Origin of the sequence: Streptomyces sp. NPDC002896 (assembly GCF_040295225.1) — a bacterium.
In the GTDB taxonomy this organism is placed as follows: domain Bacteria; phylum Actinomycetota; class Actinomycetes; order Streptomycetales; family Streptomycetaceae; genus Streptomyces.
Genome location: NZ_JBEOVA010000009.1, coordinates 287,687 through 344,530, shown reverse-complemented (window position 1 = coordinate 344,530; position 56,844 = coordinate 287,687). Strand labels below are relative to the sequence as shown.

51 protein-coding genes, 1 pseudogene and 1 riboswitch (2 of these 53 only partly in view) are annotated in these 56,844 nt (G+C 70.2%); of the genes and pseudogenes, 29 read left to right on the top strand and 23 right to left on the bottom strand.

The genetic code is table 11. The annotated features are described in order from the left end of the window. Positions 1-524: the 5' end (the start) of a sensor histidine kinase gene (locus ABT009_RS19415; RefSeq protein WP_351295853.1), read on the bottom strand. Its footprint begins 2,587 nt before the window's first position; only the first 524 of its 3,111 coding nucleotides appear in the window; its start codon is at positions 522-524; its stop codon lies beyond the left edge, outside the window. 791 nt (positions 525-1,315) lie between these two features. Here ABT009_RS19415 and ABT009_RS19410 point away from each other — a divergent pair. Continuing rightward, positions 1,316-2,101, top strand: a complete 786-nt coding sequence (locus ABT009_RS19410) for a protein phosphatase 2C domain-containing protein (protein WP_351295850.1) — start codon at positions 1,316-1,318, stop codon at positions 2,099-2,101. Between the two features lie 49 nt (positions 2,102-2,150). On the opposite strand, the gene ABT009_RS19405 is transcribed toward ABT009_RS19410, so the two are convergent. Continuing rightward, on the bottom strand, positions 2,151-2,678 hold the full coding sequence (locus tag ABT009_RS19405; protein WP_351295847.1) for a MarR family winged helix-turn-helix transcriptional regulator: 528 nt from the start codon (positions 2,676-2,678) through the stop codon (positions 2,151-2,153). Positions 2,679-2,955: 277 nt separating this feature from the next. On the opposite strand from ABT009_RS19405, the gene ABT009_RS19400 reads away from it, so the two are divergent. After that, positions 2,956-3,816, top strand: a complete 861-nt coding sequence (locus ABT009_RS19400; protein ID WP_351295844.1) for a lysozyme — start codon at positions 2,956-2,958, stop codon at positions 3,814-3,816. 131 nt (positions 3,817-3,947) lie between these two features. On the opposite strand, the gene lon is transcribed toward ABT009_RS19400, so the two are convergent. Then, positions 3,948-6,365 (bottom strand): endopeptidase La, encoded by a 2,418-nt coding sequence (gene lon, locus ABT009_RS19395; RefSeq protein ID WP_351295841.1) that lies wholly within the window; start codon positions 6,363-6,365, stop codon positions 3,948-3,950. Positions 6,366-6,637: 272 nt separating this feature from the next. Here lon and ABT009_RS19390 point away from each other — a divergent pair, with 272 nt between their 5' ends. From ABT009_RS19390 to ABT009_RS19360, 7 genes and pseudogenes are all read left to right on the top strand, one after another. After that, positions 6,638-7,402, top strand: a complete 765-nt coding sequence (locus ABT009_RS19390; RefSeq protein ID WP_351295838.1) for an SAM-dependent methyltransferase — start codon at positions 6,638-6,640, stop codon at positions 7,400-7,402. Then, a pseudogene (locus ABT009_RS19385) lies at positions 7,333-8,451 on the top strand (DUF3626 domain-containing protein); the annotation flags it as partial. The gene ABT009_RS19390 and the pseudogene ABT009_RS19385, both read left to right, overlap by 70 nt. Positions 8,452-8,550: 99 nt before the next feature. Then, positions 8,551-9,243 (top strand): spermine/spermidine synthase domain-containing protein, encoded by a 693-nt coding sequence (locus ABT009_RS19380; protein ID WP_351296038.1) that lies wholly within the window; start codon positions 8,551-8,553, stop codon positions 9,241-9,243. A 114-nt stretch (positions 9,244-9,357) separates the two neighbouring features. Further along, positions 9,358-10,101, top strand: coding sequence for a response regulator transcription factor (locus ABT009_RS19375; protein ID WP_351295835.1), 744 nt, complete (start codon positions 9,358-9,360; stop codon positions 10,099-10,101). After that, positions 10,098-11,273 (top strand): HAMP domain-containing sensor histidine kinase, encoded by a 1,176-nt coding sequence (locus tag ABT009_RS19370; protein WP_351295832.1) that lies wholly within the window; start codon positions 10,098-10,100, stop codon positions 11,271-11,273. The genes ABT009_RS19375 and ABT009_RS19370 overlap by 4 nt, the downstream gene beginning before the upstream one ends. Before the next feature lie 226 nt (positions 11,274-11,499). After that, complete coding sequence (locus tag ABT009_RS19365) at positions 11,500-15,291, top strand: multifunctional oxoglutarate decarboxylase/oxoglutarate dehydrogenase thiamine pyrophosphate-binding subunit/dihydrolipoyllysine-residue succinyltransferase subunit (protein ID WP_351295829.1); 3,792 nt, start codon at positions 11,500-11,502, stop codon at positions 15,289-15,291. Between the two features lie 168 nt (positions 15,292-15,459). Beyond that, positions 15,460-15,639 (top strand): DUF6104 family protein, encoded by a 180-nt coding sequence (locus tag ABT009_RS19360; RefSeq protein WP_028420339.1) that lies wholly within the window; start codon positions 15,460-15,462, stop codon positions 15,637-15,639. A 34-nt stretch (positions 15,640-15,673) separates the two neighbouring features. Here the strand turns inward: ABT009_RS19360 and ABT009_RS19355 are convergent, their stop codons facing one another. Next, entirely contained in the window at positions 15,674-16,519 is an 846-nt protein-coding gene (locus ABT009_RS19355) for a hypothetical protein (RefSeq protein WP_351295825.1), read from the bottom strand. Between the two features lie 225 nt (positions 16,520-16,744). Between ABT009_RS19355 and ABT009_RS19350 the strand changes: the two genes are divergently transcribed. Both ABT009_RS19350 and ABT009_RS19345 read left to right on the top strand, forming a co-directional pair. Next, entirely contained in the window at positions 16,745-17,704 is a 960-nt protein-coding gene (locus ABT009_RS19350; protein WP_351295822.1) for a DUF4097 family beta strand repeat-containing protein, read from the top strand. A gap of 1 nt (position 17,705) precedes the next feature. Continuing rightward, on the top strand, positions 17,706-18,782 hold the full coding sequence (locus ABT009_RS19345) for a helix-turn-helix transcriptional regulator (protein ID WP_351295819.1): 1,077 nt from the start codon (positions 17,706-17,708) through the stop codon (positions 18,780-18,782). Between the two features lie 114 nt (positions 18,783-18,896). On the opposite strand, the gene ABT009_RS19340 is transcribed toward ABT009_RS19345, so the two are convergent. From ABT009_RS19340 to ABT009_RS19320, 5 genes are all read right to left on the bottom strand, one after another. Beyond that, positions 18,897-19,538: a YwqG family protein gene (locus tag ABT009_RS19340; RefSeq protein WP_351295816.1), complete on the bottom strand. Its 642-nt coding sequence runs from the start codon at positions 19,536-19,538 to the stop codon at positions 18,897-18,899. Positions 19,539-19,617: 79 nt separating this feature from the next. Beyond that, complete coding sequence (locus ABT009_RS19335; RefSeq protein WP_351295813.1) at positions 19,618-20,202, bottom strand: Clp protease N-terminal domain-containing protein; 585 nt, start codon at positions 20,200-20,202, stop codon at positions 19,618-19,620. After that, entirely contained in the window at positions 20,202-20,411 is a 210-nt protein-coding gene (locus ABT009_RS19330; protein WP_003997975.1) for a helix-turn-helix domain-containing protein, read from the bottom strand. The genes ABT009_RS19335 and ABT009_RS19330 overlap by 1 nt, the downstream gene beginning before the upstream one ends. 177 nt (positions 20,412-20,588) lie before the next feature. Next, positions 20,589-21,551 carry a zinc-binding dehydrogenase gene (locus ABT009_RS19325; protein ID WP_351295810.1) on the bottom strand — a complete coding sequence of 321 codons (963 nt, stop codon included), beginning with the start codon at positions 21,549-21,551 and terminating at the stop codon, positions 20,589-20,591. Positions 21,552-21,759: 208 nt separating this feature from the next. Continuing rightward, the gene (locus tag ABT009_RS19320; RefSeq protein WP_351295807.1) at positions 21,760-22,983 is read right to left on the bottom strand and encodes an NAD(P)-dependent malic enzyme; all 1,224 of its coding nucleotides are present in this window, start codon (positions 22,981-22,983) and stop codon (positions 21,760-21,762) included. Positions 22,984-23,510: 527 nt separating this feature from the next. Between ABT009_RS19320 and ABT009_RS19315 the strand changes: the two genes are divergently transcribed. The 3 genes from ABT009_RS19315 to ABT009_RS19305 are packed head-to-tail and all read left to right on the top strand — an operon-like array spanning position 23,511 to position 26,220. Beyond that, entirely contained in the window at positions 23,511-24,482 is a 972-nt protein-coding gene (locus tag ABT009_RS19315) for an ABC transporter substrate-binding protein (protein ID WP_351295804.1), read from the top strand. Between the two features lie 32 nt (positions 24,483-24,514). Continuing rightward, positions 24,515-25,462, top strand: coding sequence for an amino acid ABC transporter permease (locus ABT009_RS19310; RefSeq protein WP_351295801.1), 948 nt, complete (start codon positions 24,515-24,517; stop codon positions 25,460-25,462). Then, a complete protein-coding gene (locus ABT009_RS19305) occupies positions 25,459-26,220 on the top strand; it encodes an amino acid ABC transporter ATP-binding protein (protein WP_351295799.1) in 762 nt (253 codons plus the stop codon). Before ABT009_RS19310 ends, ABT009_RS19305 begins: the two co-directional genes overlap by 4 nt. Positions 26,221-26,281: 61 nt before the next feature. On the opposite strand, the gene ABT009_RS19300 is transcribed toward ABT009_RS19305, so the two are convergent. The 3 genes from ABT009_RS19300 to ABT009_RS19290 all read right to left on the bottom strand — a co-directional run bounded on the left by ABT009_RS19300 (position 26,282) and on the right by ABT009_RS19290 (position 28,417). Further along, entirely contained in the window at positions 26,282-27,031 is a 750-nt protein-coding gene (locus ABT009_RS19300) for a hypothetical protein (RefSeq protein WP_351295796.1), read from the bottom strand. Further along, on the bottom strand, positions 27,028-27,516 hold the full coding sequence (locus ABT009_RS19295) for a SigE family RNA polymerase sigma factor (protein ID WP_351295793.1): 489 nt from the start codon (positions 27,514-27,516) through the stop codon (positions 27,028-27,030). The genes ABT009_RS19300 and ABT009_RS19295 overlap by 4 nt, the downstream gene beginning before the upstream one ends. Before the next feature lie 139 nt (positions 27,517-27,655). Then, complete coding sequence (locus ABT009_RS19290; RefSeq protein ID WP_351295790.1) at positions 27,656-28,417, bottom strand: class I SAM-dependent methyltransferase; 762 nt, start codon at positions 28,415-28,417, stop codon at positions 27,656-27,658. 104 nt (positions 28,418-28,521) lie between these two features. Between ABT009_RS19290 and ABT009_RS19285 the strand changes: the two genes are divergently transcribed. Continuing rightward, complete coding sequence (locus ABT009_RS19285; RefSeq protein ID WP_351295787.1) at positions 28,522-29,151, top strand: CGNR zinc finger domain-containing protein; 630 nt, start codon at positions 28,522-28,524, stop codon at positions 29,149-29,151. Here the strand turns inward: ABT009_RS19285 and sodX are convergent. Beyond that, positions 29,055-29,498, bottom strand: a complete 444-nt coding sequence (gene sodX, locus ABT009_RS19280) for a nickel-type superoxide dismutase maturation protease (RefSeq protein ID WP_351295784.1) — start codon at positions 29,496-29,498, stop codon at positions 29,055-29,057. The genes ABT009_RS19285 and sodX overlap by 97 nt on opposite strands. Positions 29,499-29,675: 177 nt before the next feature. Here sodX and sodN point away from each other — a divergent pair, with 177 nt between their 5' ends. Then, positions 29,676-30,071 carry a superoxide dismutase, Ni gene (gene sodN, locus ABT009_RS19275; protein ID WP_351295781.1) on the top strand — a complete coding sequence of 132 codons (396 nt, stop codon included), beginning with the start codon at positions 29,676-29,678 and terminating at the stop codon, positions 30,069-30,071. Positions 30,072-30,248: 177 nt separating this feature from the next. On the opposite strand, the gene ABT009_RS19270 is transcribed toward sodN, so the two are convergent. The 3 genes from ABT009_RS19270 to ABT009_RS19260 all read right to left on the bottom strand — a co-directional run bounded on the left by ABT009_RS19270 (position 30,249) and on the right by ABT009_RS19260 (position 33,509). After that, on the bottom strand, positions 30,249-30,593 hold the full coding sequence (locus ABT009_RS19270) for a DUF952 domain-containing protein (protein ID WP_351295778.1): 345 nt from the start codon (positions 30,591-30,593) through the stop codon (positions 30,249-30,251). A gap of 716 nt (positions 30,594-31,309) precedes the next feature. Beyond that, positions 31,310-31,927 carry a GNAT family N-acetyltransferase gene (locus ABT009_RS19265; protein WP_351296035.1) on the bottom strand — a complete coding sequence of 206 codons (618 nt, stop codon included), beginning with the start codon at positions 31,925-31,927 and terminating at the stop codon, positions 31,310-31,312. A gap of 175 nt (positions 31,928-32,102) precedes the next feature. Next, the gene (locus tag ABT009_RS19260; protein ID WP_351295775.1) at positions 32,103-33,509 is read right to left on the bottom strand and encodes a family 2B encapsulin nanocompartment shell protein; all 1,407 of its coding nucleotides are present in this window, start codon (positions 33,507-33,509) and stop codon (positions 32,103-32,105) included. A 296-nt stretch (positions 33,510-33,805) separates the two neighbouring features. Between ABT009_RS19260 and ABT009_RS19255 the strand changes: the two genes are divergently transcribed. The 4 genes from ABT009_RS19255 (at position 33,806) to ABT009_RS19240 (ending at position 38,549) form a co-directional block, all read left to right on the top strand. Beyond that, positions 33,806-34,396 (top strand): N-acetylmuramoyl-L-alanine amidase, encoded by a 591-nt coding sequence (locus ABT009_RS19255; RefSeq protein ID WP_351295772.1) that lies wholly within the window; start codon positions 33,806-33,808, stop codon positions 34,394-34,396. Positions 34,397-35,459: 1,063 nt separating this feature from the next. Continuing rightward, positions 35,460-36,521, top strand: coding sequence for a 1-aminocyclopropane-1-carboxylate deaminase/D-cysteine desulfhydrase (locus tag ABT009_RS19250; RefSeq protein ID WP_502989912.1), 1,062 nt, complete (start codon positions 35,460-35,462; stop codon positions 36,519-36,521). A gap of 451 nt (positions 36,522-36,972) precedes the next feature. After that, complete coding sequence (locus tag ABT009_RS19245) at positions 36,973-37,386, top strand: ATP-binding protein (RefSeq protein WP_067277722.1); 414 nt, start codon at positions 36,973-36,975, stop codon at positions 37,384-37,386. 17 nt (positions 37,387-37,403) lie between these two features. Continuing rightward, a complete protein-coding gene (locus tag ABT009_RS19240; protein WP_502989911.1) occupies positions 37,404-38,549 on the top strand; it encodes an RNA polymerase sigma factor SigF in 1,146 nt (381 codons plus the stop codon). Between the two features lie 64 nt (positions 38,550-38,613). Here the strand turns inward: ABT009_RS19240 and ABT009_RS19235 are convergent, their stop codons facing one another. Beyond that, entirely contained in the window at positions 38,614-39,075 is a 462-nt protein-coding gene (locus ABT009_RS19235; RefSeq protein ID WP_351295763.1) for a hypothetical protein, read from the bottom strand. Positions 39,076-39,167: 92 nt separating this feature from the next. Between ABT009_RS19235 and ABT009_RS19230 the strand changes: the two genes are divergently transcribed. Together ABT009_RS19230 and ABT009_RS19225 are read left to right on the top strand one after the other, a co-directional pair. After that, positions 39,168-40,136, top strand: coding sequence for a diacylglycerol/lipid kinase family protein (locus ABT009_RS19230; RefSeq protein ID WP_351295761.1), 969 nt, complete (start codon positions 39,168-39,170; stop codon positions 40,134-40,136). A gap of 314 nt (positions 40,137-40,450) precedes the next feature. Continuing rightward, positions 40,451-40,708, top strand: coding sequence for a WhiB family transcriptional regulator (locus tag ABT009_RS19225; RefSeq protein WP_040248489.1), 258 nt, complete (start codon positions 40,451-40,453; stop codon positions 40,706-40,708). A gap of 215 nt (positions 40,709-40,923) precedes the next feature. On the opposite strand, the gene ABT009_RS19220 is transcribed toward ABT009_RS19225, so the two are convergent. The 6 genes from ABT009_RS19220 to ABT009_RS19195 form a co-directional block, all read right to left on the bottom strand. Next, positions 40,924-42,441 carry a sensor histidine kinase gene (locus tag ABT009_RS19220; RefSeq protein ID WP_351295757.1) on the bottom strand — a complete coding sequence of 506 codons (1,518 nt, stop codon included), beginning with the start codon at positions 42,439-42,441 and terminating at the stop codon, positions 40,924-40,926. Between the two features lie 392 nt (positions 42,442-42,833). Then, the gene (locus ABT009_RS19215; protein WP_351295754.1) at positions 42,834-43,907 is read right to left on the bottom strand and encodes an SIS domain-containing protein; all 1,074 of its coding nucleotides are present in this window, start codon (positions 43,905-43,907) and stop codon (positions 42,834-42,836) included. A gap of 249 nt (positions 43,908-44,156) precedes the next feature. Next, positions 44,157-45,626: a glycoside hydrolase family 3 protein gene (locus ABT009_RS19210; protein WP_351295751.1), complete on the bottom strand. Its 1,470-nt coding sequence runs from the start codon at positions 45,624-45,626 to the stop codon at positions 44,157-44,159. Positions 45,627-45,633: 7 nt separating this feature from the next. Next, positions 45,634-46,524 carry a carbohydrate ABC transporter permease gene (locus ABT009_RS19205; protein ID WP_351295748.1) on the bottom strand — a complete coding sequence of 297 codons (891 nt, stop codon included), beginning with the start codon at positions 46,522-46,524 and terminating at the stop codon, positions 45,634-45,636. Next, a complete protein-coding gene (locus ABT009_RS19200) occupies positions 46,521-47,561 on the bottom strand; it encodes a carbohydrate ABC transporter permease (RefSeq protein WP_351295745.1) in 1,041 nt (346 codons plus the stop codon). The genes ABT009_RS19205 and ABT009_RS19200 overlap by 4 nt, the downstream gene beginning before the upstream one ends. A 126-nt stretch (positions 47,562-47,687) precedes the next feature. After that, positions 47,688-48,989: a sugar ABC transporter substrate-binding protein gene (locus tag ABT009_RS19195; protein WP_351295743.1), complete on the bottom strand. Its 1,302-nt coding sequence runs from the start codon at positions 48,987-48,989 to the stop codon at positions 47,688-47,690. Positions 48,990-49,313: 324 nt separating this feature from the next. On the opposite strand from ABT009_RS19195, the gene ABT009_RS19190 reads away from it, so the two are divergent. From ABT009_RS19190 to ABT009_RS19160, 7 genes are all read left to right on the top strand, one after another. Continuing rightward, positions 49,314-50,102, top strand: a complete 789-nt coding sequence (locus ABT009_RS19190) for a GntR family transcriptional regulator (RefSeq protein WP_351296032.1) — start codon at positions 49,314-49,316, stop codon at positions 50,100-50,102. Positions 50,103-50,413: 311 nt separating this feature from the next. Further along, positions 50,414-52,519, top strand: a complete 2,106-nt coding sequence (locus ABT009_RS19185; protein ID WP_351295740.1) for a carbon starvation CstA family protein — start codon at positions 50,414-50,416, stop codon at positions 52,517-52,519. Beyond that, complete coding sequence (locus ABT009_RS19180; RefSeq protein WP_351295737.1) at positions 52,516-52,713, top strand: YbdD/YjiX family protein; 198 nt, start codon at positions 52,516-52,518, stop codon at positions 52,711-52,713. Before ABT009_RS19185 ends, ABT009_RS19180 begins: the two co-directional genes overlap by 4 nt. A 158-nt stretch (positions 52,714-52,871) precedes the next feature. Beyond that, positions 52,872-53,138, top strand: a complete 267-nt coding sequence (locus tag ABT009_RS19175) for a DUF3311 domain-containing protein (RefSeq protein ID WP_351295734.1) — start codon at positions 52,872-52,874, stop codon at positions 53,136-53,138. Next, complete coding sequence (gene mctP, locus ABT009_RS19170; RefSeq protein WP_351295731.1) at positions 53,135-54,763, top strand: monocarboxylate uptake permease MctP; 1,629 nt, start codon at positions 53,135-53,137, stop codon at positions 54,761-54,763. Before ABT009_RS19175 ends, mctP begins: the two co-directional genes overlap by 4 nt. Before the next feature lie 86 nt (positions 54,764-54,849). Further along, positions 54,850-55,356 carry a GNAT family N-acetyltransferase gene (locus tag ABT009_RS19165; protein ID WP_351295728.1) on the top strand — a complete coding sequence of 169 codons (507 nt, stop codon included), beginning with the start codon at positions 54,850-54,852 and terminating at the stop codon, positions 55,354-55,356. Between the two features lie 99 nt (positions 55,357-55,455). Then, a riboswitch (cobalamin riboswitch) is annotated at positions 55,456-55,578 on the top strand. A 130-nt stretch (positions 55,579-55,708) separates the two neighbouring features. Continuing rightward, positions 55,709-56,844: the beginning of a ribonucleoside-diphosphate reductase subunit alpha gene (locus tag ABT009_RS19160; RefSeq protein WP_351295725.1), read on the top strand. The gene runs 1,252 nt beyond the window's last position; only the first 1,136 of its 2,388 coding nucleotides appear in the window; it begins with the start codon at positions 55,709-55,711; its stop codon lies off the right edge, out of view.

The following is a 56,844-nucleotide window of genomic DNA, read 5'->3' as shown; positions in this document are numbered from 1 at the left end:
GCCGCCGCCTGCTCGACGGCGCTGTCGAGATCGACCAGGGCGTGCGATCCGGAGCCCGCGCGGGGCGGCAGCTGATCGGCCAGCTCCTCGGCGAGGGCGTGCAGTTCGGCGATGACCTCGGAGTACGCCACATGGGCTTCGAGAGCAGTGCTCTTCCCGGTGAGCGCTGCTCTCCGTACGGCCGCGATGTCCTTGATATCGCGGAGCAGCGCGGCGGGGGCGTCGGTGCGCAGTTCGTCGGCCTGCCGGTCCACACGGGCGCTGCGCTGCTCGGAGAGGCCCTTGCCCTTCGGGCGGCCGCCGGCGATATAGGAGGTGACCTCGTCGCGTTCGTCGGCAAGGGAGTGGGCCAGGGTGAGAGCCTGCTGCGTCTGCTCGGAGAGCGTCACCAGCCGCTGGGAGTCGTTCAGTTGCCCGGAGGCCGCGACGACGGCGGGCGCGCCCGCTCCGGCGATCGCGGCGGCGACGACGGCGACGGCGACGATGAGGCGGTTGCGCACGCGGGCGGGGCGGCGGCGGTCCACGGCTCCCGAGGCCGCCGGTCCCGGGGCACCGGACGATCCCGCGGAACCACCTCCCGAGGCACCGGCACCGGACCCACCGCGGCTCGGTCCGCCGGGGGCTCCGGCGGCGCCGCCTGCGGGGACCTGCGGGCCGGAGGTGCCCGGCACATCTGCCGGTGCCTGCGCGTTCATGGCGCCGGGGGTGGAATAAGCAGCGTCGGGCGCACCCGCGGCGATCGGCCCACCGGCAGTCGGCGCACCCGCGCCAATCGGCTCACCAGCGGCAGTCGGTATTCCGTCGACGGACTGCGCAGCCGCGCCCGAGGCGTCGGGCGCTGCCGGCGCGGCCTGCCCGCCGGACGCAGAGGCGCCGGACGCACCCCCGCCGGCCGTGTCGAACGCCGTCTGCCCGCTCTTGCGTCGCCGAGGCCGCATCTTCTGCACCGGTGCTCGCATTCCTGACTCGTCCAACCCCTGGGCCCGGGTGACGGTCCGTCAACGCGAGCGCCTCCTCGTACGGCTCCAGACCATCCCAGCGCCGATGAGCAGCGACCGCCCATCGCCTTGCCCGCCACCCGAAGGAGTGAACATCGGCGGGGAGTTGGTGGGCAAGTTCCGGGATCCACGCTCATAACCCGCGCACGCGGCCATGGGTGGACGTCTCCCCCGAGCTTTGGCAAGATGCCCCGCCACAGCCAGGCGGAGTGGATCATTCCGGCTGAAATCCGGCGGCTGACCTGCTGGTACGCCGTATGTTCCGGGCGTTCACCGGGAGTTGCGGATCGTGTGAAGACCTCGTGCAGAATGGCCGGATGCGTATCGAACTCGCAACGGCCCCGGGTACCCCTGCCCGACCCAATGAGGACTATGCATCGGTGGCGGTTCCGGCTTCAGGGCAGGGTGGTTCGCTCGTCCTGCTCGACGGTGTGACGCCTCCACCGGACGGAACGGGCTGTCTGCACTCCGTTCCGTGGTTCACCGCGCGACTGGGCGGCGCACTGGGCGAACTGTCCGTTTCGCGAAGAGATTTGACGCTGCAGGAAGTCCTTTCGGAGGCAATCCGGCGCACCGCCGAAGCCCACCGCGAAACCTGTGACCTTTCTCACCCGCGTACGCCGCAGGCGACCGCCGTGGTGGCGCGCTGGGACGCCGAGCGGTTCGAGTATCTGGTGCTGTCCGACTCCGCCCTGCTCGTCGAGGGCCGGGACGGCACGGTCCGCGCCGTCCTGGACGACCGCCTGTCACGCCTGCCGCGCGCCTCGCTCGCCTCGGACGCGGTCGCCGACACGGCGGTACGCAACAAGGAGGACGGCTTCTTCACCGCGGCGGCCGACCCGTCCGTATCCGCACGTGCGGTGACCGGAGCGCTGCCGCGGTCGGGCGTACGAGCGGTGGCGGCGCTCACGGACGGGGCCACGCGCTGGGTGGAGAAGTTCCGCGAGGGCGACTGGAACGACTGCCTCACCTTCATCCGCAAGGAGGGCCCCCAGGCGCTCATCGACCGCGTCCGCGCCCTGGAGACCGCGGACACGGAGCGGCGGTTCCTGGGCCGCGGCAAGAGACACGACGACGCGGCGGTGGTGTACGCCGAGCTGTGAGCCGCCGGCAGGGGCCCGGCACGTGGGCGTCCACCGGCGCGGGGTTCCGCTAGCCCTCGGCGCGCGCGTTCAGATGATGGAGGAGGCGGGCCAGCTCCGCCACCTCCTTGCGGTCCCAGTCGGCGAGCTGGCGGACGTAGCGGGCGCGGCGGGCGTTGCGGACCGTGCGGAAGCGGGCGCGTCCCTCGTCGGTGAGGTGCACGAGCCAGGCGCGCCCGTCGGCGGGGTCGGGCTCCCGGGCGACGAGCCCAAGTTGCTCGAGCGCGCGCAGCTGCCGGCTCATGGTGGCCTTGCCGACGCCGATGTACGCGGCGAGTTCGGTGGCCCGCTGCTCCCCGCGCTCCTCCAGCCGTACGAGGAGTCCGTACGCCGCGGGTTCGAGGTCCGGGTGGACCTCGCGGGCCATCTCACCGGACGAGGCCCGGGCACGGCGCAGAAGGACCGTCAACTCGCGTTCCAACGAAAGGAACTCGCGGTCCGCACCGTGTTCCGGCGCCTCGAATTCGGGCGCGCGCACCGCGCCGTTTCCGGCTTCTCTGCCGGCTTCGTTCCCGTCCTCGTGCACGTCAGCACCCATGCCCCGGTTTCCCGACTCTGAAAGTTTCCCTCGATGCGCAGCCGTTGCCGCAGCTCGACCAGTATTTCGCAGGAATAGACCAACGGCAGCAGCCGGGCCCTCTTCCCTCGCCGGGATCTACGTGCGTAGAGTCTCCGGCTGAACGCACGGTTCTGACATGCGCACGCCATTGATACGGGTCAACGAGGACTCCGTCGCGATGGCGGCGTACCGGCACAGCGGCACCTTCCCCCACCTTTGGGCTCCACCGAGCTCACCGAGGCCTTCGGAGGCACGTATGCCCGTGCACAGATCCACGCACCGTCCCCACCGCTCGCGCCGCCCGGGCTTCTCGGCGGCCGGGATCCTCCTCGCGGCACTCTCCCTGCTGCTCGCGCTGCCGTTCGCGGCGCAGGCGGCCGGCACCGGCGGCGCAGCCGCCGCGGACATACCTGCGCGGGGCTCCGCCTATATGGGCATGGGAGTCGTCGAGCACGACGGACAGGGCGGGCTGCCACCGGACACCCGCGCCGTCCAGACGGAGGGCGTGGACGTCAGCAGCCACCAGGGCAACGTCACCTGGTCGACGCTCTGGAGCAGCGGCGTGAAGTGGGCCTACGTCAAGGCCACCGAGGGCACGTACTACAAGAACACCTACTTCACGCAGCAGTACAACGGTTCGTACAACGTCGGGATGATCCGCGGGTCGTACCACTTCGCGACCCCCGACACGACGACCGGCGCCACCCAGGCCAACTACTTCGTGGACAACGGCGGCGGCTGGTCCAAGGACGGCAAGACGCTGCCGGGCGCGCTGGACATCGAGTGGAACCCGTACGGAGCGGACTGCTACGGCAAGACGCAGAGCGGCATGGTCAGCTGGATCAAGAGCTTCCTGGACCAGTACAAGGCGCGTACGGGGCGGGACGCGGTGATCTACACCTCGACGAGCTGGTGGACGCTGTGCACGGGCAACTACAGCGGTTTCGCGTCGACCAACCCGCTGTGGATCGCCCGCTACAACACGACGGTCGGTGAACTCCCCGCCGGGTGGAGCTACTACACGATGTGGCAGTACACATCGACCGGCCCCACGGTCGGCGACCACAACAAGTTCAACGGGGCGCTGGACCGGGTGCAGGCACTGGCCAACGGCTGATCCCGCGGGTACGCGCGGGCCCGGGACCCACGAGGGGTCCCGGGCCTTTGCCTTCCGGTCGCGTCCGTCACTCCGCGGCCGAAACCTCCGTCACCCGGGCGCGGTCACACCGCGCTGGCCGGGCGACCCCGTCACGCCGCGACCGGAACCTCCGCCGGGGCGCCGTTCGTCGCCGGCGACAGCGCCAGCTCCAGCACCTGGCGGACGTCTGTCACCGCGTGGACGTCGAGCTTCTCCAGGACCTCGGCAGGGACGTCGTCCAGGTCGGGCTCGTTCCGCTTCGGGATGACGACCGTCGTGATCCCGGCCCGGTGGGCGGCCAGCAGCTTCTGCTTGACGCCGCCGATGGGCAGGACCCGCCCGGTCAGCGACACCTCACCGGTCATCGCCACGTCCGTACGGACCAGTCGTCCGCTGAGCAGCGACGCGAGGGCCGTCGTCATGGTGACGCCCGCGCTCGGGCCGTCCTTCGGCACCGCGCCCGCCGGGAAGTGGATGTGCACGCCCCGGTCCTTCAGATCGCCGACCGGCAGCTCCAGTTCGGCGCCGTGCGAGCGGAGGAAGGAGAGCGCGATCTGCGCGGACTCCTTCATCACGTCGCCGAGCTGGCCGGTGAGGGTCAGTCCCGCGGCGCCCGTCTCCGGGTCGGCGAGCGACGCCTCGACGTAGAGGACGTCGCCGCCCGCGCCCGTGACGGCGAGGCCGGTGGCGACACCGGGGACGGCCGTGCGCCGCTCGGCCGGGTCCTGCGCGGACTCGGGCACGTGGTGCGGCCGCCCGATCAGCCCGCGGAGGTCCCCCTCCGTGACCGTGAACGGCAGCTTCCGCTCGCCGAGTTCGTGCTGGGCCGCGACCTTGCGCAGCAGCCGCGCGATGGACCGCTCGAGGTTGCGTACGCCCGCCTCGCGCGTGTACTCACCAGCGAGCTTGCGCAGCGCGCCCTCGTCGATGGTGACCTCGTCCTTGCTGAGCCCGCCTCGCTCCAGCTGACGCGGCAGCAGGTGGTCCCGGGCGATGACGACCTTCTCGTCCTCGGTGTAGCCGTCGAGCCGGACGAGCTCCATACGGTCGAGCAGCGCCTCCGGGATGGCCTCCAGAACGTTCGCGGTGGCCAGGAACACGACGTCGCTCAGGTCGAGCTCCACCTCCAGGTAGTGGTCCCGGAAGGTGTGGTTCTGCGCGGGGTCGAGGACCTCGAGCAGGGCGGCCGCGGGGTCGCCGCGGAAGTCGGAGCCGACCTTGTCGATCTCGTCGAGCAGGACGACCGGGTTCATGGACCCGGCCTCCTTGATGGCGCGGACGATACGGCCGGGCAGGGCACCGACGTACGTACGCCGGTGACCGCGGATCTCCGCCTCGTCGCGCACGCCGCCGAGGGCGACCCGCACGAACTTCCGGCCCATCGCGTGCGCGACGCTCTCACCGAGGCTGGTCTTTCCGACACCGGGCGGGCCGACGAGCGCGAGAACGGCACCCCCGCGCCGCCCGCCGACCACGCCCAGGCCCCGGTCGGCGCGCCGCTTTCGCACCGCCAGGTATTCGGTGATCCGCTCCTTCACGTCCTCCAGGCCCGCGTGCTCGGTGTCGAGCACGGCCTTGGCGCCCTGGATGTCGTACTGGTCCTCGGTCCGCTCGTGCCACGGGAGCTCGAGCACGGTGTCGAGCCAGGTGCGGATCCAGGAGCCCTCGGGCGACTGGTCGCTGGCCCGCTCGAGCTTGTCGACCTCCTTGAGCGCGGCCTCGCGCACCTTCTCGGGAAGATCGGCGGCCTCCACGCGCGCGCGGTAGTCGTCGGGCTCGTCTTCCCCGTCCTCGCCGTTGAGCTCGCGCAGCTCCTTGCGTACGGCCTCGAGTTGGCGCCGCAGCAGGAACTCGCGCTGCTGCTTGTCGACGCCCTCCTGGACGTCCTTGGCGATGGACTCGGCCACGTCCTGCTCGGCGAGGTGCTCGCGCAGCTGCTCGGCGGCGAGCTTCAGACGCGCGACCGGGTCGGCGGTCTCCAGGAGCTCCACCTTCTGGGCGGTGGTCAGGAACGGTGAGTAGCCGGAGTTGTCCGCGAGCGCCGACACGTCGTCGATCTGCGCCACGCGGTCCACGATCTGCCACGCGCCACGCTTCTTCAGCCAGCTCGTGGCGAGCGCCTTGTACTCCTTCACGAGCTCGGCGACGGCGCCCGGCAGGGGGTCCGGCACGGTCTCGTCGACCTGCAGGCCCTCGACCCACAGCGCCGCACCCGGCCCGGTCGTCCCGGCGCCGATCTGCACGCGCCCGCGGCCGCGGATCAGCGCGCCGGGATCACCGCCGGAGAGCCGCCCGACCTGCTCGACGGTGCCGAGCACACCGGTCGCGGCGTACGTCCCGTCGACGCGTGGAACAAGCAGCACCTTCGGCTTGCTGTCGCCACTGGACCGCGCGGCGGCCTGAGCGGCCTCCACCGCGGCTCGTACGTCGGCATCCGTGAGGTCCAGCGGAACCACCATTCCGGGCAGCACGACCTCGTCGTCGAGCGGCAGCACGGGCAGGGTGAGCGGTGCGGACATCGAAGCCATGATCTCCCCTTCGGCAGTCAAGTTGAGCTGTACAGGCTCAATGCATGTGAGCCGCGGGATGTTCCCGACACGCTGTTCGCTGTGAGCGATCAAGCTGCGCGCCACCCAGGTTCGAGCCGGCGGAGACGGTCGCACCCTGGCTCGCGCCCAGCCCGGCGTTCGACGACCCGGCCTTTCGCCGTCGGCGCGACGCCGTTGGCCTTCCCGGGCGGCTACCTCCCCAGGCGGCTAATTCCCAGGACAGCGGAGCCGGTTGCCGCCAGGATGCCCGGATGGACCAGCAGACCATCAGCGCTCTCGCCCACGGCGACCACCCGATCGCGGCGCCCCTGAGCGACGCCTCCGTCGCACGGCTTCTGGAACGGGCGCTCCCGCGCGCGGGCGGTCGGCTGGGCGGCCGGCTGCTCGATCTCGGCTGCGGCTCCGGCGAGTGGCTGCTGCGGGCCCTGTCCGGACGGCCGGAGCTGCGGGCCGACGGAGTCGACCTCGCCGTCGCCGCCCTGGAGCGCGCCCGGGTCGCGGCGGCCGAGCGGGACGGCATCGGGGACCGGCTCACCCTCCACCAGCAGGACGCGACGGAATTCACGGCCTCCGACCCGTACGACCTGGTGCTCAGCGTCGGCGCCGCCCATGCCTTCGGCGGACTGCTGCCCACCCTCCGGGCCGCCCGCCGGCACCTCGCCCCGGGCGGCAGCGTGCTGGTCGGGGACGGCTTCTGGGAGCGCGAGCCCGACCGGGCGACGCTCGACGCCGGATTCGCCGCCGACGAGTTCGCCGACCTCGCCACCACCGTCGACCGGGTCGTGGCGGACGGCTGGCTCCCGGTGTACGGGCACGTCAGCACCCTCGAGGAGTGGGACGACTACGAGTGGTCCTGGACCGGGACCCTCACCCGCTGGGCCCTGGACCACCCCGACGACCCCGGTCACGACGACGCCCTGAAGGCCGCGAACGCCCACCGCGAGGCGTGGCTGCGCGGCTACCGCGGCACCCTCGGTTTCGTGACGCTGGTCCTGCGCCGGGCCGACGGCGCGTGACGGCCCTGACCGCGGCTCAGGCCGCGGCCCTGCACCATGTACGGGCCGCGGGCCGGGCACGCCACGCGGACGCGGCGGCCCGTATCGCCGCCGCCATCGGCCAGGAAGCGACCGCCTCGGCCGCCGATGTCGATCAGCTCACCACCCTTGTACGCGAGCACGCGCGCGTGACGCTCAACTTCCACCCCGACCGGCTGCTCGCGGACGGCCGCACCGTGGCCGAGTCCCTCTGCGCGGACGGGAGGTACCGCTGCCAGTACGAGACGGGTCTGTCCAACGGCAGCCGCACGGCGTATCCCGGCGGGGACCGGGACGGATGGGAGGAGCAGCTGTTCGGCCGGGCGTATCACGCACCGGGCGTCACCGCGGGCGAGCGTCCCAGGTACGGCGGGCTCAACCTGATGAAGCACCCCGATGGCGCGTGCCCGCGCTACGGCTCCTGCCATGTGCGACTGCGACCCGCCGTGCACGCCCGGGCCACCTACTGCTTCGGCGACAGCCACGTCGGCCCGGACGACATCGGCACCGTCGACGCCTTCGCGCCGGTACTCGCCGGGTTGTGCGAGACGGCACGGGACACCGGCCGGATCCTGGGTGTCACGGGCGCCGATCCGGTGGCTGTCCTGCACGAACTTCCGAAGCCCGCCCGACCCGTACGGAACGGACGGGCGCTGGACGACTACATCGAGGTGCAGGTCCACGGCCCCGTCGACCTGCACCTCGATGCGGAGGCCCTGGTCCTGGACCCGTCCTTCCGCGGTACGCGGACCGGGGCGCTGCTGCTGGAGACCGCGGCGCGCCACGGGCTCGCGGCCGAATGGCACGAGGGGTTCCGCCTGCGGGCGGAGGAACTGGACGACGAGTTCCGGGGACCGGTCATGCGCCCGCTCGGCGTCCGCATCTGCGCGGAGTTCGCCGGTCCGGACGGACTGCTGGACGCCCAGGTCCTGGGAGGCGCCGCGGCCTCGGTCGTCACCGCGCCCAAGGAGTGGGCGGAGTGGGGCACTCAGAACGAAGTGCTGCAGTACGTCAAGCAGTTGTGGCACTGCCTGGTGCAGTTCGGCGAGCCGGCCCTGCCGTCCGCGCCGCCGGGTGGACGGTCCGCAAAGAAGTGGCCGTCCAGGGGCGGCCCGACCAGGATGGGAACCATGCCAACGCCGTACAACACCCCTGTCCCGGAAGGCCCCGTCGTCCTGGACCGACGGGACGGCCCCCACGGCGAAGTGGCCCTCCGTCGCCACGGCGGGCTGCTGCAGATCATCGCCAACGGCTGCTTCCTCATGGACACATCGGACGGCCGCTCCGAGCGGCGCCTCGTGGACGCGGCCCTTGACGCGCTGGACGGCCGCAGCTCGCCCACCGTCCTCATCGGCGGTCTGGGCGTCGGCTTCTCGCTCGTCCACGCGGCACAAAACCCGCGCTGGAAGCGCATCGTTGTCGTCGAGCGCGAGGACGCGGTCATCGACTGGCACCGCTCGGGCCCGCTGTCGGAGCTCTCCGCCGAGGCGCTCGCCGATCCGCGTACGGAGATCGTGGCCGCCGACCTCGTCTCATACGTACGCGAGTCGGAAGTGACGTACGACGCACTCTGCCTGGACATCGACAACGGCCCCGGCTGGACCGTGACCGACGACAACGAGGGCCTCTACTCTCCTGCAGGGCTCGCGGCATGCCGCGAGCGGCTCACGCCGGGCGGCGTGCTCGCTGTCTGGTCCGCCCAGCCATCGCCTCGTTTTGAACAAACCTTGCGGAATGCCGGATTCAAAGGGGTCCGTACCGAAGAGGTCCCGGTTGCCCGGGGCGTTCCGGACGTAGTCCATGTTGCAACCAGGGCTGAATAGCCGAGGCACGGTCGCTGCCCGTACGCTGCTGCTCGGCGCACAGATCATTCAAGCGTCAAGCGCAGTTATGGGATCACCCCACGGATTCCGGAAAGCACAGTCAGGGGCGGGGCGATGGAGCAGACGACACAGACCTCCCACAACGGCACCGCGGCGGCCACGCCGGGTGCACAGCGCCGGGTGCTGGTGGTCGAGGACGACCCGACGATCGTCGACGCCATCTCCGCACGGCTGCGAGCCGAGGGATTCCTCGTGCAAACAGCGGGCGACGGACCGGCCGCCGTCGACACGGCCGAGGCATGGCAACCCGATCTGCTGATCCTCGATGTCATGCTCCCCGGCTTCGACGGGCTCGAGGTGTGCCGCCGGGTGCAGGCGCAGCGGCCCGTCCCGGTGATGATGCTGACCGCGCGTGACGACGAGACCGACATGCTGGTCGGGCTCGGCGTCGGCGCGGACGACTACATGACCAAGCCGTTCTCGATGCGCGAGCTGGCCGCCCGGGTGCACGTCCTGCTGCGCCGCATGGAGCGCGCCGCGCTCGCCGCGACGACCCCGCGCAGCGGCATACTGCGCCTCGGCGAGCTCGAGATCGACCACGCCCAGCGCCGGGTGCGGGTGCGCAGCGATGACGTCCACCTGACGCCCACCGAGTTCGACCTCCTGGTATGCCTCGCGAACACACCGCGCGCCGTGCTCTCCCGCGAGCAGCTGCTGGCCGAGGTCTGGGACTGGGCGGACGCCTCCGGTACCCGGACCGTCGACAGCCACATCAAGGCGCTGCGGCGCAAGATCGGCGCCGAGCGGATCCGCACGGTGCACGGCGTCGGGTACGCGCTGGAGACGCCCACGCCATGAGCACGTCGGCAGGGCCGGTAGAGACGGGTAGGGGTCCGGGCGGGGACGCGGGAGCCCCGCTCCGTCAGCCCGCGCCCGGCCGCCGGAGCGGGCCCCCCTGGGGTGCGCTGCGGCCGTTCTCCATCAAGACGAAGCTCGGCACCCTGGTCGTCGTCTCGGTGTTCATCACGACCGGACTGCTGATGGTCGCGGTGCGCACGAAGACGGAGTTCCGCTTCATCACGGTCTTCTCGGTGATAGCGACCCTGCTGATCACCCAGTTCGTGGCGCATTCCCTCACGGCTCCGCTCGACGAGATGAACGTCGTGGCCCGGTCCATCTCGCACGGCGACTACACGCGCCGGGTACGCGGCGCCGACCGGCGCGACGAGCTCGGCGACCTGGCCTCGACGATCAACCGTATGGCCGACGACCTGGAGGCGCAGGACCAGCAGCGCAAGGAGCTCGTCGCGAACGTCTCGCACGAGCTGCGCACCCCCATCGCGGCCCTGCGTGCCGTCCTGGAGAACGTCGTCGACGGCGTCTCGGCCGCCGACCCCGAGACGATGCGCACGGCCCTGAAGCAGACCGAGCGCCTGGGCCGCCTCGTCGAGACGCTCCTCGACCTGTCCCGCCTGGACAACGGCGTCGTACCGCTGAAGGCCCGCCGCTTCGAGGTGTGGCCGTACCTGTCGGGCGTGCTGAAGGAGGCCAACATGATCGCCTCACAGCGCGCGGGCATCGCCTCGGGCTCCGGCAGCCACACGCGTACGGACGTCCATCTGCACCTGGACGTGTCGCCGCCGGAGCTGACGGCGCACGCGGACCCGGAGCGGATCCACCAGGTCGTGGCCAACCTGATCGACAACGCGGTCAAGCACAGCCCGCCGCACGGCCGGGTGACGCTGCGCGCCCGGCGCGGTCCGACGCCCGAGTCGCTGGACCTGGAGGTGCAGGACGAGGGCCCGGGCATCCCGCGGTCGGAGTGGCACCGGGTCTTCGAGCGGTTCAACCGCGGCAGGTACTCCCACGCGGCCTCCAAGGGTCCGGGCAGCGACGGCGGCACGGGCCTCGGCCTGGCCATCGCGCGCTGGGCCGTGGACCTGCACGGAGGCTCGATCGGTGTGGCCGAATCCCCGCGCGGCTGCCGGATCCAGGTCACACTTCCGGGCCTGCCCCATCCGCAAAGTTGACGTAAAGTTCGAGTAGGCGGGGTCCCAAGGGGGCACGACCGCACGTCGACGTACCCGCACACAGCGAAACCACGCTTGTTTCCCGCCATTTCAAGCGCCGAAACACGGTTTTCGATGTGACTTACACGACGGATCACCGGCCCGGCCTGCACCTCTCGGCGATGGAGGCGTAGCCTTTATTCCCGCTGTCCATCACCTTGTGAAGCGGAAGAGGGCGGTTGCCGCCGTGTCGCCACAGTCCCCCAGTAACTCGAGCATCTCCACCGAGACCGACCAAGCCGGGAAGAACCCAGCTGCCGCGTTCGGTGCCAACGAGTGGCTCGTCGACGAGATCTATCAGCAGTACCTCCAGGACCCGAACTCGGTAGACCGAGCCTGGTGGGACTTCTTCGCCGACTACAAGCCAGGTGGCGGCGCCGCCACCACGGCGAAGCCGGACGGTGCTGCTGTCGCGGGGGCCCCGGCCGCGCCGAGCGCTCCCGCAGCCGCCCCGGCCCCCGTGGCCCCGAGCGCCGCCGCGCCTGCCGCTCCCGCGGCCCCGAAGCCGGCCGCCGCTCCGGCCCCCGCGGCGAAGCCCGCCGCGGCCGCTCCCGCCGCCAAGCCGGCCACGGCGAAGCCCGCCGCGAAGGCCGCGCCCGCCGAGGCGCCCGAGGGCCCCGAGTTCGTGACGCTGCGCGGCCCCTCCGCCGCCGTCGCGAAGAACATGAACGCATCCCTGGAGCTGCCGACGGCCACGTCCGTCCGCGCGGTCCCGGTGAAGCTGCTCTTCGACAACCGCATCGTCATCAACAACCACCTCAAGCGCGCCCGTGGCGGGAAGATCTCCTTCACCCACCTCATCGGGTACGCGATGGTGCAGGCCATCAAGACGATGCCGTCGATGAACTGGCACTACGCGGAGAAGGACGGCAAGCCGACCCTCGTCAAGCCGCCGCATGTCAACTTCGGCCTCGCCATCGACCTGGTGAAGCCCAACGGCGACCGCCAGCTGGTCGTCGCGGGCATCAAGAAGGCCGAGACGCTGAACTTCTTCGAGTTCTGGCAGGCCTACGAGGACATCGTCCGCCGCGCCCGCGACGGCAAGCTGACGATGGACGACTTCACCGGCGTCACGGTCTCCCTGACCAACCCGGGCGGCCTCGGCACCGTGCACTCCGTACCGCGTCTGATGCCGGGCCAGTCGGTGATCATGGGCGTCGGCTCGATGGACTACCCGGCCGAGTTCCAGGGCACGTCCCAGGACACGCTGAACAAGCTGGGCATCTCCAAGGTCATGACCCTGACCTCGACGTACGACCACCGGGTCATCCAGGGTGCGGCCTCCGGCGAGTTCCTGCGGATCGTCGCGAACTACCTCCTCGGCGAGAACGGCTTCTACGACGAGATCTTCGAGGCGCTGCGCATCCCGTACGAGCCGGTCCGCTGGCTCAAGGACATCGACGCCTCGCACGACGACGACGTCACCAAGGCCGCCCGCGTCTTCGAGCTGATCCACTCCTACCGGGTCCGCGGCCACCTCATGGCCGACACCGACCCGCTGGAGTACCGCCAGCGCAAGCACCCCGACCTGGACATCACCGAGCACGGTCTCACGCTGTGGGACCTGGAGCGCGAGTTCGCCGTCGGCGGCTTCGCCGCCAAGTCGATGATGACGCTGCGCGACGTCCTCGGCGTCCTGCGCGACTCGTACTGCCGCACCACCGGCATCGAGTACATGCACATCCAGGACCCCAAGCAGCGCAAGTGGATCCAGGACCGTGTGGAGCGCCCGCACAGCAAGCCGGAGCGCGAGGAGCAGCTGCGCATCCTGCGCCGGCTGAACGCGGCGGAGGCCTTCGAGACCTTCCTGCAGACGAAGTACGTCGGCCAGAAGCGCTTCTCGCTCGAGGGCGGCGAGTCGGTCATCCCGCTGCTCGACGCTGTGATCGACAGCGCGGCGGAGTCCCGCCTGGACGAGGTCGTCATCGGCATGGCCCACCGCGGCCGCCTGAACGTTCTGGCGAACATCGTCGGCAAGTCGTACGCGCAGATCTTCCGCGAGTTCGAGGGCAACCTCGACCCGAAGTCGATGCACGGCTCCGGCGACGTGAAGTACCACCTGGGCGCCCAGGGCACCTTCACCGGCCTGGACGGCGAGCAGATCAAGGTCTCGCTCACCGCCAACCCCTCGCACCTCGAGGCGGTCGACCCGGTCGTCGAGGGTGTCGCGCGCGCCAAGCAGGACATCATCGGCAAGGGCGGCTCGGACTTCACGGTCCTGCCGGTGGCCCTGCACGGTGACGCGGCCTTCGCTGGCCAGGGCGTCGTGGCCGAGACCCTGAACATGTCGCAGCTGCGCGGCTACCGCACGGGCGGCACGGTCCACATCGTCATCAACAACCAGGTCGGCTTCACGGCCGCGCCGGAGTCCTCGCGCTCGTCGATGTACTCCACCGACGTGGCCCGCATGATCGAGGCGCCGATCTTCCACGTGAACGGCGACGACCCGGAGGCCGTGGTCCGCGTGGCCCGCCTGGCCTTCGAGTTCCGTCAGGCGTTCAACAAGGACGTCGTCATCGACCTCATCTGCTACCGCCGCCGCGGTCACAACGAGGCCGACAACCCGTCCTTCACGCAGCCGCTGATGTACGACCTGATCGACAAGAAGCGCTCGGTGCGCAAGCTGTACACCGAGTCCCTGATCGGCCGCGGCGACATCACGCTGGAAGAGGCCGAGCAGGCCCTGCAGGACTACCAGGGCCAGCTGGAGAAGGTCTTCACGGAGGTCCGCGAGGCCACCTCGCAGCCCGCCGAGGCCCAGGTCCCGGACGCCAAGGCCGAGTTCCCGGTGGCCGTCACCACCGCGATCTCCCAGGAGATCGTGAAGCGGATCGCCGAGTCCCAGGTCAACATCCCCGACCGGATCACCGTCCACCCGCGTCTGCTGCCGCAGCTGCAGCGCCGCGCGACCATGGTCGAGGACGGCACGATCGACTGGGCGATGGGCGAGACCCTGGCGTTCGGTTCGCTGCTGCTCGAGGGCACCCCGGTCCGGCTGTCCGGCCAGGACTCCCGCCGTGGCACGTTCGGCCAGCGCCACGCGGTGCTGGTGGACCGCGAGACGGGCGAGGACTACACCCCGCTCCTGTACCTCTCGGACGACCAGGCCCGCTTCAACGTCTACGACTCGCTCCTGTCCGAGTACGCGGCGATGGGCTTCGAGTACGGCTACTCCCTGGCCCGCCCGGAGGCGCTGGTCCTCTGGGAGGCGCAGTTCGGTGACTTCGTCAACGGCGCACAGACGGTCGTGGACGAGTTCATCTCGTCGGCCGAGCAGAAGTGGGGCCAGACGTCCGGCGTCACCCTGCTCCTGCCCCACGGCTACGAGGGCCAGGGCCCGGACCACTCCTCGGCCCGCCCGGAGCGCTTCCTGCAGATCTGCGCGCAGAACAACATGACGGTCGCCATGCCGACCCTCCCGTCGAACTACTTCCACCTCCTGCGGTGGCAGGTGCACAACCCGCACCACAAGCCGCTGGTCGTCTTCACGCCGAAGTCGATGCTGCGCCTCAAGGCCGCGGCCTCGAAGACGGAGGAGTTCACCACGGGCGGCTTCCGCCCCGTCATCGGCGACGCGACGGCCGATCCGGCCGCGGTCCGCAGGGTCGTCTTCACCTCCGGCAAGGTCTACTACGACCTGGAGGCCGCGCGCGTGAAGCGCGGCGCCACGGACACGGCGATCATCCGCCTCGAGCGCCTGTACCCGCTGCCGGGTGCGGAGCTCCAGCAGGAGATCGCCAAGTACCCGAACGCCGAGAAGTACCTGTGGGCCCAGGAGGAGCCGGCCAACCAGGGCGCCTGGCCGTTCATCGCCCTGAACCTGATCGACCACCTGGACCTGGCGGTCGGCGAGGACGTCCCGGCCCGCGAGCGCCTGCGCCGTATCTCGCGCCCGCACTCGTCGTCCCCGGCGGTGGGCTCGGCGAAGCGGCACCAGGCCGAGCAGGAGCAGCTGGTGCGTGAGGTGTTCGAGGCCTGAGCCTCGGAACCTGTATCAGTGCACCTGAATCAGGTGACTGACCGGAGGGCCCGGCCCCGAGTTCTCGGACTCGGGGCCGGGCCCTCCGGCGTCTGAGGGTGCTGTCCCGGGAGGGTGCGCCACCCCATACCCTGTGGGAGAGGAACCCATCCGCATCAGGAGCACGACTTGTACTTCACCGACCGCGGCATCGAGGAACTGGAGAAGCGGCGCGGCGAGGAGGAGATCACCTTCGAGTGGCTCGCCGAGCAGCTGCGTACGTTCGTCGATCTGAACCCCGACTTCGAGGTCCCGGTCGAGCGGCTGGCCACCTGGCTGGCGCGGCTGGACGACGAGGACGACGAGTAGCGTCCGTTTCCGGGCGTCGGCAGGTACTCGGGCCTCAGTCCCGCGCGCCCGTCCGGTCGTACGCGAGTCCGAGCACTCCGTGGATGAGGAGCAGCGAGCCCGCGACGACCCACCCCGCGCTGCGGTGGCGTACGCCCCAGAGGGCGAGTGGCAGGCCGGTGGCCAGCTGGGCTGCGGAGAGCGCGCGGGCTTTCGGGCCCCGGAGCCAGGGGGCGAGACGGGTTTCGGCGACCGCGTCGAACTGGTCGCGGGCGGCGTCGCGCCAGCCGGGCCATTCGATCTGCCGGGCGTCCGGCTGAATGCGGGCGACGTCCCGGAGGCGGTGGGCCGGCTCGCCGGGGATGAGTCCGGCGGGAAGCGTCAGCCCCGCGCGCGTGAGGACCGCGATCAGGCCGAGCATGCGGGCGCGCGCGTCGGCCTCCGTGTCCGTCCTGGTCAGTTCGTCCAGGGACTGCATGTCCAGCACCGGGTCGAGGGCGAGCCGGGCCGCGAAGGTGCGCATCGCCTCGTCCTGGCCGAGCGGTGTGCCGTTCGCCAGCCACTCGTAGCCGACCGTGCGGCGGAATCCCGAGGCGAGGGTGTAGCCGCTGCGGTCGTCGTCCCACCACAGGGCGAGTGCGGGCCAGGGCGCGCCTACGGCGAGGGCTGCGGCCCAGCCGCCCAGTACCCGGTCGACGGGTTCACCGCCGTGCACCCACGGTGTGCCCTCCGGTACGAGCACGCTCCACTCCGGCCCCGCCTGGGCAAGCAGCATCCGCTCCCGCAGCAGCTGCGCGGCCGGCGCCACTGCGGCGGGCTCGGCCCGGCACAACAGCAGCGCCCCGGCGGCACTGGCATACGCGGATTCGGCGTCGGTGGCGGCTGAGGCGTCGGGCGACATACCCCCACGCTAGGGCACATACCGGCCGATCAGCGTACATGCCCGGGTCGGGCAGCGGCCGCGGGCGGCGGGTTCCCCGGAACGGGTGTCTTGATGTGTCTTGACTTTCCGTGGCCGCGATATATCGTGTATGCGAGAAGACGCGATATGGCGCGTCACCCGCAGCGTCACGCCTCAGCGCCTCGGCGCCGGGGCGACGTCACTCCGCCCGAGGAGGCCGGTCCCATGCCCGAGTGGTCCGTCGCAGAGCCGAAGAAGCTCACGTTCGACGCCCCGGTGACGGCACTGCACGTGCGCATCGTCAACGGCACGGTGAACGTGGTCGGCACCGACGAAGCCGTACTGAACCGCGAGGGCGGCGCACGGCTCGAGGTGTCGGAGATAGAGGGCCCGCCCCTGGTCGTCACGCAGGCGGGCTCCACGCTGACCGTGGCGTACGAGGACCTGCCGTGGAAGGGCTTCCTCAAGTGGCTCGACCGCAAGGGCTGGCGGCGCAGCGCGGTGGTGTCGCTGGCCGTTCCGTCGGGCACGGCCGTCGAGGTGGGCGTCGTGGGCGCCGGAGCGGTCGTCTCGGGAATCGAGGGGCGCACGGAGGTCAAGGGCGTCACCGGCGACACCACGCTGCTCGGGCTCTCGGGGAGCACCAGGGCCGACACCGTCTCGGGCAACGTCGAGGCCCAGGCCGTCAGGGGCGACCTCCGCTTCAACTCCGTTTCCGGCGACCTGACGGTCGTCGAGGGCGCGGGGTCATGCGTACGAGCCGATTCGGTGAGCGGTTCCATGATCGTGGACCTCGACCCGAAGGACGGTCCCACGGACGTCAGCCTCACGAGCGTGTCCGGCGAGATCGCGATCCGCCTGCCGCATCCGGCGGACGCGGAGGTGGAGGCGAACACGGCGAGCGGGACGGTGTCGAACGCCTTCGAGGACCTGCGGGTCAGCGGCCAGTGGGGCGCCAAGAAGATCACCGGTCGGCTGGGCGCGGGCAACGGAAAGCTGAAGGCGACGACGGTGTCGGGCTCGATCGCGTTGCTGCGCAGGCCACCCGTCGAGGACGGTCCGGCGGACGGGCCCCTGGACGGCCCACCCGCTGACGCCCCCTCCCCGGATGCGCCGTCCCCTGATGTGCCGTCCACGTCCGTTGACGGCCCGACCGCCGGCCCGACCGACAAGAAGGTGCTCTGACATGCCGCCCGTCTTCGCCCACGGCCGACTGCGCCTGTACCTGCTGAAGCTGCTGGACGAGGCGCCGCGGCACGGCTACGAGGTGATCCGCCTCCTGGAGGAGCGCTTCCAGGGCCTGTACGCGCCTTCGGCGGGCACGGTGTACCCGCGCCTGGCGAAGCTGGAGGCCGAGGGCCTGGTCACGCACACCACGGAGGGCGGCCGCAAGGTCTACGCGATCACCGACGCGGGACGGGACGAACTGGCCGACCGCAGCGGCGAGCTGGCCGACCTCGAGCTGGAGATCCGCGAGTCGGTGGCGGAGCTCGCCGCGGAGATCCGCGCCGATGTGAGCGGAGCGGCGGGCGACCTGCGACGCGACATACGGGCCGCGGCGCAGGAGGCCCGCAGCACGTCGCGTGCAGGCGCGGCGGGCAAGGGGTTCCCGGAGGCGTCGGACTACTTCGACGGGGCATGGGGCGACAAGGAGGCGTGGCGCCAGGCCAAGGAGGACTTCAAGCGCGCCAAGCAGGAGTGGAAGGAGCAGGCGCGGCGCGCGAAGGACGAGAGCCGCCGGGCCCGCGAGGAGGCTATGCGGGCACGCCGCCAGGCCAAGGAGGCCCAGGAGAAGGCGCGCGCCCAGGCGGCGGAGGAGTTCCAGCGCGTCGCCGAGCGCATACAGGACCAGGTGCAGGACCACTTCGCACGGGGTGACTGGCCGACAGGGGTACGGGAGGGTCTCACCGAACTGGCCAAGGAGTTCGGCGACTTCGGCAAGTACGGCTGGAAGGAGTCCGGCAAGGACTCCGGTGCTGCGGAGCGCCCTGGCACCGCGGAGCCGCGTCCTGCCGCTCCGGAGCCGGAGTTCCTGGGCGAGCAGGAGGGCTTCCCCGCCGACCTGGAACCGGGCTGGGCCCATGAGGCGTCGACCGGCGACCCGGCACGTGACCTGGACCGTCTCCTGGACCGCTTCCGCGACGACATCCGCGACGCGGCCCGCGACCAGGGCGTGACAGAGGAACAACTCCGCGACGCGCGCCGCCATTTGTCGACGGCGGCGGCGCATATCGGAGCGGTGCTGCGGACCCCCAGGGCGTGACGCCGGCCTCGGATGGTGCGGCACCCGGAAGCGGTCGGCGCCTCGGCGCACAAGGGGGGCCAAGACCGGGCTCAGCCGGGCCGGGGGTGGGCCAAGACCGGGCTCAGCCGTGCCTCAGCCGCACTGCCAGAGGAAGCGCCCTTCCTTGCCGTCCGGCGAGACGAAGGCATAACCGACGCCCGCATCTCCGAAGTTGACGTAGAACGGCAGGCCGCAGGAGTCCAGCTGGACCACCAGCCGCCAGCCCTCGCCAGGAGTCTCCTCGCCCTGCAGCCACTGCGGTTCGATGTCGGGCCCGCCGAGGAACTGCCAGGGCTCGCCATCCGGATCTGCTTCCTGACCGTCCGGGTCCGTCTCGGCAGGGCGCGGGAGATGGTCGGGGCCCACGGTCGGACCCTCCGCCTGGGGCCCGACGGCGACGAAGTCCGGAATGCGGCCGCCGGGCTGGACAATCACGGCGTTCTCGCCGCCCTCCGGTTCGTAGGTGCCGTCGACCCACTCGTCATCGTCGCCCGTCATGAAGAGATAGCCGAGGCCACCGCCGTCCAGCTCGAACTGGGCGAGGAACTGCATCGGTTCACCGGTCTCACGCGACAGCGGCCACTGCGGCTCCTCCAGCCAGACCGGCTGCCCGCCGGCCTTCGTCACCGGCTCGCGAACAGGTGCATTCGCGGGATGGAACACCACGGCCACGGGCATCGACACGGACGAGGACGGGGATTCGGAAGCGGACAGGGGTGACGGGGGTATGGACACGGGCACTCCACTGGACCAGGGCAACCGGGGCGTCACCCACCCTAGAACCCACCACTGACACCACCCCAGCATCTCGGTGTCAGCCCGCCTTCGCCTCTCCCCCACCGCCCAGCACCCGCTCCACCGCCCCGTACGTCACGCCGTGGTCGGCGAGCACTTCGGCGGCGATGCCGGAGCGGGCGGTCAGGGCGAGGAGGATGTGTTCGTCGCCGATGGAGCGGTCGCGCCGGCCGAGCGCGATGCGCAGAGACTTCTCCAAAGTGCTCTTGGCCTCCGGGCTGAAGGGGCGGCGGCCCGTAAGCCGGCCCCGGTCCCGGTCCCGCCGGCCCTTCCCGTCCGTGTCGCCGGCCAGCGCACCCACCCCGTGGGCTTCCTCCACCCGGGACACGATCTCGGTCACGTCGATGCCGAGCCCCGCAAGCGCATCCGTGTCGGCCTGCGACAGTCCGCCGCGCCGCCGCGCCTCGGCCAGCGAGTGCTCGACGGACTCCCGTCGGCCGGCGACACCCAGCGAGGCAAGGGCGAACGAGGCCCGGCTGCCCTCCCTGTCGAGGAGGGCGAGCAGCAGATGCTCCTCGCCAACGGAGCCCGCATCCACCCGCTCGGCATGATGGACCGCGTCTGCCACCACAGCGCGGGCATGCTTCGTAAACCGCTCGAACATCAGCGCCTCCCGTACTTCTTGTGCACGGCCTGCCTGCTTACGCCGAGCTCCGCGGCGATCTCCTGCCACGACCAGCCCTGATTGCGCGCACTGCGCACCTGAACCGCTTCGAGCTGCTCGAGCAGCCGCCGCAACGCGGCGACGGCCCGCAGCCCGACACGCGGATCGCGATCACCTGCACGCTCGGCGAGATCCGTTGCTTCGGTCATGCATGTCAACTTACATTGACAAGCCGATATCCGTCAACCGCAGTTGACAAGGCGCTCATACGCAGTCGCCGCCTGAAAACGGACAGGTCCCCCCAGGGCAGTTGCCCCGGGAGGACCCGGCCAGCCATTCACGCGATGGCACTCGACGAGTGCTCACACAGTTGCTCAGACAGTCGCTCACACAGTGAGGACGATCTTTCCGAACTGCCCGCCGGACTCCATCCGCTCGAAGCCCTCCCGGGCCCGGTCCAACGGCAGCACCTCGTCGATCACCGGCCGCACACCCGTCGCAGCACAGAACGCGAGCAGATCCTCCAGCTCGTCCTTCGTCCCCATCGTCGAGCCGACGACCTTGAGTTCCAGGAAGAAGATGCGGGTCAGCTCTGCATGCGAGGGGCGGTCGCCGCTCGTCGCGCCCGAGATGACCAGCGTGCCGCCCGGCCGCAGCGACTTGACGGAGTGCGACCAGGTGGCCGCCCCGACGGTTTCGATGACCGCATCCACCCGCTCCGGCAGCCGTGCCCCCGACTCGACCGCCTCCACGGCGCCCAGCTCCAGGGCCCGCTTGCGCTTGGCGTCGTCCCGGCTGGTGGCGAAGACGCGCAGCCCGGCGGCCTTGCCGAGCACGATCGCCGCCGTCGCGACGCCGCCTCCGGCGCCCTGGACGAGGACCGAGTCACCGGGGCGTACGCCGGCATTGGTGAAGAGCATGCGGTACGCGGTGAGCCACGCGGTCGGCAGACAGGCGGCCTCCTCGAAGGAGAGCTCCTTCGGCTTGGGAAGTACGTTCCAGGCAGGCACCGTGACCTGTTCGGCGAAGGTGCCCTGGTACTTCTCGGTGAGGATGGTCCGGGGCTCCTTCGGCCCGACCCCGTGGCCCGTCTGGCCGATGACGGAGTGCAGGACGACCTCGTTCCCGTCCTCGTCGATCCCGGCGGCGTCACAGCCGAGGATCATCGGCAGCTTGTCCTCACTCAGGCCCACCCCGCGCAGCGACCACAGGTCGTGGTGGTTGAGGGAGGCGGCCTTGACGTTCACGGTGGTCCAGCCGGGCCGGGCCTGCGGGGCGGGGCGCTCCCCCAACTCCAGGCCGTCAAGGGGCTGGTCACGGTCAATGCGGGCGGCGTAGGCAGCGAACATGACCTTGACGATAGGGGGGAGCGGGGCGCGGCGAAACGGGACGCGGGTGTGACACACGCCGCGCCCCCCACAACACTGGCCCGCGGCCGGAGTGCGGCCCGCACGGGTGGGCGGGTGTGCGGGTGGGAAAACGAACCGGCCCCGCCCGGGGAAGGCCGAAGGCCAACCCGGGCGGGGCCCGTTATCCCGCTCAGCGCAGAGCACTCGCCTAGCGGCGAGCAACACCCTCAGCCCGGGCAGCCGCGGCAACCGCCGCAGTGACCGCCGGAGCAACCCGCTCGTCGAACGGCGACGGAATCACGTAGTCAGCCGCAAGATCGTCCCCGACGACCCCCGCCAGCGCCTCCGCGGCCGCGATCTTCATGCCCTCGGTGATCCGGGACGCCCGGACCTGCAGCGCGCCCGCGAAGATGCCCGGGAACGCGAGGACGTTGTTGATCTGGTTCGGGAAGTCGGAGCGCCCCGTCGCGACGACCGCCGCGTACCGGTGGGCGATGTCCGGGTGGACCTCCGGGTTCGGGTTGGCCATGGCGAACACGAACGCACCCTCGGCCATCGACGCCACGGCCGGCTCCGGCACCGTACCGCCGGAGACGCCGATGAAGACGTCGGCGCCGGACAGCGCGGCCTCCAGCGAGCCGCTGATCCCGGCCTTGTTGGTGATCTCGGCGAGCTCCCGCTTGACCGGCGTGAGGTCGTCGCGGTCGCTGCTGACGATGCCCTTGCGGTCCGCGACCGCGACATCGCCGATGCCGGCCTCGAGGAGCATCTTCGCGATGGCGACGCCTGCCGCCCCCGCACCCGAAATCACCGCACGCAGATCACCGAGCGTCCGCCCGGTCAGCTTCGCCGCGTTCCGCAGGGCCGCGAGCGTGACGACCGCCGTGCCGTGCTGGTCGTCGTGGAAGACCGGAATGTCGAGCCGCTCCTGGAGCTTGCGCTCGATGTCGAAGCAGCGCGGCGCCGAGATGTCCTCGAGGTTGACACCGCCGAAGGAGGGAGCGAGCCGCACCACGGTGTCGACGATCTCGTCCGTGTCCGTGGTCGCGAGCGCGATGGGCACCGCGTCCACGCCGCCGAACTGCTTGAAGAGAATGGCCTTCCCCTCCATCACGGGGAGGGAGGCCTCGGGGCCGATGTCTCCGAGCCCGAGCACGGCCGTCCCGTCCGTCACCACGGCGACGACATTCGACTTCCACGTGTAGTCGTGGACGAGGTCCGGCTGTTCCGCGATGGCACTGCACACCTTGGCGACGCCGGGCGTGTACGCGAGGGACAGGTCGTCCTTGTCGCGGACCGGCACGGTGGCCTGCACGGCCATCTTGCCGCCGCGGTGCAGCGCGAACGCCGGGTCGAACGAATCGAGAGGCTCGCCCTCGCCTTCCTGACCCGCACTGCTGTCGCCGCGAGGATTGACGATCTCCGCTGCCACTTTGTTTTACCCCTTAAGTCTTCATGGGTTGAGGGTGACCACTCCTGGTTAGGGGTGGGCGGGCACCACGTATGCCCCGATTTGACCGATACGTACGGGGTACATACGCGACGGGCGCGCCGCACACGCGCCCTTGGGCCCCGGATGAGGGGTGTAAGGAACCTTCTTACCGGACGGACCCCGCCGCGGACGAGTCCATATCGTGGCGGTGACATGACTCATAGCCGTTTTTCTGGACAAGTCGATGACAGATCCGTGTAGGACTCAAGCTCATCGCAGCGCTTGGCTCACATGGTGAGATGCGCCGAAGATCCTCCGGCTTGTAGGAGGCGATCCCGCAGAAGGTCCGGCCATGATGGGCCGACCTGATGGGATTCGGGGGTCACCCGTTATCCGATTTTGACATGGCCGACGTCCTGAGGGGCCCGGTCCGAATGGCAAGATGCCGTAATCACACGTGGTCGCGACACTCGATGGTGTGTGCCCCGTCGACCGATCGGCAACGCCTTCACCCGGAGGAACCAACCATGACCGCACGCTTCACCCGTCGTACGACCGCCGCCAGGTCCGCGAAGCCCCGGATCGCCGCGGTCGGCGCCATCGCGGTCGCAGGCACGCTGCTGCTGACGGGCTGTGGCGACCAGACCGAGAAGAGCGGCTCCGACAGCTCGGGCACCGCCTCGGCGAGCGCGGCCCCGCTGGCCGACAAGCTCCCCAAGGAGATCCGGGACAAGGGCGTCATCAAGGTCGGTTCCGACATCGCGTACGCACCGGTGGAGTTCAAGGACGAGTCCGGCAAGACGGTCGGCATCGACCCCGACCTCGCGGACGCCATGGGCAAGCAGCTCGGCGTGAAGTTCGAGTTCGAGAACGGCACGTTCGACACGCTGATCACCGGTCTGCGCTCCAAGCGCTACGACATCGCCATGTCGGCCATGACCGACACCAAGGACCGCCAGGAGGGTGTCGACTCCGACACCGGCAAGAAGGTCGGCGAGGGTGTCGACTTCGTCGACTACTTCAACGCGGGCGTCTCGATCTACACCCCGAAGGGCAAGACCCAGGGGATCAAGACCTGGGACGACCTGTGCGGCAAGAAGATCGTCGTCCAGCGCGGCACCGTCTCGCACGACCTGGCCAAGGCCCAGGCGAAGAAGTGCCCGTCCGACAAGAAGCTGTCCATCGAGGCCTTCGACAACGACCAGCAGGCCCAGACCCGCCTGCGCTCCGGCGGCGCCGACGCCGGCTCCTCGGACTTCCCGGTCGCCGCGTACGCGGTGAAGACCTCGGGCGGCGGCAAGGACTTCGAGATCGTCGGCGAGCAGGTCGAGGCCGCCCCGTACGGCATCGCCGTGGCCAAGGGCAACACCGAGCTGCGGGACGCGCTGCAGGCGGCGCTCGACGCGGTCATCAAGAACGGCGAGTACGAGAAGGTCATCTCGAAGTGGGGCGTCACGGACGGCGCCGTCACCGAGGCCACCATCAACGGCGGCAAGTGATCACGACGACGCGTCGTTGAAAGGCAACACCCGTGACTGTTGACATCGACAAGACGGACGGCCCGGAGGACGCTCCTCCGCCGCCACCGGCCGGACCTGAGGCCATCAAGGCCGTCCCGGTCCGCCACTACGGGCGGTGGATCTCCGCGGTCATCGCCATCGCCCTGCTGGTCGCGATCATCTACGCGTTCGCACAAGGCAAGATCAACTGGGGTGCCGTCCCGGACTACTTCTTCGACGACCGCATCATCAAGGGCGTCGGCCAGACTCTGCTGCTGACCGTCCTGTCCATGGTGATCGGCGTGGTCGGCGGCATCCTGCTCGCCGTGATGCGCCTGTCGAAGAACCCGGTGACCTCGTCGATCGCGTGGTTCTACATCTGGTTCTTCCGCGGCACCCCGGTCCTCGTCCAGCTGTTCGTCTGGTTCAACCTGGGCCTGGTCTTCGAGTACATCAACCTCGGGCCGGTCTACAAGAACGAGTGGTCCGACTTCATGACGCCGTTCCTGACGGCGCTGCTCGGCCTGGGCCTCAACGAGGCCGCGTACATGGCGGAGATCTGCCGCGCCGGTCTGCTCTCGGTCGACGAGGGCCAGACCGAGGCGGCGCACGCGCTGGGCATGAGCCACGGCAAGACCCTGCGCCGGGTCGTGGTCCCGCAGGCGATGCGCGTCATCGTGCCGCCGACGGGCAACGAGGTCATCAACATGCTGAAGACGACCTCGCTGGTGTCGGCCGTCCAGTACTACGAGCTGCTGCGGTACGCCCAGGACATCGGGCAGACCTCCGGTGCCCCGGTCGAGATGCTGTTCCTCGCCGCCGCCTGGTACCTGATCCTGACCTCCGTCCTGAGCGTCGGCCAGTACTACATCGAGCGGTACTACGCGCGCGGCTCGAGCCGCCAGCTGCCGGCCACCCCGTGGCAGAAGGTCAAGGCGCACGTGCTGTCGCTGTCGAGCCGGGAGAGGGTCACCGCATGACCGCCATGGTGAAGGCCGAGGGCGTCCACAAGTCCTTCGGCCACGTCGAGGTCCTCAAGGGCATCGACCTCGAGGTGAAGACCGGCGAGGTGTTCTGCCTCATCGGCCCGTCGGGTTCCGGCAAGTCGACCTTCCTGAGGTGCATCAACCACCTGGAGAAGATCAACGCCGGCCGCCTCTACGTCGACGGCGAGCTGGTCGGGTACCGCCAGCAGGGCGACAAGCTCTACGAGCTGCGCGACCGCGAGGTCGCCATGAAGCGCCGGGACATCGGCATGGTCTTCCAGCGCTTCAACCTGTTCCCGCACATGACGGCCGTGGAGAACGTCATGGAGGCGCCCATCCAGGTCAAGGGCACGAGCAAGGCCCAGGCCAAGGAGCGGGCATTGGAGCTCCTGGACCGCGTGGGCCTCGCCGACAAGTCCGGGAGCTACCCGTCCCAGCTCTCCGGCGGCCAGCAGCAGCGCGTCGCCATCGCCCGGGCGCTGGCGATGGACCCGAAGCTGATGCTCTTCGACGAGCCCACCTCGGCGCTCGACCCGGAGCTCGTCGGCGACGTCCTCGACGTCATGCGCGACCTCGCCGAGTCCGGCATGACGATGGTCGTCGTCACGCACGAGATGGGCTTCGCGCGCGAGGTCGGCGACAGCCTCGTCTTCATGGACGGTGGCGTGGTGGTCGAGTCCGGCAACCCACGCGACGTCCTGACGAACCCGCAGCACGAGCGGACGCAGTCGTTCCTGTCCAAGGTGCTCTGACGGTACGTACGACAAGGGGCGGTACGGGATCCTCGTACCGCCCCTTTTCGCGCATCGGGGACTACGGCAGCAACTCCGGCTTCAGCGCCAGTTCCCGCAGCTGCGCCCGCGTCAGCGGGAACGTCTTGAGCAGCGGTCCCGGGGAGCCCTGGCCCTGGTAGCCCGTCCAGTCACGGATGCTGAGGACCGTGCCGTCGTTGAAGACCACCCGCGCCTCCAGCTGGGTTCCGCTGTACGACGGCTGGGTCGCCTTCTCGCCGGGCGTCTGCCAGATGGACAGCAGGGTGCCGCCGCTCGCCTTCTCGTTGGTGCACTTGAGCACCGGCGGCGTGACGTTGCCGATGTTGCAAGGGTCGGGGTCGAGGTCCTTGACCTTCTTGTTCACGTGCACGGTGACGAATCCGACGCCTCCGTCCCGCGCGATGGTGTACTCCCCGTCGAACGGCCCGACCTTCTTGGCCCCGAAGGGCTTCTTCGTGCCCTTGATCAGCTGCCCCAGGGACACCTCCCGGACCTTGCCGACCCCCGCGGGCAGCAGCTTCTCGAAGCCGGACGCTCCGGTGCCGAGTTCGCCGGAGGTCGGTGAAGCAGCCACGTTCGCCGCCTCGCCGCCCGGCACCACACCGGAGCCCAGGACGCCGCCCGCGACCGCCGCCGCGACCACGCCGGTCACCGCCGCGCGCCGGCGCCACCGCAGCCTCGCGGCCCGTGCGAAGACGGCCTCGCTGCCGCGGCCGGCCGGCACCGGCACGTCGTCGACGGCCCGGCCGAGCAGTTCCCGCGCGATGTCGTTGTCGTTCATGCCTGTCATACGTGTTCCTCCCGCACCGCGGCCTTCAGCGCCGCGAGTCCCCTGGCCGTGTGGCTCTTGACCGTGCTCTCCCGCATTCCGAGCAGTTCGGCGGTGGCGGCCACGCTGAGGTCCTCCCAGTAACGCAGCACCAGCACCGCCCGCTGCTTGGGCGGGAGCCCTGCGAGAGCGGCCCGTACCATCAGGCCGGTGTCGCTGTCCGTCACCTGCCCCGGTACGTCGGGCAGTTCGCCGTATGCGTGCTCGCGCCGCCAGAACCGGCGGCGCGTCGCGATGAAGGTGTTGACCAGCGTCTTGCGCGCATAGGCCTCGAGGTTGTCCAGCCGCCCGTGTCTGCGCGCGCCGAGGACGACCTTCACCAGCGCCGTCTGGACGAGGTCCTCCGCCTCGTCGCGGTTGCCGCACAGCAGATAAGCACTGCGGAACAGCGCCGTGCGCCTTCCCTCGACGAAGACGTGCAGAGCCGCTTGAGCGCCCCGCGTCATCCCACGCCCCTCTCTCCGGTTCCCCCGGCCCTCCGGGAACGGACCGTCTCACCCCTTCCAGTGCGGTGGGGGGCCTCACAGGACGCAGAAGAGACGGTACGAATTTTTCGTACCGCCTCAACTGGGGTTGCCGGAGTGCTTACTTCAGCGCCAGCACCAGAGCGTCAGAAGGCGAGCGCCACACCGCCCGCGCCTCCGCGAAGCCCTTTTCGCGCAGCACGCGCGCGTGCCAGTCCGCGGAGGGCGTTTCGCCGTCGGCGTGCTCACCGTAGATCTCGAACCGCTTCGCGGTCGGCCCGGCCAGTACCGGGTCCTCGGCGGCGAGCGCCCACCACTCGGTCCAGTCGAGGGCGCCGGCCGCCTTGGCGCGGTCCATCTGCGCGTGCCGGTGGGCGCGCTCGGCCGCGTTGATCCGCGGCGTGGACTCGTCGATCATGTGGTCCGCGTTCATGAAGACCCCGCCCTCGCGGACGAGGCCCGCGATCTGTCCGTAGAGCGTGGCGAGGGGCTCCTTGTGCAGCCAGTGGAGGGCGGTGGCGGTGAGTACCGCGTCGTATGCCGCGTACGGCAGCCTGCCCGTCCACTGCGGGTCCTTGAGGTCGGCGGTGACGAGCGAGACGCGGTCGTCGCCCGCGAAGGTGCCCTCGGCGATGGTGAGCAGCGCCGGGTCGAGGTCGACGCCCGTGCTGACGGCCTTCGGGAACCTCTCGAGGAGCCGGCTCGTGATACTCCCCGTACCGCATGCGAGGTCCAGTACGCGCGGCTCGGGGCCGACCGTCGCCTCGACCATGTCCAGCATCACCCGGAACCGCTCCTCGCGGTCCGGCATGTACCACTCCTGCTGCCGGTCCCAGCTCTCCTGCCAGGCGCGCCAGTCGGCACCGGCCGTGGTCTCCGTCATCCCAGCCCCTCCCCTGCGTAATAGCCCGCGCGTAATACCCTCGAAGGATGCGCAGCTGTTACTCACGTTCCCTCGAAGATAGACCGCTCCCGTAAGGACTACAAGTGGAACTCGCCTATTACTCGGACTACGCCGTGCGCCTGGTCAACAGCGAGGAGCCCGGTCGCAACAAGGACTCGCTGACTTCTGTGGAGGCCGTCCGGGACCTCTTCGGCGTCAATTCGTCCGCGGCCCGGCGCGCCACGGACGCGGACGTGACGCGCTTCCGCTCCGTACGGGCGCGTCTGCGGGCGGTCTTCGAGGCGGCGGACAGCGGTGACGAGACGCTGGCCGTCGACCTGCTGAACTCGCTGCTCCTGGAGTTCCCGGTGAGCCCTCAGATCTCCGGGCACGACTACCGGGACGACGACGGCCGCCCCCTGTGGCACATGCACCTCGCGGACCACCCGTCGAACGCGACCGCCGGCTATGCCGCGATCGCCACGATGGGGCTCGCCTTCCACCTCACGTCGTACGGCGTCGACCGCCTCGGCCTGTGCGAGGCAGCGCCGTGCCGCAACGCCTATCTCGACACGTCCACGAACCGCTCACGGCGGTACTGCTCGGACCGCTGCGCGACCCGGGCCAATGTGGCGGCCTACCGCGCCCGCAAGCGCCTGGAGGCCGACCGGTCCGAGAGCACCGGCCGCAGCGCGGAGAAGGCCCACGAGAGCCGCGCGACGACGGACCGCTGACCCTCGCCCTGCCCCCCGGTGCGCGGCCGGAAACGCGCCCGCACCGTCGCGAGGACGAGCTCGTCGGGCACGGCCCCATAGACCGTGCTGTCCCCGCCCGGCGAGTACGGGTTGTCGCCGAGCACCCACCAGCCGTCGTCGCGGCGCTCGACGGCCCGCTTGACGACCAGCAGGTCCTGCTGGAAGGGATGCCGCAGGATCACGACGGCGCCCGGCCGTACCCGGGCGCCGTACTGGACCAGCATCCAGTCCCCCGGGTTGAGTGTGGGCACCATCGACGGCCCGTCCACCTCGATCAGTTGGAACGGCACGCGTGCCTCCCGCCCCTCCGCTGCCGTCTCAGGCATCAGACAACCTCCCGGTTCCGCTCGGCGTACGTTCCGGTTCCGTTCCGGTCCTATCGTTCACCAGTCCCAGTCTGGCCCCGGACTTTTGTCCTAAGCCCATGGGGGCACTCGCCAAATCCCGTCTTCCACGGAGTAATGTCCCACCTGAGAAGACGATCACGAGGAAGGACAGCATCCATGCTCTCCCGCCTGTTTGCCCCCAAGCTGAAGGCCAGTGCGCACTGCGACCTGCCCTGCGGTGTGTACGACCCGGCCCAGGCCCGCATCGAGGCGGAGTCGGTCAAGGCCGTTCAGGACAAGATGGCCGCGAACGACGACCCGCACTTCCAGGCTCGCGCCACCGTCATCAAGGAGCAGCGCGCCGAGCTTGCCAAGCACCACGTGTCGGTGCTGTGGAGCGACTACTTCAAGCCCCCGCACTTCGAGAAGTACCCGGAGCTGCACCAGCTGGTGAACGACGCCCTGAAGGCCCTCTCGGCCGCCAAGGCGTCGACGGACCCGGCCACCGGCCAGAAGGCGCTCGACTACATCGCCCAGATCGACAAGATCTTCTGGGAGACCAAGAAGGCCTGACCTCGCTCACCCTTCTTTTGCTCAGGCGGCAGCCTTGCCGCCGCGCATCGACAGCACCCGGCAACCGCGCGGAGCCGGGTGCTGTCGGCGTTCATGACGCGGTTGTACGGCCGGTCCTGCTGACCGTCCCAACGCCAGAGTGAGCGGGAAGAGTTCGTGGCGCCGCGGGCTCACGCCTCATTCGTCCGCCACTCCGCCGCCCGTCCACGGCTCGACCCGGACCACGGCGTCCACCGGGACGGGGCCGTAGATGTGCGGAAACTCCTCGGCGCCGGGCTCGGGAGCCTCGTAGCGCACGGGCGCCGTCAGGCGGTCGCTGTCGATGACGAGGACGACCAGTTCGTCGGACCCCTCGTACGTCCCGTACAGGAAACCTGCCACGCGCTGGAGTTGGCTGCGGAGGGAGCAGTGGATGAAGCCTTCTTCGCTGAGCGTGCGGCCGCGCGTGGAGATTTCGTAGGTACCGGTCCGGCGGGCCGCTTCCCAGAGGGCGCGTTCGGTGATGTGCACAAGTTCGGGCATGGCGGCACGCTAGGGCAGCCGTGCCGCCCCGGCCACGGGATATCTGTCGGTTCAGGGCATGCTGCGGCGGGCAGGCTCAAAGATCACGTCCGGGCCTCCTGGGCTACTGGGGCGCTCCTGGGGCGCTCCTGGGCTCCTTCCCGGGCTATCGGCTATCGCGGAGGGTTCTCCTCTTGATCGTCGGGCGGGCCGGCGCTTCCGTCGTGGGCGTGGCGGAAGCCCACCTGGTCGTCCAGCCCCTCCATGTCGCCTGTGCCCGCTCGCTCCGGCCGGTCTTGCGTGCTGGTGCGGCGCTTACCGCCTGCCGCAGCCGTACTCCTCGCCGCGCGTGCGCCCAGGGCCGTGACACTGCCCATAGCGGTCGGTCCCGCTGTGTGAGCGTGGCTGCCGTGCGATCGCCCGGCCCCTGCGCCGTGGACCGTCTCCTCCGGCTTCTCATAGGCCGGGCAGTCGGGATCACGGCACGGTCCGGAACCCCACACGGGGACGAACGCACCCAGAATCTTTCGTCTGTAAATGACCGTCCCGACGGGCTGTCCGCAGGCGGGGCACACATACTCCTCGTCCCGCGGGCGGCGGCCGGACCGGCGCCCTTCGATGCCCATGCCTCCACCATAGGGCGGTCCGCGCGACCCGGCCCTGAAAGCAGTCACCGCGTTTCATCCGCAGGGTTGCGGCCGGGCGCCGCGCCATCGGCCCTGCCGACGACCCCGTCGTCAGCTCACCGCAGATGTCGCCTGCGGCTCGCGCCACATCGGCCACATGCGTGGGCCGTCCGGCAGATCGACCGGGCGCCCGGTGAAGGCGAAGCCCAGCCGCTCGTACAGGCGGCGGCTGCGGGCGTTGCTCGCCTCCAGATAGGCGGGGAGCCCCTCGCGGTCGCAGCGGTCGAGAACGGACCCGATGAGCGCGGTGCCGAGCCCTTCGCCCTGGTGCTCGGGTGTCACGGCTATCAGCAGGAGGTACTCGTGGGCACGGCCGGTCGGGTGAACGGCTCCGGTCAGCCTGCCGACCAGCTCGACGCGTTCGTTGTCCGGGTCGACGGCCTCACGCATCTCCGCGGGACCGTCGTCCTCGCCGTCATGGTCCTCTGGTTCGCCTGCGGGCACGGAGAGCCACAGCGCGGCTGCCCTGCCGTCCTCCGTGAGGTCCACGCGTCCTTCGCTCAGCACGATGTCCAGGAAGGCGCCCATCAGCTTGTGGTGGGTGCGGCGGCGGTGGTCCGCGTCGGGAAAGACCCAGCAGCTGACCGGGTCGTCCTGGAACGCCTCGTCCAGCAGCCGGGTGACGGCCGCCCGGTCGCTCTCGACGGCCCTCCGGATCGCGACGCCCATGCCCCAGCCCGCCCTTCGTCTCGTCCCCACGGCAGTCGCTCCGGCCCATCGGAGCCACTCTCAACAAGCCTCTGCACAACGGCGGTTGCAGCCTAGGCGATGACGTTCATACGCACGGCCGGGCCCCGGGCACCGGCTGGATCATGCCGTACGCAGGGCCCGCCCGCGCGGGACGTCACCGCCAGCGGCCGATCTCCACGTTCTCCAGGACGCCCAGCGCGTCCGGCACCAGCACGGCCGCCGAGTAGTACGTCGTGACCAGGTAGGAGATGATCGCCTGCTCGCTGATGCCCATGAACCGCACGGAGAGACTGGGCTCGATCTCGTCCGGAATGCCCGGCTGGTGCAGCCCGATGACGCCCTGTTCGGCCTCGCCCGTACGCATGCAGATGATCGAGGTGGTCCTGGCCTCGGTCACCGGGATCTTGTTGCACGGGAAGATCGGCACGCCCCGCCAGGTGGGGATCCGGTTGCCGCCGACGTCGATGCTCTCGGGCACCAGGCCGCGCTTGTTGCACTCGCGGCCGAACGCCGCGATCGCGCGCGGGTGGGCGAGGAACAGCTTGGATCCGCGCCTGCGACTCAGCAGTTCGTCCATGTCGTCGGGGCTGGGGACGCCGTCGTGCGGCTGCAGCCGCTGGTCGTACTCGCAGTTGTTGAGCAGGCCGAACTCCCGGTGGTTGATCAGCTCGTGCTCCTGGCGCTCCTTCAGCGCCTCGACGGTGAGCCGCAGCTGCTGCTCCGTCTGGTTCATCGGCTGGTTGTAGAGATCGGCCACGCGCGTGTGGATGCGCAGAACGGTCTGCGCGACGCTCAGCTCGTACTCCCGCGGCGCCGGCTCGTAGTCGACGTACGTGCCCGGCAGCACCGCCTCTCCGACATGGCCCGCGGAGAGGTCGATGGGCGCCTCTCCGTACTTGTTGGTGCGCTGCCGCGGGAGTGAGCGGAGCCGCCGGAGATGTTCCTGCAGCGACTCGGTGCGCTCCGCGACCTGCTCGAGGTCCTGGCGGGACAGGGTCAGCACGGTGCACGCCGTGACCGCGCGGGCCGTGTACTCCCACATCGCGTCGGGTTCGAGGAGCGCCTGCTCCCCGAAGTACGCGCCGTCGGCGAGGACCCCGAGGACGGCGTCGTCGCCGTACGGACCGGTGCCGATCTTCTCGACCCTGCCGTGCGCGAGCAGGAACACCTCGTCGGTCTGGCCGCCGAAGGAGGCAAGCACCTCTCCCGGGGCGAACTCCCGCTGCCGGCAGCGGCCGGCGAGCTCGCCGAGCCCCTCCAGGTCCTCGTACGCCCGCAGCACGGGCAGTTCGCCGAGCTCCGCGGGGATGACCTGCACGCGGTCGCCGGTCTTCACGAACGTCACCCGGCCGTCGCCGACGGAGTAGCTCAGCCGGCGGTTCACGCGGTACGTACCGCCCTGCACGTTCACCCACGGCAACATGCGCAGCAGCCAGCGCGAGCTGATCTCCTGCATCTGGGGTGCGGACTTGGTGGTGGTGGCCAGGTTCCGCGCGGCCGCCGCGCCGAGACTCTGCTGCGGCCCGGTCTGCCCTGCGCGGACCTCTTCGCCTACCGACATGACTGTGCCCTCCCGATGGTGCGCCTACCTGCACTGACCTGCGCACACCAGGCTTTCATCACGGAACGTGTCGATACCATTACACAAACGAGCGGGAATGGATCATCATGAACGGGGCAGATGGCCCGCGGGCCGGGGGCGCACGCGCGGCCGGGTCGGGAACCACGGGGTAGCCACAGGATCTGCACGGCCACGGCTGCGGGCGGGGTGGTCCGCCCTACCGGACTTCCGGTAGAAGCAAGCGGTACGAGGCGGTCCGCGTCCGGCGGCCGTCGCGGCCCGCAGAAGGAGGCGGCATGGCCCCACCCATGTCCGCGAGCACGTTCCTGGACGCTCTCAGGGACGAAGGCCTGACCGTCGTCGAGGTCGGCGACTGGCGTGACCACAACCGCAACCACAAGGGCCCCTGGGGGCCGGTGCACGGCGTCATGATCCACCACACCGTGACATCGGGCAGCGAACGCACCGTCCGCATCTGCCGCGACGGCTACGCCGGGCTGCCCGGCCCGCTGTGCCATGGCGTCATCACCAAGGACGGCCGGGTCCACCTAGTCGGCTACGGACGCGCCAACCACGCGGGCCTGGGCGACGACGACGTGCTGCGCGCGGTCATCGCCGAGAAGACCCTCCCGCCGGACAACGAGGCGAACACCGACGGCAACCGGCACTTCTACGGCTTCGAGTGCGAGAACCTCGGCGACGGCGAGGACCCCTGGCCCGAGGCGCAACTGGCAGCCATCGAGAAGGTGGCGGCCGCGATCTGCCGCCACCACGGCTGGACGGAACGCTCGGTCATCGGCCACCTCGAATGGCAGCCGGGCAAGTCCGATCCCCGCGGCTTCACGATGCACTCGATGCGGGAGCGCATCCGCGACCGCCTGAAGTGACGTCCGCGGGCGGGCGGCGGCCGTCGGGCAACCCGCCCGACAGTCGCGGGCCGCTGGCGGCCCCAAGGGACAGCCACACAGCAGCCGTGGCCGGGCGCCGGCCGGGACGGCGCAGCCCAGCGACGGCCTCGGCCGGGCGCCGGCCCGGACGGCAACCCGTCGACGACCGCGGCCGGATGCCGGCCCCCGGGCAACGCCTCGGGCGGCCGCGCCCCGGGGCACAGCGCCCCCGGCACGGCTCGCCTGACAGCGGCGCGGTCAGGGGGACGGCCCGGCCAGTGACGGCACATCGGGACAGGCCCGACAGGGCAGCGCGGCCCGCCGACGCCCGGTGAAGGAGCCGGGCAACGTCTCGGGCGGCCGCGCCCCGGGGCACAGCGCCCCCGGCACGGCTCGCCTGACAGCGGCGCGGTAAGGGGGACGGCCCGGCCAGTGACGGCGCATCGGGGCGAGCAGCGCGGCCCGCCGACGCCCAGTGAAGGAGCGTCGGCCCCGGCCGCAGCCTCGCCGGGTACCGCCTGGAGGTCGGGCTTCGCGTGGCGGCACCTCGGCGGGAGACGCGCCGGCAAGGCTCCGGAAGCTGCGAGCGGGCCCATGGTCGGTACGCGGCAGTGAGGGCGCGGCGGAGGCAGCACTTCGGGCAGCCGCCTTGGCGGGCACGGCGAAGCGGCCAGGGCCAGGCAGACTGCGGCGTCCCCGGGGACCGCCCGCACCGCGGCAGGGCCCCGAAGCACGGCCCAGAGCGCAAACCGGGGCGGCCACCGCTCGACGGGCACGGCCCGGAGGGCAGCGCCTCGCCGTGCCGTGTCTCCTCGGGCAAGGCGCGGCGGGCAGGTCTCGGCCGACAGCGGGGTCCCCGTAGAGGGCCGCGGCGGTGCCCGGGGGCACGCCCCGGCGTGCAGCGCCCGGCCACCCCTCGACGGGCCCCGCTCAGCGGCCACGGCACACCCGGCGGCAGGGGCGCCCGCCGCGCCGCCCCACTGCGGGCACGGCGCACACGGCCCCGGGATCTGCCTGTGGGCCTTGGGTCCGCGCGGTGCGCCGGAGCCGACTGCCGGCCTCGATGCGCTCCTCGCGCGGACCGGCCGACAATGGTCCGGTGACCAGCCCTGACAGCGCTGCCGTACGAGGCCCCGCAGCACGCGGCGCGGCCGCAGGCGATCCTGCCGACCTGCGGCCGCTGCTGCCGTCGCCGTTGCAGGCGGTCGAGGACGAGCGCTTCGCGCGCCGCGGGCTGCGGCTGCTGCTCAAGCGGGACGACCTGATCCACCCGGACCTGATCGGCAACAAGTGGCGCAAGCTGGAGCCGAGCCTCCGGGCGGCCGCAGGCCGGACGATCGTGACCTTCGGCGGTGCCTACTCCAACCACCTCCGTGCCACCGCCGCGGCGGGCCGGCTGCTGGATCTGCCCACCATTGGCGTGATCAGGGGGCACGAACTGGCCGGCCGGCCCCTCAATCCGTCCTTGTCCCGTTGCGCGGCGGACGGCATGCGTCTGCATTTCATCGACAGATCGACGTACCGACGCAAGAGCGAACCGGACGTCCTGGCCGGGATCCTGAACGCGATCGGCGTCCATGCCGACAACGGCAGCGCCGACGTCGGCGCCGAGGTCGCGTACGTGGTCCCCGAGGGAGGAAGCAGCTCGCTCGCCGTGCGGAGCTGCACGGCCCTCGGCCGGGAACTGCGCGGCCAGGCCGACGTCGTCGCCGTAGCCTGCGGCACCGGCGGCACCCTCGCCGGACTGGCCGCCGGACTCGGCCCCGGACAGCGCGCACTCGGCATACCCGTACTCAGGGGCGGCTTCCTTACCGAGGAGATACGGGTGCTGCAGGAGCAGACCTTCGGCGGCCGGCGCGGCGACTGGTCCCTCGACGACCGTTTCCACTTCGGCGGTTACGCCCGCATCGCGCCCGAACTAGAAGCCTTCGCCCGCGACTTCGAGGACCGGCACGGAGTGCCCGTCGAACGCCTCTACGTCGCCAAGATGCTGTACGGACTCGTCACCCTCGCCGACGAGGGAGCCTTCGCCGCGGGCACCACGCTGGCCGCCGTCACCACGGGACGCCCTTTCCCCGCTGAGATCCAGGGCCCGGCCGCGACACGGGCCGCCGACACCACGTAACCGAGCGACCACAGCAAGGTCGGCCGGGCACGGCCCTCCGCTTCACCGCAGCTTTCCACGCGGGCGTCGTAACCTTGCCACCATGAACGAGTGCCTGCACGTCGATGAGCTGCCGAACCCCGGGCCGGCAGCGCTGCCGACGCGTACCCTCGAGCCCGGCGAAAGCCGACGCCGGCGCGTTGCGGACGGGGTGCTCGCCTGAAGTGGATCAGGACGGTTCGACCGTCCAGGGCCTGGGTACGTCAACCCGGCGCGCGCTCTTCCCATTTGGGACCGCAGACCCCTAGCCACTGTCCGTACTCATGGGCTTACTATGAGTGACAGCAGGGGAGGAGGTCGTCGGGACAGGGAACTTGGGGGCGCGGTAGCGTCACCGCTGAACCATGTACCGCGTTACTCCGGGGGGCCACCCTCGGCCCCCGGAAAGCTTGGAATCACCTTGGAGGTGAGGGTGTCCCAGATCGCAGGCGAGCCCGCGACCCAGGACTTCGTGGAAGTCCGGCTGCCGGCTGCGGGTGCCTACCTGTCGGTGCTGCGGACGGCCACGGCCGGCCTCGCGGCGCGCTTGGACTTCACCCTGGACGAGATCGAGGACCTCCGTATCGCGGTCGACGAGGCCTGCGCGATCCTGCTGCAGCAGGCCGTTCCCGGCTCCGTGCTCAGCTGCGTCTTCCGGCTCGTGGACGACTCGCTCGAGGTGACGGTCTCCGCTCCGACCACCGACGGACGGGCGCCCGAGCGCGACACCTTCGCCTGGACGGTGCTGTCGGCGCTGGCCGGGAAGGTCGACTCCTCGGTCGCCGACGACAAGACCGTTGCGATCAGCCTCTACAAACAGCGCGGCGCGGGACCCGGGCCGGCGTGAGGAACGGGGACGGACCGGTGCGGGACGAAGAGCGCGGCATCCGGGGCCTTCCGGGCGATAACACCGGCAGCCGGGGCAGGAAGCCGACCGAGGAGCGTGCGGTACCGGCGGAGCCGGCGCGCGCACCGGGGGCCGGCATCCCCGAGCAGCAGGCACGGCCGCATCCCGAGGACGACTCCTTCGCCGACGGCACACCGGCCGACGGCTCCTCGGCGGTGGTGAACACCGCGGCGGACACGTCGGAGCGGACACAGGCCATCGACGAGGACGAGCGCGAAGCGCTCTCCGGCCGGGACGGCGGGACGGGGGTACCTCCCGGCGGTGGCCGGGGGAGGGCAGGTCACATGAGCGAGCACGGGCACGAGGCCGAGCAGGGCGCGCAGGGCGCACCGCACATCCGGCACGATCCGCATGACCGCAGCGGAGCGCGAGTGATGTTCGTCGAGCTGCGCAAGCTCTCCCAGGGCTCGCCCGAGTACGCGGAACTGCGCAACCAGCTGGTGCGCATGCACCTGCCGCTCGTCGAGCACCTCGCCCGCCGCTTCCGCAACCGCGGCGAACCGCTGGACGACCTCACCCAGGTCGCCACGATCGGCCTGATCAAGTCCGTGGACCGCTTCGACCCGGAGCGCGGCGTGGAGTTCTCCACGTATGCGACCCCCACGGTCGTCGGCGAGATCAAGCGGCACTTCCGCGACAAGGGCTGGGCGGTACGGGTCCCGAGGCGGCTGCAGGAGCTGCGGCTGTCGCTGACGACGGCCACCGCCGAGCTCTCCCAGCTGCACGGCCGCTCCCCCACGGTGCACGAGCTCGCGGAGAAGCTCGCCATCTCCGAGGAGGAGGTCCTGGAGGGCCTGGAGTCGGCCAATGCGTACTCCACGCTGTCGCTGGACGTCCCGGACACGGACGACGAGTCCCCGGCCGTCGCGGACACGCTGGGCGCGGAGGACGAGGCGCTGGAGGGCGTCGAGTACCGCGAGTCGCTCAAGCCGCTCCTGGAGGATCTGCCGCCCCGCGAGAAGCGGATCCTGCTGCTGCGCTTCTTCGGCAACATGACGCAGTCGCAGATCGCGCAGGAGGTCGGCATCTCCCAGATGCACGTGTCGCGACTGCTGGCCCGCACGCTGGCTCAGCTGCGGGAGAAGCTGCTCGTGGAGGAGTAGACGAGGAGGCCACAAGGGCCGGGCGGGACTCACGGGGACCGTTCCCCGGACCCCGACGGCTCGCCTACTTCTTCGGCTGCTTGGGTTCCTGTCCGCCGCCGGGCCCTCGGATACCGAGCGCCCGGGTCGTCGCCGGGTGCACCAGCAGGACCAGGGCGGTCACCGCCACGACGCCCAGGGCGATCCCGGCGGGGATCGCCAGGCTGTCGGCCTGCAGCAGCGTCCATGCCACGGGCAGCGCCATGATCTGCGTGATGATCGCCGGCCCCCGGCTCCAGCTGCGCTGCTGCAGCAGCCCGCGCGCCGCGAGCAGCGGCAGCAGCGCCAGGACGATGAGCGTGACCCCGCCGGTCGCGGCCTGCTCGACACTGTCCGCGTCCCCCGCGAACCCCCTGATGAGCAGATACACGCCGGCGGCGACGAGCGCCACGCCCTCCAGCGCGGCCAGGACCGCCGCGGCGGTCAGCCGTCCCGGGCGGGGGCCCGCCTCGGTGACGTCGGTGGTGGGGGTCTGTCCTGAGCTCACCCCAGCAGGTTAGCCCCGCGCACCGTCGGCCCCGACCTCGGTACCGGGCACCGGTCTGGGTTTAGTACCACCCGGTAGGTACTCTCTTTCGCATGCGTGCTCTTCTCGTGGTCAATCCGGCGGCAACCACCACCAGTGCACGTACACGAGATGTGCTGATCCACGCACTCGCGAGCGAGATGAAGCTCGAAGCGGTCACCACGGAGTACCGCGGGCACGCCCGGGACGTCGGCCGGCAGGCCGCGGAGAGCACGGACATCGACCTGGTCGTCGCGCTCGGCGGGGACGGCACGGTCAACGAGGTCGTGAACGGCCTGCTGCACCACGGACCCGACCCGGACCGCCTCCCCCGCCTCGCCGTCGTCCCCGGCGGATCCACCAACGTCTTCGCGCGCGCCCTTGGTCTGCCGAACGACGCCGTGGAGGCCACGGGCGCACTGCTCGACGCGCTGCGCGAGGGCAGCGAGCGCACGGTCGGCCTGGGCCTCGCGGCTGGCACCCCCGGCACCCCGGACGAGGCCGTGCCCGGGCGCTGGTTCACGTTCTGCGCGGGCCTCGGCTTCGACGCGAGCGTGGTGGGCAGGGTCGAGCAGCAGCGGGAACGGGGCAAGCGGTCGACGCACGCCCTGTACCTGCGCCAGGTGATACGCCAGTTCCTCGACGAGCCCCACCGCCGACACGGCACGATCACTCTGGAGCGGCCCGGCGAGGACCCGGTGACCGATCTTGTGCTGTCGATAGTCTGCAACACCTCACCGTGGACGTATCTGGGCAATCGCCCCGTCTACGCCTCGCCGAAAGCTTCGTTCGATACGGGTTTGGACGTACTCGGACTCAGCAGGCTCTCGACCGGTGCGGTCGCCCGGTATGCCACGCAATTGCTTGCTTCGTCCCCCGAGCGCGGCCCGCAAGGCAAGCACGCGGTCTCGCTGCACGACCTGACGGACTTCACCTTGCATTCGAAGGTCCCACTGCCCCTTCAGATGGACGGCGACCACCTGGGACTGCGGACGAGCGTGACGTTCACAGGCGTACGCCGTGCACTGCGTGTGATTGTGTGAGCGGAAGGGCCTAAAGTCCTTTCACTCGAACGTTTAGGCAGGGATCCACCCCATGGAAGTACGGCTGTGACCTAGTCGACACCGAGGAATCAAAAAAAACTTCTCGTAGGGGGTTGTATCCGCCGCCGAGGTTTGCGAATCTCTACATGGCGCTCGAGACGGTCGCACCACAGACCCCACAGAGAGCCCGAACCCCTCCTCAATCACAGGACCACGCCGGGAACCTGGCGGTAGGCCCTTCACTTGTTGAGGGATTCGTGAAAGCGTTCACATTCACAAGCAACCTGCACGTAATACCAAGAGAGGTAGCAGCCATGGACTGGCGTCACAACGCCGTTTGCCGCGAGGAAGACCCCGAGCTGTTCTTCCCCATCGGCAACACCGGTCCTGCGCTGCTGCAGATCGAGGAAGCCAAGGCCGTCTGCCGTCGCTGCCCCGTTGTGGAGCAGTGCCTGCAGTGGGCGCTCGAGTCCGGCCAGGACTCCGGTGTCTGGGGTGGCCTCAGCGAGGACGAGCGTCGCGCTATGAAGCGCCGCGCCGCTCGCAACCGGGCGCGCCAGGCCAGCGCCTGACGCCCACGCCCCGTACGAGCCTCGGCCCGGCGGCGCGTACAGCGAGTACGCATCTCCCGCCCCCGAGCCGCAGCGCGCAGTATCCCCGCTCCCCCCAGGCCCCGCCCGGGTGGTGCCCCCGAAGCAGCGTGAAGTGAGCCCCGGACCGATTCGGTCCGGGGCTCACTGCTGTACCGGCGCGGGCCGCTCCCGGCCAACCCCTGGGAGCGGCCCGGCTATTTCTCGTCGCGGCTGCCGGCTCGGTTCGGCGCGGAACGGCTGCTTCTCGCGCGGACCGGGATGTCCAGGATCACCTGGGTGCCGCCCTCGCGGGCCGGCACCATGTCGAACGTCCCGCCCAGCTCCCCCTCGACCAAGGTGCGGACGATCTGCAGTCCCAGGTTTCCGGACCGCTGCGGATCGAAGCCATCGGGCAGGCCGACGCCGTTGTCCTGGACGGTGATCAGCAGCCGGGACTCGCGTGTGGTGCCGCCGCGTACCGCCGAGACCTCGACCGTGCCCTGGTCGCCCGGGCGGAAGCCGTGCTCCAGGGCGTTCTGCAGGACCTCCGTGAGGACCATGGACAGCGGGGTCGCGACCTCGGCGTCCAGGATTCCGAAGCGGCCGGTACGACGGCCGGTGACCTTGCCAGGTGAGATCTCCGCGACCATCGCCAGCACACGGTCGGCGATCTCGTCGAACTCCACGCGCTCGTCCAGGTTCTGGGAGAGCGTCTCGTGGACGATGGCGATGGAGCCCACCCGGCGTACGGCCTCCTCCAGCGCCTCGCGGCCCCGCTCGGACTCGATGCGGCGGGCCTGCAGGCGCAGCAGGGCTGCGACGGTCTGCAGGTTGTTCTTCACCCGGTGGTGGATCTCCCGGATGGTCGCGTCCTTGGTCATCAACTCGCGTTCGCGGCGGCGAAGTTCAGTGACGTCGCGCAGCAGGACCAGCGAACCGATTCGGGTGCCCTTGGGCTTGAGCGGGATCGCCCGGACCTGGATGACGCCGTCGTTGCCCTCGATCTCGAACTCTCTGGGCGCCCAGCCGCTGGCGACCTTGGACAGGGCCTCGTCCACGGGGCGGCGGGACGGGGCGAGTTCGGCGGTGGTCATGCCGAGGTGGTGGCCGACGAGGTCGACGGCGAGACCGAGGCGGTGGTACGCGGACAGGGCGTTCGGCGAGGCGTACTGGACGATGCCGTCCGCGTCGAGCCGGATGAGGCCGTCGCCGACGCGCGGCGAGGCGTCCATGTCGACCTGCTGGTCGGGGAACGGGAAGGACCCGGCGGCGATCATCTGGGCCAGGTCGGATGCGCTCTGGAGGTAGGTGAGTTCGAGGCGGGACGGCGTGCGGACGGTGAGCAGGTTGGTGTTGCGGGCGATGACGCCGAGGACGCGGCCCTCCCGGCGTACGGGGATCGACTCGACCCGTACCGGCACCTCCTCACGCCACTCCGGGTCGCCCTCGCGCACGATGCGGCCCTCGTCGAGCGCGGCGTCGAGCAGGGGGCGGCGGCCGCGTGGCACGAGGTGGCCGACCATGTCGTCCTGGTAGGAGGTGGGGCCCGTGTTCGGTCGCATCTGGGCCACCGACACATAGCGCGTGCCGTCCCGGGTGGGCACCCACAGGACGAGGTCGGCGAAGGACAGGTCGGAGAGCAGCTGCCACTCCGAGACCAGCAGATGCAGCCACTCGAGATCCGTGTCGGAGAGGGCTGTGTGCTGGCGTACGAGCTCGTTCATGGAGGGCACGTCTGCGAGCGTACCTGGCCGGTCGGGCGCTCAGAACACGCGCCCGGCGCAGGTCACCGGGGTCGGAGACACCCGCGGGCCGCGGCGCTGGAAGGGACCCTCAACCCTTCCGGCACCGCAGCCCGGAGCAATACCGGCCGGCGGGTGTGCGGTCCCGGACGGCCGAGGGATGAGGAGCCGGAGCAGTCAGGGCAGAGAGCCCGGTTCCTCGGTCCGCCTTCCTGTGCGGGGAGGGCGGAGGTTCAATCCGAATTCTGGACTAGACCATAATCGGATGTCCATGCGTTGGGGAATGTCAGTTGGTGTCGATTTCTCGAACATGCCGCACGGGCTTCTCCGACACTCCCACACACTGCACGGGCGCCGGTGCCGCTCGGTTCACATGACCTGGGTCAGCGGGTCTCGGTCACCTTCGCCAGGGCGCGCGGGGCGTCCGGGTCCTGGCCGCGGGCGATCGTCACCTCGTACGCAAGGAGCTGCAGGGGGATGATCTCGAGGATCGGCTGGACCTCCTCGGCCACGCCCTCGGTGGGCAGGACGAAGCCCGCCGAGGCCTGCTCGACCTGGGTCCTGGGGCCGATGACAACTAGGTCGGCGCCGCGTCCGCGCAGCCGGTCGAGGACGGGCTGGAGGGCCTCGCCGCCCTTGCCGTCGGTCACGACCGCGATGACCGGGGAGATGTTGTCGACCATGGCGAGCGGGCCGTGCAGGAGGTCGGCTCCGGAGTACGACAGGGCCGGGATGTAGCTGGTCTCCATCAGTTTGAGCGCGGCTTCCTTCGCCGTCGGATAGCCGTAGCCGCGGGACGTGATCACCATGCGCTCGGCGAAGCGGTAGCGGGAGGCGAGTGCCCTGACCTCGTCGTGGCGCTCCAGCAGCTTCTCCGCGAGGTCGGGCAGCGGCTTGGCCGCCGAGCCGTCGCCGCCGCGCAGGCCCTCGACGAAGAGGTAGAGGGCCAGGAGGGATGCCGTGTAGGTCTTGGTCGCGGGGAGCGCCTTCTCCGGGCCGGCCATGATGTCGATGTGGTACTCGGAGACGGCCGCAAGCGCCGAGTCCGGGTTGTTGGTGACCGCGACCGTGATGGCACCGGCCTCGCGGGCCGCCTTCGTGGAGGCCACGAGGTCCGGGGAACCGCCGGACTGGCTGACGGTGACGACCAGGACGTCGGTCAGGTCCGGGCGCGCGCCGTACGCGGTCGTGGTGGACATGGAGGTCAGGCCGCAGGGGATGCCGAGGCGGATCTCCAGCAGGTACTTGGCGTACAGCGCGGCGTTGTCCGAGGTGCCGCGGGCGGTGAGCAGGACGAAGCGGGGCTTCCTCGCTGCGACCTGCTCGGCGACCTCGCGGATCCTGGGGGCGCCGGACTCGAGGATGCGGCGCAGCACCTCGGGCTGTTCGGCCATCTCGCGGGACATGATCCGGCCTGGCTGCTCGCTCTGCGGGCCGGCGGCGGTCTTGGCGGTCATGCGGGGCCTCCAGGTCGGTGTCGCTTCGCCTTGTCCATGGATTGGTCTATACCACTCCATGGTACCAGGCGGGCGCTTGGGCTGCCGCCCTGGTCTGCGCCCCGCCGGAAGCGTGCACAGGTGCACAGGTACGGCGCCACGGCACCCGCCGTCGTGGGTTGTGCCCACCCGTTCCGCCCCTTGCGGAACGCCTGCCCACAACGGGAGTCGCTGGCGCGACAGCCGACGACAGCTCGCAGACGCGTGCGCTCACGCGCCCGCGATGACCTCCGCCGCCGCCCGCCCGCACACCCGGGCCGCGCCATGTGTGGCGATGTGGAGGGCGCCCCGCGGCGGAGCCTGGGGGACGCCCATTTCGACCACGATGGTGTCGGGGCGGGCGGCCAGCAGCGTGTCGAGGGCGGCCGACATCCACGGATGGCGGTGCTCGTCGCGGACGACCGCGACGATGCGGCGCCCGCCCGCGGCCCGCAGCACCCCCTCCCCGGCCCCCGGAGCGGACCAGCTCCCCGTCTCGGTACCGGGCAGCAGCCGCGCCAGTTCCGCGGCCACACCCCACGGCGTCTCGTTCCCGACAGCGATGTTCGCGACGGGGGTGAGCGCGGCGACGTAAGGAGCCGAGGTGACCGGGGCGTACGAGTCGGACCGCGTCAGCGTGAGTGCACGGCGGGCCGCGACCAGGCCGATGTCCCGGTCGGAGCGCGCCCCCGCCTCCGTCCACCGCGCCAGCTCCCGCACACGCGCGGCCGCGTCCGCGAGGCGTTCCTCGGGCAGCTCCCCCGCGCGTACCGCGTCGACGAGTGCGTCGCGCAGCCGCAGCACCGTGTCGTCGTCGCAGAGGCCGCCGCCCACGCAGATGGCGTCGGCGCCGGCGGCGATGGCGAGGACGCTGCCGTGCTCGATGCCGTACGTCGAGGCGATGGCCTGCATCTCGATGCCGTCGGTGACGATGAGCCCGTCGTAGCCGAGTTCCTCCCGCAGCAGGCCGGTGAGGATGCGGCGGGAGAGGGTCGCGGGCCGGTCGGGGTCGAGGACCGGTACGAGGATGTGAGCGCTCATCACCGCGCGCGTGCCGGCGGCGATCGCGGCCCGGAACGGGGCGAGTTCGCGGGCGTGCAGCGTTTCGAGGTCGGCGTCGATGCGCGGCATCGCGTGGTGCGAGTCGACCGCGGTGTCGCCGTGCCCCGGGAAGTGCTTGGTGCAGGCGGCCACTCCGGCGGACTGCAGCCCCTCGACGTACGCGGCGGTGTGCCGGGCCGTGAGGGCCGTGTCGGCGCCGAAGGAGCGTACGCCGATGACGGGGTTGGCGGGGTTGGAGTTGATGTCGGCGGACGGCGCCCAGTTGAGGTTGACGCCGCAGGCCGCGAGGCGGCGGCCGAGTTCGGCGGCCACGTCACGGGTCAGCTGGACGTCGTCCACCGCGCCGAGGGCGTGGTTGCCGGGGAACGAGGAGCCGGTGCGCACCTCGAGCCGGGTGACGTCGCCGCCCTCCTCGTCTATGGCGACGAGGAGGCCGTCCCGCTCGGCGCGCAACTGGGCGGTGAGCTCGGCAACCTGTTCGGGCGAGGCGATGTTGCGGCCGAACAGGCCGACCGAGGCCAGGCCTTGGCCGAGCCGGCGCAGCAGCCAGTCGGGGGCGCTGGTGCCGGTGAAGCCGGGCTGGAGGACGGTGAGCGCGTCGCGGGTCAGGGTGTCCGTGCCGCGGGCGAGTGTCGTCATGGCGGAGTTATCCCTTTACTGCGCCGGAGGTCAGGCCCGCGGCCATCTTCTTCTGGACGAGCATGAAGAAGACGACGACCGGGATGGCGATGAGCGTGGAGGCGGCCATCAGCGCGCCGTAGTCGGTGCCGCGCGAGGTGGTGAAGTTCATCAGCCACACGTTCAGCGTGTACTTGTCGTTGTCCTGGAGCACGACGTACGCCAGCAGGTACTCGTTCCACGCGTTGATGAGCGAGAAGATCGAGGCGGCCGCGAGGCCGGGGGCGAGCAGCGGGAAGATCACCCGCCAGAAGGCCCCCATCCGGCTGCAGCCGTCCACCATCGCGGACTCCTCCAGCTCCTTGGGGATGTTGATCACGAAGCCGCGGATCATCCAGGTCGCGAAGGGGAGCGTGGAGACCAGGTAGACGACGATGACGCCCCAGTACTCGTTGAGTCCGCCGAGCTCGTTGAGCTGGAGGTAGAGGGGGATGAGGAGCGCGGTGGGCGGCAGCAGCTGCACCGCCAGCAGCACGATCATGAAGGCCTTGCGGCCCATGAACTGGAAGCGGCCGATCGCGAAGGCGGCGATCGTCGACATGAACATCGCGCCGACCACCGCGGTGACACAGATGATCAGGCTGGACTGGATCGCCGTGCCGAAGTTCGGCATGTCGATCGCCCGCCGGAAGTTGTCGAGCGTGATCGAGTCGGGCCAGAGCGTCTGGTCGTAGCTGCGGATCTCGTAGTTCGGCCGCAGCGCGCTGATCACCAGCCAGTAGACCGGGAAGGCCATCACCACGAAGGCGACCAGGCCGACGAGGTTGTAGACGTGCCGGCTCTTCTTCTTGCGGTCGGGGCGGTACGCGGGGTTCCGGCCCGGGCGGTACGCCGGGCGGGTGGGGGCAGTGGCGCTCACTCGAGCTCTCCGATCTTGAGGAGCTGGCGCAGGTAGTACACGGCCACGCCGGACAGCAGCAGGACCGTGATGAGCCCGATGGCGGCGCCCTGGCTGAACGAGTTGGACTCGAACGCCTTCTCGTACGAGTAGAGGCCGAGCAGGTTGTACTCCGGCTCCGGCTTGTTGGCGCGCATCAGGAAGATCTGGCCGAAGACGTTGAAGTCCCAGATCACCGAGAGCGTGGTGACCATCTGGAAGACGGGCTTGATGACCGGCCAGGTGACGTAGCGGAAGACGCCGACGGCACCGGCCCCGTCGAGGGCGGCCGCCTCCTCCAGTTCCCTGGGGACCTGGGTGAGCGCGGCGTACAGCGTGATGGCGACGAACGGGATCGCTCCCCACACGACGACCGCGCCGATCATCAGGAAGCCCTGCTTGGGGTCGAGCCACCAGTTGTGGCCGCGGAAGTCGAGGCCCAGGTACTTCGTCAGCACCATGTTGACCACGCCGTAGTCGGAGTCCGCGAACCAGCGGAAGATCGAGGTGGCCACGAGCAGCGGCAGCGCCCAGGCCGCGACGAGCGCGCCGGTGAGGGCGAGCCGGACCCAGTTCGTCATGCGCTGCATGGCCTGGGCGAGCAAGAGCCCGATTCCCATGGTGGCGACGACGCAGGCCACCATGAACAGCAGGGTGCGCCAGACGACGGTCCAGAACTCGCCGTCACCGAGGATGTTGGTGAACTGCTCGAAACCCACCCAGGGTGCGGGGTCCCCGGTCCACAGTTCTCGGCGGCCGACGTCCTGGAAGGACATGATCACCGTCTTGATCAGCGGCCAGACGAACACGGCGGCGATCGCGACGAAGGCGGGGGCTATCAGCAGGTAGGGCAGGAGGGCCCCGGATTTTCTCTTCCTGAGCGTCCCGGCGCCTGAGGGGCTCGGCGTCGCGGCGTCGGACCCCGATACCCCGTCCGCGGGGCCTGGCGCGGGCCGTTGCTCGGGCTGCCGAAGGCCGGGAACCGGGGGCTCGGCTGCTTTCATGTCGGCGGCACTCACTGTGCTGGCCTTCCGTTCGAACCGGTAACCGGGATGCGGGGGGCGGCGGGATCCATGGCGGATCCGCCGCCCCCGACAGGGCAGATCAGGAGGTCACGAGGCCGGGGAGGAGGCCTCACCCTGGGATCAGGAAGCCTCGTTGATCAGCTTGTCGATCTCCGCGTCAGCGGCCTTGGTGGCGTCCTCGACCGACGTGCCCTTGAGGATGTCGAGCAGCATCAGCTCGATCGTTTCCTTCTTCTCGACCGCGGCCCAGCCCGGCGCGATGGGCGTGAACCAGGCGTCCGGCACGGCGTTGGCGATCGGCGCCGTCTCCGGCTTGGACTTCAGCGGCTCCAGCTGCTTGGTGTTGTTCGGCAGGATGTTCTTGGCCGCGAGGGCCGCCTCCGACTTCTCGTTGGTGAAGAGGGAGATCCACGCCTCCGCCAGGTCCTGGTTCTTGGACTTGGAGATGGTGGCCAGGTCGGAACCGCCGATGAAGGAGGGCAGCGCCTTGCCGTTCGGGCCGGGCATGCCCGCGGTGGCGATCTTGTCCTTCAGCTTGGGGTTGCCGTTGGCGTTGCCGTCGATGACGCTGCCGGACTCCCAGCCGTTGCCGTAGATCAGGGCCGCCTTCTCGTTGGCCATGACGTTGGCGTGGTCCTGCTCGTCCTTCGTCTGGTCACCGTGGTTGTACTTCTTGACCAGCTCGATGTAGTGCTTGATGCCTTCCTGGGCCTCGGGCGAGGAGAGGGTGGCCTTCCACTTCTTGGAGGAGTCGTCGTACTCGGCGATCTTGCCGCCGTACGCGGCGACGTAGGACATCGCGGCGTACCAGTAGCGGCCGGGGAGGTAGAGGGCGGAGAACGCCTTGTCCTTCTTGCCGTACTTCGACTGGACCTTGTCGAGGGCCTTGGTCAGGTCGTCCTCGGTCGTCGGGAGCGTGTCGCTGCCGGTCGCGGCCTTGAACATCGACTTGTTGTAGATGGCCACGCGCGCACCGGCGTAGTAAGGAACGCAGTAAAGCTTGCCCTCGTAGCTACAGGTGTCCTTGAGGCCCTTGATCCACGTGTCGGAGTTGTCGTACTTCTTCGCGTCGATCTCGCCGAGAGCGCCGTTGAGGATGTACGTCATGGTCTCGGTGTTGCCGAGCTCGACCACGTCCGGGAACTTGTCGCCGGCCAGGGCCGCGTCGAGCTTCTTGGTCTTGTCCGACCACTGCTGGTACTGGATCTTGACCTTGACACCGGGGTACTTCTTGTTGAATGCGGTGTTGGCCTGCTTCACCAGCTCGGGCCAGGTGCTCTGGGCGTCCGTCATGAGCCAGACGGTCAGCTCACCCTTGCGGTCCTTCGGGTCCTTCGCGGCCTCACCGCCGGACCCACCGCACGCCGCAACCGAGGCCATCATCGTCGCTGCGCCAACCGCAGCTATCAGCTTGCGCTTCACGCCACCCTCCTCAGGGCTGCAAGAGTCTCCCCCCATCACCGCCCGGGACTGCGCCGTACACGAAGGGCCGTACGAGAAAGGTGCGCAGGAACGACTGCCCGTGGGGCTGGGACTGGTCTTTAATGGTGTAGACCAGTAGGTGGAGCTTGGCCTAGACCTTTAGGGGTGTCAAGGGTGTATAAGAAAGGCGCTCGCGTCCGTTATCGGACCGACACCTGAGGGAGCACGACCCCCTCAGGCCGGGCCGTGCCACGATGTGAGCCGCAACAGACGGAGGAGCCGGTGACGGCGACAGCAGCAGCACAGGAGCCGGAAAGGCGGACGATGGGCAGCCAGGCGGGCAGCACGGGGACCGAGATGGGCACGTCCGCGACGGCGGAGACGGCGAACGCGGGCCGCACCGCGCGCGTGCCGAAGTACTACCGCCTCAAGAAGCACTTGCTCGACATGACCGACACGATGCCGCCCGGCACTCCGGTACCGCCCGAGCGCACCCTGGCCACCGAGTTCGACACCTCGCGCACGACCGTCCGCCAGGCCCTCCAGGAGCTGGTCGTCGAGGGGCGGCTCGAACGCATCCAGGGCAAGGGCACGTTCGTCGCCAAGCCCAAGGTCTCGCAGGCCCTCCAACTCACCTCGTACACCGAGGACATGCGGGCCCAGGGCCTCGAACCCACCTCGCAGCTCCTCGACATCGGCTACATCACCGCGGACGACAGGCTCGCCGGGCTGCTCGACATAAGCGCCGGCGGGCGCGTGCTGCGCATCGAGCGACTGCGGCTGGCGAGCGGCGAGCCGATGGCGATCGAGACGACCCATCTGTCCGCCAAGCGCTTCCCGGCGCTCAGGCGAAGCCTCGTCAAGTACACCTCGCTCTACACGGCGCTGGCCGAGGTGTACGACGTGCATCTCGCGGAGGCCGAGGAGACCATCGAGACCTCGCTCGCGACCCCGCGCGAGGCGGGCCTGCTGGGCACCGACGTCGGCCTGCCGATGCTGATGCTGTCGCGCCACTCGCTGGACGGCGAGGGCAAGCCGGTGGAGTGGGTGCGGTCGGTGTACCGGGGCGACCGGTACAAGTTCGTGGCGCGGCTCAAGAGGCCGGCGGTGTAAGGCGGCGTCAGCCACAGTGCCGGCTGGGGGTACGGGGGTTATCCCCCCGGAAGAACGCAGCCGTGGCGCGGCTCAAGAGGCCGGCGGTGTAAGGCGGCGTCAGCCACAGTGTCGGCTGGGGGTACGGGGGTTATCCCCCGGAAGAACGCAGCCGTGGCGCGGCTCAAGCGGCCTGCGGTGTAGCGCAGCTCACATTCCTGCTCTACGGTCCTCCCGTTGTGTCGTATGGACGGGAGGACGACCCGGTGCGTACCGCAGCCCCTCGAACGAGTCCCCGCACAAGCCCGCGAACCATCATCATCTGGACGCTCGTGGCGCTGGTGGGCGCCGCGGGCTGGACCGTGCTCGCGCTCTCCCGGGGCGAGGAGGTGTCGGCCGCCTGGATGGTGGCCGCGGCCCTCGGCTCGTACGCCATCGCGTACCGCTTCTACTCGAAGTTCATCGCGAACCGCGTACTGAAGGTCGACAAGACCCGGGCCACCCCGGCCGAACGGCTGGACAACGGCATCGACTTCCATCCGACCGACCGCCGTGTGCTGCTCGGCCACCACTTCGCGGCGATCGCCGGCGCCGGGCCGCTCGTCGGTCCCGTACTGGCCGCACAGATGGGCTACTTGCCCGGCACCATCTGGATCATCGTCGGCGTCATCTTCGCGGGTGCCGTGCAGGACATGGTGGTGCTGTTCTTCTCGACGCGGCGCGACGGGCGCTCGCTCGGGCAGATGGCGCGCGAGGAGATAGGGCCGTTCGGCGGCGCGGCCGCGCTGCTCGCCGCCTTCGCCATCATGATCATCCTGCTCGGGGTGCTGGCGCTGGTCGTCGTCAACGCCCTCGCCCAGTCCCCGTGGGGCACCTTCTCCATCGCGATGACGATCCCGATCGCGCTGCTGATGGGCTTCTATCTGCGGGTGATCAGGCCGGGGCGGGTCACCGAGGTCTCGCTGATCGGTGTGGCGCTGCTGCTGTTCGCGATCGTCGCGGGCCGCTGGGTCGCGGAGTCCTCGCTCGCCGACACCTTCACGCTCAAGCCGTCGACGCTGGTCATCTGGATGGTGGCGTACGGCTTCGTCGCCTCCGTCCTGCCCGTGTGGATGCTGCTGGCGCCCCGCGACTACCTCTCCACCTTCATGAAGCTCGGCACGATAGGGCTGCTCGCGCTCGGCGTCGTCATCGCGCTGCCGACACTGAAGATGGACGCCGTCACGGACTTCGCGTCGCGCGGCGACGGGCCGGTGTTCGCGGGCTCCCTCTTCCCGTTCGTCTTCATCACCATCGCGTGCGGGGCGCTGTCCGGCTTCCACGCCCTCATCTCGTCGGGTACGACGCCGAAGATGATCCAGAAGGAGACGCAGGTCCGGATGATCGGCTACGGCTCCATGCTGATGGAGTCGTCCGTGGCGGTCATGGCGCTGATCGCGGCCTGCATCATCGACCCCGGTCTGTACTTCGCGATGAACGCGCCGGCGGGCGTCATCGGGGACAGCGTGCAGTCCGCGTCGCAGGCGGTCGCGAACTTCGGCTACTCGATCTCCCCGCAGGAACTGGCGGCGGCCGCGAAGAACGTAGGGGAGGCGACACTGCTGTCGCGGACCGGTGGCGCGCCCACTCTCGCCGTCGGCGTCTCCGAGATCTTCTCGCAGGTCACCGGGGGCGGCCTGCGGGCGTTCTGGTATCACTTCGCGATCATGTTCGAGGCGCTGTTCATCCTGACCGCGCTGGACGCGGGCACGCGCGTGGGCCGCTTCATGCTCCAGGACATGCTGGGCAACGTCTACAAGCCGTTCCGGGACGTCAGCTGGAAGCCCGGACTCGTCCTGACGAGTGCCGCCGTGGTGGGGCTGTGGGGCTACTTCCTCTGGATCGGCGTGCACGAGCCGCTCGGCGGGATCAACCAGCTGTTCCCGATCTTCGGCATCGCCAACCAGCTGCTCGCGGCCGTGGCGCTCGCCGTCTGCACGACCCTGCTGGTCAAGTCCGGGCGCCTCAAGTGGGCCTGGATCACCGCGGTTCCGCTGGCCTGGGACGCGACGGTCACGCTGACCGCCAGCTGGCAGAAGGTGTTCTCCAGCGACCCGCGCGTGGGCTTCTTCCAGCAGCGGGCGAACTACCAGGACGGCATCGACGCGGGCAAGGTCCTGCCGCCCGCCAAGAACATGGACGACATGCACACCATCGTCACCAACTCCACGGTGGACGGCGTCCTGTCGGCGGTCCTCGCCCTTCTCATCGTGGTCGTGATCGTGGACGCGGCCCGGATCTGCGTCAGGCACCTGCGCAATCCGGAGGCGAGCCGGCTGAGCGAGACGCCGTACGTCGAGTCGAAGCTGGTCGCTCCGGCCGGGCTGATCCCGACGCAGGAGGAGAAGGCCGAACTGGCCACCGCGAGCCGCGACCGGGAGGTGACACAGGCATCGTGACCGTGCTGCTGAGAGGGCTGCGCTGGGTGCGGTGGTACGTCCGCGAGCTGACCGGTGAGTCCGCGTACGAGCGGTATGTCGCCCACGTCAGAAGGGATCATCCCACCGCATCCGTGCCGCCCCGGCGCGATTTCGAGCGGATGCTGACGGACCGGCAGGAGTCGGACCCACGCCAGGGCTTCCGCTGCTGCTGACCTGATCAGGAGCCGGATCCCGCTCCGGTGAGCACCTCCGAACACTGACGTCCGCTATCCGGACAGGGGTTCCATAAAGCGGAACCGTCCCCTAGATTGCCCCCGCATTGCCAAGTGATCAGTGATCAATGGGGTCAGCGAGGGGACGGAGCCGCCGTATGCCACAAGAACCTGAAGCGAGAGGACCGGTCGTCACACCGGTGAGGGTGGTGATAGCCGTGTGCCTGTTCGCGCCGTTCGTCGCGATGCTCTGGGTGGGCTCCTACGCGAAGACCGACCCGGCCCTCATCGGCATCCCGTTCTTCTACTGGTACCAGATGGCGTGGGTGGTCATATCGTCCGTGCTGACGGTGACGGCCTACAAGCTGTGGCAGCGGGACCAGGCCGCTCGCCGCGCCTCCCGTGAGGGGGGTGCGTCCCAGTGAAGGACGGCGTGAACGGCGTGGCACTCGCCGTCTTCATCCTCTTCTTCGTGGCCGTCACGGTCATGGGCTTCCTGGCCTCGCGCTGGCGCAGGGCCGAGAACGAGAACAGCCTCGACGAATGGGGCCTGGGCGGCCGGTCGTTCGGCACCTGGATCACCTGGTTCCTGCTCGGCGGCGACCTCTACACGGCTTACACCTTCGTGGCCGTACCGGCGGCGATCTACGCGGCGGGCGCGGCCGGCTTCTTCGCGGTGCCGTACACGATCCTCATCTACCCGCTGATGTTCGTGTTCCTGCCGCGTCTGTGGTCGGTGTCGCACAAGCACGGGTACGTCACCACCTCGGACTTCGTCCGCGGACGCTTCGGCTCCAAGGGCCTGTCGCTGGCCGTCGCGGTCACCGGCATCCTCGCCACGATGCCGTACATCGCGCTCCAGCTCGTCGGCATCCAGGCGGTGCTCGACGTGATGGGCGTGGGCGGCGGCGAGAACACGCACTGGTTCATCAAGGACCTGCCACTGCTGATCGCCTTCGGTGTGCTCGCCGCGTACACCTACTCGTCCGGTCTGCGGGCCCCGGCGCTGATCGCCTTCGTCAAGGACGCGCTGATCTACATCGTCATCGCGGTCGCGATCATCTACATCCCCATCAAGCTGGGTGGATTCGACGACATCTTCGCCAAGGCGGGCGACGCCTTCGCGCAGATCAACCCGGCGACCGGGAAGCCGCGCGGCGCGGTGGCCCCGGCCGATCCCTCGCAGTGGACGTACGCCACGCTGGCGCTGGGCTCGGCGCTCGCCCTGTTCATGTACCCGCACTCGGTGACGGCCGTGCTGTCCAGCCGCAGCCGTGACGTCATCCGCCGCAACTCCACCATCCTGCCGCTGTACTCGCTGATGCTGGGCTTCCTCGGTCTGCTCGGCTTCATGGCGATCGCGGCCGGCATCAAGGTGCAGAACGGGCAGCTGGCGATCCCGCAGCTCTTCGAGGACATGTTCCCCGACTGGTTCGCGGGTGTCGCCTTCGCCGCCATCGGCATCGGCGCGCTCGTCCCGGCCGCGATCATGTCCATCGCCGCGGCCAACCTCTTCACGCGGAACATCTACAAGGACTTCCTGAAGCCCGACGCGACGCCCGAACAGGAGACCAAGGTCTCCAAGCTGGTGTCGCTGCTGGTGAAGGTCGGCGCGCTGGCCTTCGTCCTGACCATGGACAAGACCGTCGCGATCAACTTCCAGCTCCTTGGCGGCATCTGGATCCTGCAGACCTTCCCGGCGCTGGTGGGCGGCCTGTTCACGCGCTGGTTCCACCGCTGGGCGCTGCTCGCGGGCTGGGCGGTCGGCATGGTCTACGGCACGCTCGCGGCGTACGGCGTGGCCAGCCCCACCCAGAAGCACTTCGGCGGCTCCTCGGCGGAGATCCCCGGCATCGGCGAGATCGGCTACATCGGCCTCACGGCCTTCGTGCTGAACCTGGTGGTGACCGTGGTCCTCACCTTCGTGCTGCGCGCCGTGAAGGCGCCGGACGGCGTCGACGAGACGTCGCCGGAGGACTACACGGGCGAGGCAGGCGACCCGGGCGTCAAGACGGAGCTGCCGCCGGCTACGGCGGGGGCCTCGCACTGAGTCCTTTGCGCAGGTGACAGCAGGTGACACGGGCCGCCGGGAAATCCGGCGGCCCGTTGTCGTACCCGTGGGGCACACTGCACCGCATGGACATCGTGATCAGGCGGGCGGAGCCCGGGGAGTACGCGGAGCTGGGCGAGATCACCGCGCGGGCGTATCTCGGGGACGGGCTGCTCGACTTCGGCGAGAGCGACGATTACCTCGGCGAACTGCGGGACGTTGCGAAGCGGGCAGCTGCCGCTGAGGTGCTGGTCGCCGTGGCGAACGACCGGGTGATCGGGGGCGTGACGTTCGTGCCGGCCGGCGGCCCGATGGCGGACATCGCGCGCGAGGGCGAGGCTGAGATCCGGATGCTCGCAGTCTCCCCGGAAGCGCGCGGCAGAGGTGCCGGAGAGGCGCTCGTCCGCGCCTGCATCGATCGCGCACGGGCGGTCGACGGCTGCGTACGCGTCGTCCTGTCCACGCAGCGCACCATGCACACCGCCCACCGGATATACGAGCGCCTCGGCTTCACCCGCACCCCCGAGCGCGACTGGAACCCGATCCCGCATCTCGACGACATCATGCTGCTCACCTACGCGCTGGAGCTCTAGGCAGCGAAGGACACCGCGAGGGGCATGGCGATTCCAGCCCCGCACAACTCACAACCCGACACAACATGTAGGGGCGCCGCGACGACTCGGCACAAGATGTATGCTCATCTCGCTGTCGCCGCAGGGGAATCCGGTGCAAGTCCGGAACTGTCCCGCAACGGTGTACTGGTGCGCGTTCGTGTACCCGTAAGTCCGAGGACCTGCCGACGGTGCACCCGGTCCGTCCGTTCCGGGTGCCGACGACGTCCGGGCCTCGCGGAGTGGGCTGGTGGACGCGGCCCGCGCTGCCCTGCGTGTGCCCGTGCGCCCGCTTCCCTCCCAGAGGCCCCGAGCCAGCGAGGGAGAGCTCCACGTGACCATCGCGCCAGCCGATCCGGCTTCAGCGTCCCGGACAGAGGCCGAGCCCGAGTCGGGCGGTCCCGGTGCCGCACTGCTGCGCACCCTGACCGACCTCACCGCCGACCTCCCCCACGCCGACCCCGGCCGGGTCGCCGCCGCAGCGCTGCGCGGCCGGTCCGCCGCCGCTGACGAGGCCGAGCTGCGCGAGCTTGCCACCGAGGCCGCCGCGGGCCTGATCTCGGAAGACCCGGCGTACTCGAAGCTGGCGGCGCGGCTGCTGACGATCAGCATCGCCGAGGAGGCCGCGTCCCAGGGGGTCCGGTCCTTCTCCGAGTCGGTCGCGGTCGGGCACCGCGAGGGCCTGATCGCCGACCGTACCCAGGAGTTCGTACGGCTGCACGCGGCGCGGCTGGACGCGCTGGTGGACGCCTCGATCGCAGAAGGCAACGACGATCGGTTCGGCTACTTCGGGCTGCGCACGCTGCACAGCCGCTATCTGCTGCGGCACCCGATCACCCGGCACGTCATCGAGACCCCGCAGCACTTCATGCTGCGGGTCGCCGCCGGTCTCGCGGAGGACGACACTCCCCGGTCGGTGGACGAAGTGGCGGCCCTGTACGGCCTGATGAGCCGCCTCGACTACCTGCCCTCATCGCCCACGCTCTTCAACTCCGGTACGCGGCACCCGCAGATGTCCTCCTGCTATCTGCTGGACTCGCCGCTGGACGAGCTCGACTCGATCTACGAGCGGTACCACCAGGTGGCCCGCCTCTCGAAGCACGCGGGCGGCATCGGCCTGTCGTACTCCCGTATCCGCTCCCGAGGTTCGCTGATCCGCGGTACGAACGGGCACTCCAACGGCATCGTGCCGTTCCTGAAGACCCTCGACGCCTCGGTCGCCGCGGTGAACCAGGGCGGCCGGCGCAAGGGCGCGGCCGCGGTCTACCTGGAAACCTGGCACTCCGACATCGAGGAGTTCCTGGAGCTGCGCGACAACACCGGTGAGGACGCACGGCGCACGCACAACCTCAACCTCGCGCACTGGATCCCGGACGAGTTCATGCGCCGGGTCGACGCCGACGAGCAGTGGTCGCTGTTCTCCCCCGCCGACGTGCCCGAGCTGGTCGACCTGTGGGGCGAGGAGTTCGA

What these genes read in the sequence shown, in the direction of transcription:
- ABT009_RS19410 (WP_351295850.1), top strand. Translation starts at nt 1,316, where the DNA reads ATGCGTATCGAACTCGCAACGGCCCCGGGTACCCCTGCCCGACCCAAT.
- ABT009_RS19405 (WP_351295847.1), bottom strand. Translation starts at nt 2,678, where the DNA reads ATGGGTGCTGACGTGCACGAGGACGGGAACGAAGCCGGCAGAGAAGCC.
- ABT009_RS19400 (WP_351295844.1), top strand. Translation starts at nt 2,956, where the DNA reads ATGCCCGTGCACAGATCCACGCACCGTCCCCACCGCTCGCGCCGCCCG.
- lon (WP_351295841.1), bottom strand. Translation starts at nt 6,365, where the DNA reads ATGGCTTCGATGTCCGCACCGCTCACCCTGCCCGTGCTGCCGCTCGAC.
- ABT009_RS19390 (WP_351295838.1), top strand. Translation starts at nt 6,638, where the DNA reads ATGGACCAGCAGACCATCAGCGCTCTCGCCCACGGCGACCACCCGATC.
- ABT009_RS19380 (WP_351296038.1), top strand. Translation starts at nt 8,551, where the DNA reads ATGCCAACGCCGTACAACACCCCTGTCCCGGAAGGCCCCGTCGTCCTG.
- ABT009_RS19375 (WP_351295835.1), top strand. Translation starts at nt 9,358, where the DNA reads ATGGAGCAGACGACACAGACCTCCCACAACGGCACCGCGGCGGCCACG.
- ABT009_RS19370 (WP_351295832.1), top strand. Translation starts at nt 10,098, where the DNA reads ATGAGCACGTCGGCAGGGCCGGTAGAGACGGGTAGGGGTCCGGGCGGG.
- ABT009_RS19355 (WP_351295825.1), bottom strand. Translation starts at nt 16,519, where the DNA reads ATGTCGCCCGACGCCTCAGCCGCCACCGACGCCGAATCCGCGTATGCC.
- ABT009_RS19350 (WP_351295822.1), top strand. Translation starts at nt 16,745, where the DNA reads ATGCCCGAGTGGTCCGTCGCAGAGCCGAAGAAGCTCACGTTCGACGCC.
- ABT009_RS19345 (WP_351295819.1), top strand. Translation starts at nt 17,706, where the DNA reads ATGCCGCCCGTCTTCGCCCACGGCCGACTGCGCCTGTACCTGCTGAAG.
- ABT009_RS19335 (WP_351295813.1), bottom strand. Translation starts at nt 20,202, where the DNA reads ATGTTCGAGCGGTTTACGAAGCATGCCCGCGCTGTGGTGGCAGACGCG.
- ABT009_RS19330 (WP_003997975.1), bottom strand. Translation starts at nt 20,411, where the DNA reads ATGACCGAAGCAACGGATCTCGCCGAGCGTGCAGGTGATCGCGATCCG.
- ABT009_RS19325 (WP_351295810.1), bottom strand. Translation starts at nt 21,551, where the DNA reads ATGTTCGCTGCCTACGCCGCCCGCATTGACCGTGACCAGCCCCTTGAC.
- ABT009_RS19315 (WP_351295804.1), top strand. Translation starts at nt 23,511, where the DNA reads ATGACCGCACGCTTCACCCGTCGTACGACCGCCGCCAGGTCCGCGAAG.
- ABT009_RS19305 (WP_351295799.1), top strand. Translation starts at nt 25,459, where the DNA reads ATGACCGCCATGGTGAAGGCCGAGGGCGTCCACAAGTCCTTCGGCCAC.
- ABT009_RS19300 (WP_351295796.1), bottom strand. Translation starts at nt 27,031, where the DNA reads ATGACAGGCATGAACGACAACGACATCGCGCGGGAACTGCTCGGCCGG.
- ABT009_RS19295 (WP_351295793.1), bottom strand. Translation starts at nt 27,516, where the DNA reads ATGACGCGGGGCGCTCAAGCGGCTCTGCACGTCTTCGTCGAGGGAAGG.
- ABT009_RS19290 (WP_351295790.1), bottom strand. Translation starts at nt 28,417, where the DNA reads ATGACGGAGACCACGGCCGGTGCCGACTGGCGCGCCTGGCAGGAGAGC.
- sodX (WP_351295784.1), bottom strand. Translation starts at nt 29,498, where the DNA reads ATGCCTGAGACGGCAGCGGAGGGGCGGGAGGCACGCGTGCCGTTCCAA.
- sodN (WP_351295781.1), top strand. Translation starts at nt 29,676, where the DNA reads ATGCTCTCCCGCCTGTTTGCCCCCAAGCTGAAGGCCAGTGCGCACTGC.
- ABT009_RS19270 (WP_351295778.1), bottom strand. Translation starts at nt 30,593, where the DNA reads ATGCCCGAACTTGTGCACATCACCGAACGCGCCCTCTGGGAAGCGGCC.
- ABT009_RS19265 (WP_351296035.1), bottom strand. Translation starts at nt 31,927, where the DNA reads ATGGGCGTCGCGATCCGGAGGGCCGTCGAGAGCGACCGGGCGGCCGTC.
- ABT009_RS19260 (WP_351295775.1), bottom strand. Translation starts at nt 33,509, where the DNA reads ATGTCGGTAGGCGAAGAGGTCCGCGCAGGGCAGACCGGGCCGCAGCAG.
- ABT009_RS19255 (WP_351295772.1), top strand. Translation starts at nt 33,806, where the DNA reads ATGGCCCCACCCATGTCCGCGAGCACGTTCCTGGACGCTCTCAGGGAC.
- ABT009_RS19250 (WP_502989912.1), top strand. Translation starts at nt 35,460, where the DNA reads ATGCGCTCCTCGCGCGGACCGGCCGACAATGGTCCGGTGACCAGCCCT.
- ABT009_RS19230 (WP_351295761.1), top strand. Translation starts at nt 39,168, where the DNA reads ATGCGTGCTCTTCTCGTGGTCAATCCGGCGGCAACCACCACCAGTGCA.
- ABT009_RS19225 (WP_040248489.1), top strand. Translation starts at nt 40,451, where the DNA reads ATGGACTGGCGTCACAACGCCGTTTGCCGCGAGGAAGACCCCGAGCTG.
- ABT009_RS19215 (WP_351295754.1), bottom strand. Translation starts at nt 43,907, where the DNA reads ATGACCGCCAAGACCGCCGCCGGCCCGCAGAGCGAGCAGCCAGGCCGG.
- ABT009_RS19210 (WP_351295751.1), bottom strand. Translation starts at nt 45,626, where the DNA reads ATGACGACACTCGCCCGCGGCACGGACACCCTGACCCGCGACGCGCTC.
- ABT009_RS19190 (WP_351296032.1), top strand. Translation starts at nt 49,314, where the DNA reads ATGGGCAGCCAGGCGGGCAGCACGGGGACCGAGATGGGCACGTCCGCG.
- ABT009_RS19175 (WP_351295734.1), top strand. Translation starts at nt 52,872, where the DNA reads ATGCCACAAGAACCTGAAGCGAGAGGACCGGTCGTCACACCGGTGAGG.
- ABT009_RS19165 (WP_351295728.1), top strand. Translation starts at nt 54,850, where the DNA reads ATGGACATCGTGATCAGGCGGGCGGAGCCCGGGGAGTACGCGGAGCTG.